Origin of the sequence: Halomonas sp. H33-56, from assembly GCF_040147035.1 — a bacterium.
In the GTDB taxonomy this organism is placed as follows: Bacteria; Pseudomonadota; Gammaproteobacteria; order Pseudomonadales; family Halomonadaceae; genus Halomonas; species Halomonas litopenaei.
Map to the genome: position 1 here is coordinate 4,758,328 of NZ_JAMSHP010000001.1, position 41,842 is coordinate 4,800,169.

Annotated in this window: 39 protein-coding genes and 2 pseudogenes (1 of these 41 cut by a window edge); 11 read left to right on the forward strand and 30 right to left on the reverse strand. The window is 63.3% G+C overall.

Features of this window, described 5'->3' with window-relative positions:
* The 24 genes from NFH98_RS20470 to argC all read right to left on the reverse strand — a co-directional run.
* Positions 1-584, reverse strand: the start of a protein-coding gene (locus tag NFH98_RS20470; protein WP_108131965.1) for a BCCT family transporter. Its footprint begins 1,066 nt before the window's first position; 584 of the gene's 1,650 nt are visible here — the first part of the coding sequence; it begins with the start codon at positions 582-584; the stop codon falls past the left edge of the window.
* Between the two features lie 567 nt (positions 585-1,151).
* Positions 1,152-2,990, reverse strand: a complete 1,839-nt coding sequence (gene glmS, locus NFH98_RS20475) for a glutamine--fructose-6-phosphate transaminase (isomerizing) (RefSeq protein WP_349623094.1) — start codon at positions 2,988-2,990, stop codon at positions 1,152-1,154.
* Between the two features lie 90 nt (positions 2,991-3,080).
* Positions 3,081-4,445: a bifunctional UDP-N-acetylglucosamine diphosphorylase/glucosamine-1-phosphate N-acetyltransferase GlmU gene (gene glmU, locus NFH98_RS20480; RefSeq protein WP_349623095.1), complete on the reverse strand. Its 1,365-nt coding sequence runs from the start codon at positions 4,443-4,445 to the stop codon at positions 3,081-3,083.
* Between the two features lie 97 nt (positions 4,446-4,542).
* Positions 4,543-5,652 (reverse strand): FAD:protein FMN transferase, encoded by a 1,110-nt coding sequence (locus tag NFH98_RS20485; RefSeq protein ID WP_222516268.1) that lies wholly within the window; start codon positions 5,650-5,652, stop codon positions 4,543-4,545.
* Positions 5,653-5,672: 20 nt separating this feature from the next.
* Positions 5,673-6,470, reverse strand: coding sequence for an undecaprenyl-diphosphate phosphatase (locus NFH98_RS20490; protein WP_124804536.1), 798 nt, complete (start codon positions 6,468-6,470; stop codon positions 5,673-5,675).
* A 110-nt stretch (positions 6,471-6,580) separates the two neighbouring features.
* Entirely contained in the window at positions 6,581-7,954 is a 1,374-nt protein-coding gene (gene mgtE / locus NFH98_RS20495) for a magnesium transporter (RefSeq protein WP_108131960.1), read from the reverse strand.
* Positions 7,955-8,187: 233 nt separating this feature from the next.
* A complete protein-coding gene (locus NFH98_RS20500) occupies positions 8,188-8,613 on the reverse strand; it encodes a F0F1 ATP synthase subunit epsilon (RefSeq protein WP_045992706.1) in 426 nt (141 codons plus the stop codon).
* 24 nt (positions 8,614-8,637) lie between these two features.
* Complete coding sequence (gene atpD / locus NFH98_RS20505; RefSeq protein ID WP_045992707.1) at positions 8,638-10,014, reverse strand: F0F1 ATP synthase subunit beta; 1,377 nt, start codon at positions 10,012-10,014, stop codon at positions 8,638-8,640.
* Between the two features lie 41 nt (positions 10,015-10,055).
* A complete protein-coding gene (gene atpG, locus NFH98_RS20510) occupies positions 10,056-10,937 on the reverse strand; it encodes a F0F1 ATP synthase subunit gamma (RefSeq protein ID WP_045992708.1) in 882 nt (293 codons plus the stop codon).
* A 77-nt stretch (positions 10,938-11,014) separates the two neighbouring features.
* Positions 11,015-12,559: a F0F1 ATP synthase subunit alpha gene (atpA, locus tag NFH98_RS20515; protein WP_045992709.1), complete on the reverse strand. Its 1,545-nt coding sequence runs from the start codon at positions 12,557-12,559 to the stop codon at positions 11,015-11,017.
* A 16-nt stretch (positions 12,560-12,575) separates the two neighbouring features.
* Positions 12,576-13,115 carry a F0F1 ATP synthase subunit delta gene (locus NFH98_RS20520; RefSeq protein WP_045992710.1) on the reverse strand — a complete coding sequence of 180 codons (540 nt, stop codon included), beginning with the start codon at positions 13,113-13,115 and terminating at the stop codon, positions 12,576-12,578.
* Positions 13,116-13,126: 11 nt separating this feature from the next.
* On the reverse strand, positions 13,127-13,597 hold the full coding sequence (locus NFH98_RS20525; protein ID WP_045992711.1) for a F0F1 ATP synthase subunit B: 471 nt from the start codon (positions 13,595-13,597) through the stop codon (positions 13,127-13,129).
* Positions 13,598-13,663: 66 nt separating this feature from the next.
* Complete coding sequence (gene atpE / locus NFH98_RS20530; RefSeq protein WP_045992712.1) at positions 13,664-13,912, reverse strand: F0F1 ATP synthase subunit C; 249 nt, start codon at positions 13,910-13,912, stop codon at positions 13,664-13,666.
* 79 nt (positions 13,913-13,991) lie between these two features.
* Complete coding sequence (atpB, locus tag NFH98_RS20535) at positions 13,992-14,855, reverse strand: F0F1 ATP synthase subunit A (RefSeq protein ID WP_045992713.1); 864 nt, start codon at positions 14,853-14,855, stop codon at positions 13,992-13,994.
* 13 nt (positions 14,856-14,868) lie between these two features.
* Positions 14,869-15,228, reverse strand: a complete 360-nt coding sequence (locus NFH98_RS20540; protein WP_231498561.1) for an ATP synthase subunit I — start codon at positions 15,226-15,228, stop codon at positions 14,869-14,871.
* 278 nt (positions 15,229-15,506) lie between these two features.
* On the reverse strand, positions 15,507-16,430 hold the full coding sequence (locus tag NFH98_RS20545) for a ParB/RepB/Spo0J family partition protein (protein WP_045992715.1): 924 nt from the start codon (positions 16,428-16,430) through the stop codon (positions 15,507-15,509).
* Between the two features lie 66 nt (positions 16,431-16,496).
* Entirely contained in the window at positions 16,497-17,267 is a 771-nt protein-coding gene (locus NFH98_RS20550) for a ParA family protein (RefSeq protein WP_045992716.1), read from the reverse strand.
* A 75-nt stretch (positions 17,268-17,342) separates the two neighbouring features.
* Entirely contained in the window at positions 17,343-18,011 is a 669-nt protein-coding gene (rsmG, locus tag NFH98_RS20555; RefSeq protein WP_045992717.1) for a 16S rRNA (guanine(527)-N(7))-methyltransferase RsmG, read from the reverse strand.
* Positions 18,008-19,903 carry a tRNA uridine-5-carboxymethylaminomethyl(34) synthesis enzyme MnmG gene (gene mnmG, locus NFH98_RS20560; RefSeq protein WP_349623096.1) on the reverse strand — a complete coding sequence of 632 codons (1,896 nt, stop codon included), beginning with the start codon at positions 19,901-19,903 and terminating at the stop codon, positions 18,008-18,010. Before mnmG ends, rsmG begins: the two co-directional genes overlap by 4 nt.
* Before the next feature lie 540 nt (positions 19,904-20,443).
* Positions 20,444-21,214 carry an amino acid ABC transporter ATP-binding protein gene (locus tag NFH98_RS20565; protein ID WP_045992719.1) on the reverse strand — a complete coding sequence of 257 codons (771 nt, stop codon included), beginning with the start codon at positions 21,212-21,214 and terminating at the stop codon, positions 20,444-20,446.
* Positions 21,215-21,242: 28 nt separating this feature from the next.
* Entirely contained in the window at positions 21,243-21,914 is a 672-nt protein-coding gene (locus tag NFH98_RS20570; RefSeq protein WP_045992720.1) for an amino acid ABC transporter permease, read from the reverse strand.
* Between the two features lie 164 nt (positions 21,915-22,078).
* Complete coding sequence (locus NFH98_RS20575) at positions 22,079-22,834, reverse strand: transporter substrate-binding domain-containing protein (RefSeq protein ID WP_045992721.1); 756 nt, start codon at positions 22,832-22,834, stop codon at positions 22,079-22,081.
* Positions 22,835-23,055: 221 nt separating this feature from the next.
* Positions 23,056-23,409, reverse strand: coding sequence for an iron-sulfur cluster insertion protein ErpA (gene erpA / locus NFH98_RS20580; RefSeq protein WP_108131956.1), 354 nt, complete (start codon positions 23,407-23,409; stop codon positions 23,056-23,058).
* Between the two features lie 169 nt (positions 23,410-23,578).
* Entirely contained in the window at positions 23,579-24,613 is a 1,035-nt protein-coding gene (gene argC, locus NFH98_RS20585; protein ID WP_222567993.1) for an N-acetyl-gamma-glutamyl-phosphate reductase, read from the reverse strand.
* Between the two features lie 263 nt (positions 24,614-24,876).
* Here argC and NFH98_RS20590 point away from each other — a divergent pair, with 263 nt between their 5' ends.
* From NFH98_RS20590 to NFH98_RS20610, 5 genes are all read left to right on the forward strand, one after another.
* Positions 24,877-26,823 (forward strand): chloride channel protein, encoded by a 1,947-nt coding sequence (locus NFH98_RS20590; RefSeq protein ID WP_261395295.1) that lies wholly within the window; start codon positions 24,877-24,879, stop codon positions 26,821-26,823.
* Between the two features lie 9 nt (positions 26,824-26,832).
* Positions 26,833-27,264 (forward strand): protoporphyrinogen oxidase HemJ, encoded by a 432-nt coding sequence (gene hemJ / locus NFH98_RS20595; RefSeq protein ID WP_045992725.1) that lies wholly within the window; start codon positions 26,833-26,835, stop codon positions 27,262-27,264.
* A gap of 35 nt (positions 27,265-27,299) precedes the next feature.
* The gene (gene thiD, locus NFH98_RS20600) at positions 27,300-28,112 is read left to right on the forward strand and encodes a bifunctional hydroxymethylpyrimidine kinase/phosphomethylpyrimidine kinase (protein ID WP_108449583.1); all 813 of its coding nucleotides are present in this window, start codon (positions 27,300-27,302) and stop codon (positions 28,110-28,112) included.
* Positions 28,113-28,286: 174 nt separating this feature from the next.
* Positions 28,287-29,579 carry a glutamate-1-semialdehyde 2,1-aminomutase gene (gene hemL / locus NFH98_RS20605; RefSeq protein ID WP_045992727.1) on the forward strand — a complete coding sequence of 431 codons (1,293 nt, stop codon included), beginning with the start codon at positions 28,287-28,289 and terminating at the stop codon, positions 29,577-29,579.
* 12 nt (positions 29,580-29,591) lie between these two features.
* Positions 29,592-30,833 (forward strand): P-loop nucleotide/nucleoside kinase family protein, encoded by a 1,242-nt coding sequence (locus tag NFH98_RS20610; protein WP_045992728.1) that lies wholly within the window; start codon positions 29,592-29,594, stop codon positions 30,831-30,833.
* Positions 30,834-30,993: 160 nt separating this feature from the next.
* On the opposite strand, the gene NFH98_RS20615 is transcribed toward NFH98_RS20610, so the two are convergent.
* A complete protein-coding gene (locus NFH98_RS20615; protein WP_045992729.1) occupies positions 30,994-31,665 on the reverse strand; it encodes a LuxR C-terminal-related transcriptional regulator in 672 nt (223 codons plus the stop codon).
* A gap of 328 nt (positions 31,666-31,993) precedes the next feature.
* Here NFH98_RS20615 and rdgB point away from each other — a divergent pair, with 328 nt between their 5' ends.
* From rdgB to NFH98_RS20645, 6 genes and pseudogenes are all read left to right on the forward strand, one after another.
* A complete protein-coding gene (rdgB, locus tag NFH98_RS20620; protein WP_045992730.1) occupies positions 31,994-32,605 on the forward strand; it encodes an RdgB/HAM1 family non-canonical purine NTP pyrophosphatase in 612 nt (203 codons plus the stop codon).
* On the forward strand, positions 32,605-33,774 hold the full coding sequence (gene hemW, locus NFH98_RS20625) for a radical SAM family heme chaperone HemW (RefSeq protein ID WP_222516264.1): 1,170 nt from the start codon (positions 32,605-32,607) through the stop codon (positions 33,772-33,774). The genes rdgB and hemW overlap by 1 nt, the downstream gene beginning before the upstream one ends.
* Positions 33,775-33,812: 38 nt before the next feature.
* Positions 33,813-34,487, forward strand: a complete 675-nt coding sequence (locus NFH98_RS20630; RefSeq protein WP_045992732.1) for a YiaD family glycine zipper/OmpA-like lipoprotein — start codon at positions 33,813-33,815, stop codon at positions 34,485-34,487.
* A 59-nt stretch (positions 34,488-34,546) separates the two neighbouring features.
* Positions 34,547-34,693 (forward strand): annotated as a pseudogene (locus tag NFH98_RS20635) (OmpA/MotB family protein); the annotation flags it as partial.
* A gap of 59 nt (positions 34,694-34,752) precedes the next feature.
* Positions 34,753-34,899 (forward strand): annotated as a pseudogene (locus tag NFH98_RS20640) (OmpA/MotB family protein); the annotation flags it as partial.
* A gap of 600 nt (positions 34,900-35,499) precedes the next feature.
* On the forward strand, positions 35,500-36,375 hold the full coding sequence (locus NFH98_RS20645; RefSeq protein ID WP_349623097.1) for a 23S rRNA (adenine(2030)-N(6))-methyltransferase RlmJ: 876 nt from the start codon (positions 35,500-35,502) through the stop codon (positions 36,373-36,375).
* Between the two features lie 31 nt (positions 36,376-36,406).
* Here NFH98_RS20645 and NFH98_RS20650 read toward each other — a convergent pair whose 3' ends face one another.
* From NFH98_RS20650 to rpmH, 5 genes are all read right to left on the reverse strand, one after another.
* Positions 36,407-36,979 carry a YceI family protein gene (locus NFH98_RS20650; RefSeq protein ID WP_349623098.1) on the reverse strand — a complete coding sequence of 191 codons (573 nt, stop codon included), beginning with the start codon at positions 36,977-36,979 and terminating at the stop codon, positions 36,407-36,409.
* Positions 36,980-37,240: 261 nt separating this feature from the next.
* Positions 37,241-38,611, reverse strand: a complete 1,371-nt coding sequence (mnmE, locus tag NFH98_RS20655) for a tRNA uridine-5-carboxymethylaminomethyl(34) synthesis GTPase MnmE (protein ID WP_213229459.1) — start codon at positions 38,609-38,611, stop codon at positions 37,241-37,243.
* Between the two features lie 153 nt (positions 38,612-38,764).
* Positions 38,765-40,444, reverse strand: coding sequence for a membrane protein insertase YidC (yidC, locus tag NFH98_RS20660; RefSeq protein WP_108131947.1), 1,680 nt, complete (start codon positions 40,442-40,444; stop codon positions 38,765-38,767).
* Between the two features lie 199 nt (positions 40,445-40,643).
* Entirely contained in the window at positions 40,644-41,093 is a 450-nt protein-coding gene (gene rnpA / locus NFH98_RS20665; RefSeq protein ID WP_083970680.1) for a ribonuclease P protein component, read from the reverse strand.
* Positions 41,094-41,106: 13 nt separating this feature from the next.
* Positions 41,107-41,241 (reverse strand): 50S ribosomal protein L34, encoded by a 135-nt coding sequence (gene rpmH, locus NFH98_RS20670; RefSeq protein WP_008959105.1) that lies wholly within the window; start codon positions 41,239-41,241, stop codon positions 41,107-41,109.
* Between the last annotated feature and the right edge of the window lie 601 nt (positions 41,242-41,842).

Below are 41,842 nucleotides of genomic sequence, written 5' to 3' on the forward strand. Positions count from 1 at the left end.
ATCACCACGTAGACGGCCCAGCCGTGGATGCCCCAGTGCAGATAGGTGCCGGCCAGCCCCATGGCGGTGGCGTCGGCGATGGCCTCAGCGTTCAGTTCCCCGTCGCTGCCGAAGGGCGAGGGCGTGCCTAGCGGCGAGGAGACGTTGGCGTGATAGACCGGTTCCAGCACGCCGAAGAACAGCAGGCCGATGCCAATGCCGGCCGCGAACAGCATCGCAAACCAGGACAGGTAGCCATACTCCGGCGTGGCGTCGGGGCCGCCCAGGCGGACCTTGCCGTATGGCAGCACGACCAGTGCCAGACAGAACAGGATGAAGCCGTCCACCACGATCATGAAGTAGCTGTCGAGGGTGCCGGTGGAGAAGCTGACAATGGACTGAAAGAGATTACCGGCTCGCTCGGGGAACAGCAGCGTCAGCACGATGAAGACAATCGAGGCCAGCGCCGAGATGGCGAAGACCCGGTTATGTATATCGAAGCCGATAGGCCCCAGGCTGCCCTCGAAGTTGTCCTGCCCGACGGTATAGTCCGTCTGCATGTCGTCCGAAACCGGGGTTGGAGCCTGCTCGCTTTGAGTACTCATGAATGATGCTCCTGTGGATGGAAACACACTGGCCGAGTGAGTCTCGCACACGTCAGCTGTTGCGTGTGACAGGACAAGCGATGAGAGCTGAGGCTCCCTTACCAGTAGCGGAAAGATTGAGCTCTCGGCGTCAATATGTGCACCGGAAACAGCAGCCCTCCCCTGAAACCCTCTACCCCGTGCAGGTCAGCACACCAGGGGGGACCGCAAATAACGCGTGGAAATATCAACGAAAGCGACGCCGCTTTCCGTTCAACGCCTTGATGACTGTATAGCACATCAGAATCATCACCACCGAGAACGCAACGAGATATCGTCAAATCCGGTGCCGGGCTATTTGGCGGCAGTCCTGTCTGATTGATCGGTGACTTGCTCTCCATCCCTGAACTGAAGTGGACCCCATTCCCAAGCAAAAAGAGCGCGGGACACCGGGGTGTCACCGCACTCTCTTTAGCCTCCAAGAACAAGAACGGACTGCATCAACACCTTCTCTGGAGTTGATGGGAAGATTTCCCTTCCGTCACGCCGAGTCTGCGACCGCTGCCATACTATCGCCCGACGGTATGTCTACTCCACCGTCACCGACTTGGCCAGATTGCGCGGCTGATCGACATCGGTCCCCTTGAGCACCGCCACGTGGTACGACAATAGCTGCAGCGGCAGGGTGTAGAGGATCGGCGCCAGTGCCTCGTGGACGTGGGGCAGGTGCAGCACCTGGATGCCCTCGCTGGCGTTCAGGCCGACATTCTCGTCGGCGAACACGTACAGCTCGCCGCCTCGGGCCTTGACCTCCTGCAGGTTGGACTTGAGCTTGTCCAGCAGTTCGTCGTTGGGTGCCACCGAGATCACCGGCATCTCGCTGTCCACCAGCGCCAGGGGGCCGTGCTTGAGCTCGCCCGCCGGGTAGGCCTCGGCGTGAATGTAGGAAATCTCCTTGAGCTTCAAGGCGCCTTCCTGGGCGATGGGGAAGTGGGCACCACGTCCCAGGAACAGCGCGTGGTGCTTCTCGGCGAAGGCCATGGACAGCCGCTCGATGGCCTCGTCCAGGCCCAGCACCTGGCTGCACAGCGCCGGCAGGGTCCGCAGAGCGGCGACGATCTCGGCCTGCTCGTCCTCGTGCATACCCCGCACCCGGCCAAGCGCCAGGGCGAACAGCATCAGCGCGGTCAACTGGGTGGTGAAGGCCTTGGTGGAGGCCACACCGATCTCGGGGCCGGCCTGGGTCATCAGGCTCAGGTCGGCCTCGCGCACCAGCGAGCTGCCCGGTACGTTGCAGATACCCAGGCTGCCCAGGTAGTTATCCTGCTCCATGGCAAAACGCAGCGCGGCCAGGGTGTCGGCGGTCTCGCCGGACTGGGACAGGGTCACGAACAGGGTGCCCTGGGGCACCACCACCTGGCGGTAGCGATACTCAGAGGCGACCTCCACCTGCACCGGGATGCCGGTGTAGCGCTCGAGCCAGTAGCGCGCCACCATGCCGGCGTGATAGCTGGTGCCGCAGGCCACGATATGGATCTGGCGGACCTGCTGGAACAGACGCTCGGCATCGGGGCCGAAGCTTTCCACCAGCACCGAGCGGTCGCCCAGGCGGCCTTCCAGCGCCGCGGCGATCACCGCCGGCTGTTCGTGGATTTCCTTGAGCATGAAGTGGCGGTACTCGCCCTTGCTGGCGGCGCCGTCACCATGCTCGAAGGTCTGGACCTCACGCTCGACGGCGGTCCCCTCAGCATCGAAGATCTCGATGCGACCATTGGCGGACAGGCGCACCACGTCGCCTTCACGCAGATAGATGAAGCGATCGGTCACCGGCAGCAGCGCCAGCGGGTCAGACGCCAGGAAGGCCTCACCGATGCCGACGCCGACCACCAGCGGGCTGCCCTTGCGCGCGCCGACCACCACATCGGGCTCGTCCACCGCCATGACCCCCAGGGCGTAGGCGCCATCGAGGCCGGCGACGACCCGCTGGAAGGCGCTGAGCAGATCACCGTCGCGGCGAGACTCACGCTCCAGCAGGTGGGCGATCACCTCGGTATCGGTCTCGGACTCGAACACATAGCCCTGATCGGTGAGTTCCCGACGCAGCTGCTCATGATTCTCGATGATGCCGTTATGTACCACCGCCAGGCGATCACGCGACTGGTGGGGATGGGCGTTGGGCTCGCTGGGGCGACCGTGGGTCGCCCAGCGGGTGTGAGCAATACCGCTGAGCCCCGGCAGCGCCGAACCCTCCAGTCGCGCCTCGAGCGCGGCCACCTTGCCCACCGCGCGCTGGCGCACCAGTTCTCCCTCGGGGCTGCGCACCGCCATGCCGGCACTGTCATAGCCGCGGTACTCGAGGCGCTTGAGGCCTTCGAGCAGAATGTTCTGTACGTTGCGCTGGGCCACCGCGGCGACGATGCCACACATAGGGGTCACTCCTTGAGAGATTCGTTATTGGCTACCGCTGACCAGCAATCGAGAGGGGGCCGCAACGGCAGAAACGGGCGGAAGCGTCCGTCAATCCTCGTCCTTGGTCGGCCTCGGCCAGTTGGCCTTGGCGATCTGACGAGACCTTGTCACCGCCAGGCTATGATCGGCGACGTCGCGGCTGATGGTGGAGCCGGCACCGACGGTGGCGCCCTCGCCGACACTGACCGGGGCTACCAGCGCCGAATTGGAGCCGATGAAGGCGGCGTCACCGATCTCGGTACGGTGCTTGTTGGCGCCGTCATAGTTGCAGGTGATAGTGCCGGCGCCGATATTGACCTCACGTCCCAGGCGGGCGTCACCCACGTAGCTCAGGTGGTTGATCTTGCTGCCCTCGCCCACTTCGGCGTTCTTGGTTTCGACAAAGTTGCCGACCTTCGCCTTGACCGCCAGACGCGAGCCAGGACGCAGCCGGGCGAAGGGACCGATCTGGTTCAGCCCGGCCAATACTGCACCGTCGACGATGCTGTGGGCCTCGATGACGCTTTCGGCGCCAACATGGCTGTTGCGTACCACCGAGTAGGGGCCGATGCGCACACCTTCGCCGAGCTCCACCTCGCCTTCGAACACACAACCCACGTCGATGAAGACGTCGTGCCCGCAAGTCAGCTTGCCACGCACGTCGAGACGGTCTGGGTCGGCCAGGGCCACGCCCTTTTCCATGAGCCCATCGGCGATGTCGCGCTGGTATGCTCGCTCGAGACGCGCCATCTGGGCGCGATTGTTGACGCCTTCGACCTCCATCGGCCGTGCCGGCTGGGCAGTGGCCACCTCAATGCCCTCGGCGGCGGCCATGGCGATCACATCGGTCAGGTAGTACTCGCCCTGGGCGTTGTCCGACGACAGCTCAGGCAACCAGCGCTTCAGCTGGGCGCTGGTCATGGCCATGATGCCGGTGTTGCACTCGGTGATCGCAAGCTCGCTTTCAGAGGCATCCTTCTGCTCGACGATGGCCACCACCTTGCCTTGGTCGTCACGCACGATGCGGCCGTATCCCGCCGGGTCGTCCAGGGTAACGGTCAGAAGTCCCATGTGGCGCTCGTCCACCTGCTCCAGCAAGGCCGCCAGCGTTTGCCGACGGATCAGCGGCACGTCACCGTAGAGCACCAGCACCTTGCCATCGCCAAGCTGGCCCAGCGCCTGCGCGACGGCGTGACCGGTACCCTTCTGCTCGGCCTGATGGGAAAAGCGAACCTCGGTGTCGGCCAGGGCATCGCGAACCCGCTCGCCACCGTGCCCGATGACCACGTGGGTGCGATCCGCATCGAGACCCCGGGCGGTATCGACCACATGACGGACCATCGGCTTGCCCGCCAGGGTATGCAGCACCTTGGGCAGGCTCGAGCGCATGCGGGTGCCCTGTCCGGCGGCGAGAATCACCACATCGAGGCTCATCGTGACTCCTTGTCTAAAACAAAAGATCGAAGCAAATATCGCAACAGTAGCGAACCGACCAACGGTTTCAGTGATCCGTCGTGAGAGGCCAGCGCTACTATTCTAGCGGGGTGTCGACATCCGTCACCACCGTAAGCCCCAGGGTATCGACCATCTCCTGCCCAAAGCGCGTCACAAAGGCGGGGCTGACCCGACTTTCCCAGCCCTCACCCTGACGCACCAGCATCACCACCGGCAATTCCTGGTCGATGGCGGCCTGCATGCCTTCCTCTTCGCCCATCACGCTCAGCGCGGTGGCCCAGGCGTCGGCCCAGGCATTGGACGGATGCACCACCGTCACCGAGGCCAGCCGATGGGTGATGGGGCGCCCTGTGCGGGGGTCGATGGTATGGGAGTAGCGCTTGCCATCGGCCTCGAAGTAGTGACGGTAGTCACCGGAAGTCGCCACCGAGACGTCATCGAGGCCGACCACGTGCTGAGCCTTGGGCGCACCGTTCTCGGGCACCTCGATACCGATGCGCCACAGCCCCTTGCCGCCGTCACGCCGTCCCTTGACCTTGACCTCTCCGCCAAGGTTGACCAGGTAGTTGGCGATACCCTGGCGATCCAGATAGGCCGCCACCTCGTCGGTGGCGAAACCCTTGGCCACCCCGGACAGGTCAACGTAGACGTCACGCAGGCGACGGGCCTGGGCCTCGGCGGTGTCGATCTCGAGCGCGTCCATGCCGACCTGAGACAAGCGCTGCTCGAGTACGTTTTCCTCGGGGATTTCCCGGGGCCGGGCCTCGGGGCCAAAGCTCCACAGATTGACCAGGCTACCGACGGTGACGTCGAAGGCGCCGTGACTTTGCTGGTTGACCGACTGGCTGATGGCCAGCACCTCCATGAATTCATCGGAGATCGGCTGCCATTGCCCCAGCGGTGACTGATTGAAGGCGGACAGCTCCGAATCCTCGCGCCAGGTCGACATGGAGGCGTCGACCGCGTGCATCTCGTCGAGTACGCCCTGCTCGATCTCCTCGACCTGCTCGCGTGTCAGCGGGTCGGCCAGGGTGATCTGGTAGAAGGTGCCGAAGATGTCGCCTTCCAGGGTGATCGGCGAACGGGTAGTGGTCTCTTCGCTGCAACCGGACACCAGCAGTGCCATCAGGAGGGGCGCCAGCCAGGTTGTCAGCCATCCACGCCGAGCGGTCTTGAATCCAGTCATGAGGGGTCTCTTCAGATATATCAGCCAAACAGCCAGATCAGGGCGATACCAAGCAGCAGGCGATAGACGACGAAGGGCTGCATACCGATGCGCTTGATGAACGACAGGAAGAAATGGATGCACAGGTAGGCGCTGACGCCGGACAGCAGCGTGCCGAGCGCCATGTCACCCCAGTGCACATCGACACCCGTCTGAATCAGCTCGCAGGCCTCGAGTCCCCCCGCCAGCACGATCACCGGAATCGACAGCAGAAACGAGAAGCGGGCCGCCGCTTCGCGCCCCATGCCCAGCATCAGCGCCACCGTGATGGTGATGCCGGAGCGCGAAGTGCCGGGGATCAGCGCCAGCGCCTGGCCGATGCCGATCCACAGGGCATCGCTCCAGCGCAGCTGATACTCGCTGCGCGAGCCCCTGAAGCGCCAGTCGGCCAGCCCCAGTAGCAGGCCGAAGAAGATCAGACCGAACGCCAGCACCATGGGCGAGCGGGCATACTGCTCGATGACGTCCTTGAACAGCAGTCCGGCCAGCCCCACCGGAACGGTGGCGAGGATCACCCACCAGGCCAGCCGAGCGTCCTGATCGGTGCCGCGACCGGCGACGCTGGCACACCAGCTCGTCAGCATGCGCAGGATCTCGTCGCGGAAATATATGACCACCGCGCCAAGGCTACCCAGGTGCAGCGCCACGTCGAAGGCCAGTCCCTGGTCCGGCCAGTCGCTGAAAACGGGGACCAGTATCAGGTGGGCGGAGCTCGATACCGGAAGAAATTCGGTGATTCCCTGAATCAGGGAGAGAACGACAATCTGTAGCCAATCCATGGAGTGACCCGTAAGCGAGGGGTAACAGGCAAAACGCCCGCAAGAGCATACACTCCACGGGCGTTCTTGTCCGCTGTCAGGGGGCCCCTGGCCGCACCCGCTGCGGTCGATCAAGTTCCCATCAGTACCAGTGTGGCGATGGAAAAGTAGATGACCACCCCGGAGGCGTCGATCAGGGTGGTGACCAGCGGTGCCGAGGCGGTGGCCGGGTCCCAGCCCAGCCGATCGAGCACGAACGGCAGGCACATGCCGAGCAGGCTGCCGAACAAGACGATGCAGATCATGCTTATGGCCACCACCAAGGCCACCGCCTCACCGCCTCGAATGACCCCGATGGGGGCCACCGCCAGGGCCATGGTCAGTCCCAGCGAGCCTGCCACCAGCAGTTCTCGGCCGAGCAGCTTGCTCCAGTCCTTGATCCCCACGTCACCGGTGGCCATGCCTCGCACCATCAGGGTGGCGGCCTGGGCGCCGGCGTTGCCACCGCTGCCGATCAACAGCGGCAGAAAGAACACCAGGGTCACCTGGGCGGCGATGGTGTCCTCGAAGTGGGCGATGCCGGCTCCCGAGAAGAGGTTGCCGAACACCAGCAATACCAGCCAGATCACTCGCTTGCGATACAGGCTCCACAGCGGCACCCGGGACACGCCACCTTCCAGCTGACCGATCGACATGCCCTTGTGGATGTCCTCGGTGGCCTCGGATTCGACCACGTCCATGGCGTCGTCGTGGGTGACGATGCCGACCAGTCGCTCGTCGGTGTCCGTCACCGGCAACGCCAGCAGGTCGTAGCGCGCCACCACCCGGGCGACCTCTTCCTGCTCGGCGTCCACACCGATGCTGATGACGTCGTGGATCATCAGCTCGTCGATGATCGCCTGGGGCCGTGCCACCATCAGCTGTCTCAGTGACATGGTGCCGGCCAGGCGGCCGTGCTCGTCCACCACGTACAGCTGATAGACGGTCTCGGCGTCGGGAGCGGTCTGGCGCACCCGCATCATCGCCCGGGACACGGTGAGCCCCATCGGGATCGCCACATAGTCGGCGGTCATCAGGGCGCCGGCGGTGCCCTCCTCGTAGCTCGCCAGGCGCTTGAGCGCCTCGCGCTCGCGCCGCGCCATGCGCCGTAACAGCGCCTCCTTGCGATCATCTCCCAGCACCTTGAACAGGTCGGCACGTTCGTCCGAGCCCATCTTGTCGAGGATTCGCGACAGCCAGGCGTCCTCGATGCGAGACGCCATGGCATCCTGGGCCTCGAACGGCAGATGACCGAACACGCTGGCCTGGCGCCCCACCGGCAGGCAGGCCAACAGCGCCACGGCGCTGTCCAGGCGGTCCTCATCCTCGATCAGTCGCTCGAGGATCTCGGCCAGATCCGCCGAGCGAATCTCGGGCAGGCGGGCTTCCAGCGTCTTGCTGTCGCGGGGATCGAGGGCACGCAGCAGCACCTGCTTGTGCGCATCCAGGCTGGGGGTCAGATTCATGGGCGTCTCCTCATGGCCGGCGTCCTTGCCGCAAATCGCTGAGGCGCAGTGTCCCCAAGAGACGACCTATCGGGGCTGCTCGAAAAGGCGACATGATGCCATGTCTGGATGAACATTAGACACAAGGCAAGCAACGCAGAAGCGTCAGTCGCGGTTCGCTGCCGTCATCACCAACGAAAACGCCCCCCGAATGTCAGCCATTCGGGGGGCGTGGGGCATCGGCGCCAGGGAACTTAGCCCTTGCCGGCCTTCCTGCGCAGCTGCTGGATGGTACGCAGCTGGGCCAGGGCCTCGGAGAGTTCCGCCGCGGCGCGGGTGTAATCCAGCTCCGCCGACTTGTCCTCCATGGCCTTGATGGCCTGCTTGCGGGCCTCTTCGGCGGCCGCTTCATCCAGATCGGATGCGCGAACCGCCGTGTCGGCCAGCACGATCACCTTCTCGGGCTGCACTTCGATAAAGCCGCCGGAGACGTAGAAGTGCTCCTCGCTGCCTTCGTTGAGCACCCGCACAGGGCCCGGAGCCAGCTCGGTCAGCAGCGGCGTGTGGCCGGCCAGGATGCCAAGATCCCCCAGGATGCCAGCCGCCACCACCTGCTCGGCACTACCGGAGTAGACCGAGGCTTCGGCACTGACGATCTCGCATTGGATGGTTTTCGTCATGATGACGTCTCCCGGTTAGAGGGATTACTTCATCTGGTTGGCTTTCTCGACGGCCTCGTCGATGGTGCCGACCATGTAGAAGGCCTGCTCGGGCAGCTCGTCGTACTCGCCGTCCAGGATGCCCTGGAAACCACGGATGGTCTCCTTCAGCGACACGTACTTGCCGGGAGAGCCGGTGAACACCTCGGCAACGAAGAACGGCTGTGACAGGAAGCGCTGGATCTTACGCGCACGTGCCACGATCTGCTTGTCTTCGTCGGACAGCTCGTCCATACCCAGGATGGCGATGATGTCCTTGAGCTCCTTGTAGCGCTGGAGCACGCCCTGAACACCGCGCGCGACGTTGTAGTGCTCGTCGCCCACCACCAGCGGATCAAGCTGGCGAGAGGTGGAGTCCAGCGGGTCGATGGCCGGATAGATACCCAGCTCGGCGATGGAACGCGCCAGTACCACGGTGGCGTCCAGGTGCGAGAAGGTGGTCGCCGGAGACGGGTCGGTCAAGTCATCCGCGGGCACGTAGACGGCCTGCACGGAGGTGATCGAGCCGGTCTTGGTGGAGGTGATACGCTCCTGCAGAACGCCCATCTCCTCGGCCAGGGTCGGCTGGTAACCCACCGCGGACGGCATACGGCCCAGCAGTGCGGACACCTCGGTACCGGCCAGGGTGTAACGGTAGATGTTGTCGACGAACAACAGTACGTCACGACCTTCGTCACGGAACTTCTCGGCGATGGTCAGACCGGTCAGGGCCACACGCAGGCGGTTCCCGGGCGGCTCGTTCATCTGGCCGTAGACCAGTGCCACCTTGTCGAGAACGTTGGACTCCTGCATCTCGTGGTAGAAGTCGTTACCTTCACGAGTACGCTCACCGACACCGGCAAACACGGAGTAACCGCTGTGCTCGGTGGCGATGTTACGGATCAGCTCCATCATGTTGACGGTCTTGCCGACACCGGCACCGCCGAACAGACCGACCTTGCCGCCCTTGGCAAACGGGCACACCAGGTCGATGACCTTGATGCCGGTCTCGAGCAGCTCGTTGGTGGCCGCCTGGTCGGCGTAGCCCGGAGCCTCGCGGTGGATCGGCATGCGCTCCTGCTCGCCGATCTCACCGGCTTCGTCGATCGGCTCGCCGAGCACGTTCATGATGCGGCCCAGGGTTTCCTGGCCGACCGGGACGGAGATGGCCGCGCCGGTGTTATCGGTGTTCATGCCGCGCTTGAGCCCTTCGGTCGAGCCCATGGCGATGCAGCGCACCACGCCGTCGCCCAGCTGCTGCTGGACTTCGAGGATGGTCTCCTTTTCGGTGACCTTCAGCGCGTCGTAGACCTTGGGAACATCGTCCCGCGGAAACTCTACGTCAATCACCGCGCCGATGATTTGTACGATACGTCCGCTCATCTTGGTTCCTCTCTAATACCTGCAAATGAAACCTGCATGCCTTAAACAGCGGCGGCACCGCCAACGATCTCGGAGATTTCCTGGGTAATGGCCGCCTGACGGGCCTTGTTGTACACCAGCTCCAGATCGTCGATCAGATTGCCCGCGTTGTCGGTCGCGCTCTTCATGGCAACCATGCGTGCCGCCTGCTCGCACGCTGTGTTCTCGACCACCGCCTGATACACCTGCGCTTCAACGTAGCGCACGAGCAGGCTGTCGAGCAGCGCCTTGGCATCCGGCTCATACAGGTAGTCCCAGCTGCTGGGACGCTTGTTCTCGTCGTCTTCCTCGACCTTTGCGGTGTCCTCGGTCAGCGGTAGCAGCTGACGGACGACCGGCTTCTGGGTCATGGTATTGACGAATTCGTTGTGCACCACGTAAAGACGATCCAGCTTGCCTTCATCGTAGGCATCCAGCATCACCTTCACGCTGCCGATCAGATCATCAAGACTCGGCGTTTCCCCCAGGCCACTCTTGGCGGCGACCAGGCTTCCCCCATACTTGCGGAAGAAGCTGCTGGCCTTGCTGCCGAGGGCACAGAAGTCGAGCTCGGCGCCCTTCTCGTGCCACGCCTGAGCGTCCTTGACCGTCGCCTTGAACAGGTTGACGTTCAAGCCGCCACAGAGACCACGATCGCTGGAGACGACGATGTAACCGACGCGCTTGGCCTCACGCTCTTCCATCCACGGATGCTTGTATTCCGGGTTGGCCTGGGCGAGATGACCCACCACGTGACGGATCTGTTCGGCATAAGGCTTGCTCGCCGACATCCGTTCCTGGGTCTTGCGCATCTTCGACGCCGCCACCATCTGCATCGCATTGGTGATCTTCTGCGTGTTCTTGATGCTCGCAATCTGCGTGCGAATCTCTTTTCCGACTGCCATGGCGATCTACCCTTGTTCGGTGACCCTCAGAATCCTGTTCGACCACCTGGCCCGCCTTGCGGCGGGCCAGTGGACGCTTACCAGCTCTGAGAGGACTTGAACTTCTCGAGACCCTGCTTCAGGCCGTCCTTGATCTCGTCGTTGTAGTCGCCAGACTCGTTGATCTTGTCGAGCAACTCGCCGTGCTCGGACTTCATGTACTCGTGGAGTGCATGTTCGAAGTCCAGCACCTTGTTGACGTCGACGTCGTCCAGGAAGCCTTCGTTGGCGGCAAACAGGGAGATCGCCATCTCGGCAACCGACATCGGCGAGTACTGCTTCTGCTTCATCAGCTCGGTGACGCGCTGACCGTGCTCGAGCTGCTTGCGGGTGGCTTCGTCCAGGTCGGAGGCGAACTGGGAGAAGGCCGCGAGCTCGCGGTACTGGGCCAGAGCCAGACGCACGCTGCCGCCGAGCTTCTTGATGATCTTGGTCTGTGCCGAGCCACCCACACGAGACACCGACAGACCGGCGTTGATGGCCGGGCGGATGCCTGAGTTGAACAGGTCGGTCTCGAGGAAGATCTGACCGTCGGTGATCGAGATCACGTTGGTCGGAACGAAGGCAGACACGTCGCCGGCCTGGGTCTCGATGATCGGCAGTGCGGTCAGCGAGCCGGTCTTGCCCTTCACTTCACCGTTGGTGAACTTCTCGACGTAGTCGGCGTTGACACGCGCGGCACGCTCGAGCAGACGGGAGTGGAGGTAGAAGACGTCGCCAGGGAAGGCTTCACGGCCCGGCGGACGACGCAGCAGCAGGGACACCTGGCGGTAGGCCACGGCCTGCTTGGACAGATCGTCATAGACGATCAGCGCGTCTTCACCGCGGTCGCGGAAGTACTCGCCCATGGTGCAGCCGGAGTAGGCGGCGAGGAACTGCATCGGGGCCGGATCGGCGGCGCCGGCGGCGACCACGATGGTGTGCTCCATGGCGCCGTGCTCTTCGAGCTTGCGCACCACGTTGGCGATGGTCGACTGCTTCTGACCGATGGCCACGTAGACACAGGTGACGCCGGTGCCCTTCTGGTTGATGATCGCGTCGATGGCGATCGCCGACTTACCGATCTGACGGTCGCCGATGATCAGCTCACGCTGACCGCGGCCGATCGGCACCATGGCATCGATGGACTTGAAACCGGTCTGGATCGGCTCGTCGACGGACTGACGAGTGATGACGCCAGGTGCGACCTTCTCGACCGCGTCGGTTTCCTTGGTGCCCAGGTCGCCCTTGCCGTCGATGGGGTTACCGAGGGCGTCGACCACACGGCCGCGCAGTTCGGGACCCACCGGCACCTCGAGGATGCGACCGGTACACTGGGCAGTCATGCCCTCTTCCAGCTGCAGGTAATCACCCAGAACCACGGCACCGACGTTGTCGCGCTCGAGGTTCAGGGTCATCCCGAAGATGCCGCCGGGGAATTCGATCATCTCACCGAACATTGCGTCGGCGAGGCCGTGAATCTGCACGATACCGTCAGATACGCTGACGATCGTGCCCTGATTACGGGCTTCGGATGCGACGTCAAGCTTCTCGATACGCTGCTTGATGATGTCGCTGATCTCGGAAGGATTCAGTTGCTGCATGCCATGTCCCTCAGACTCAGGCGGAAAGGGCTTCCTGGAGGCGGTTCAATCGACCACGTACCGAACCGTCGATGACGGTGTCGCCGGCACGCAGGATCACGCCGCCCAGGAGCGTCTTGTCCACCTGAGTGGTAATGGAGATTTCGCGGTTCAGACGCTTGGCCAGTGCACTCGCGAGCGATTGTTCCTGGGCTTCGGCCAGCGGGAAGGCAGAAACGATTTCCACCTCTACCCGCTTTTCCTGCTGGGCCTTGAGCACCTCGAACTGCTCGGCGATGGCGCCGAGCGCCGCCAGGCGACCCTTCTGGCCGACCAGGCGAACGAAGTTCTTGAGGTCGTCATTGACGGCGTCACCACAGACGTCGACGACAACATCAGCCTTCTGTGCGCTGGACAGCTTGGGATTGCCGAGCACCCGGGCGCGCATGTCGTCGTCGCCGACGACCTGCGCGACCCTGGCCAGCATGCCGGACCATTCGTCGAGCGCGTCCTTGGCCACGGCGTGCTCAAAGGCAGCCTTGGCGTACGGGCGAGCGATAGTTGACGTTTCCGCCATGGGGCACCTCCTCAGAGCTCTTTGGCGAGTTTGTCGACGATGGCAGCGTGCTGCTTCTCGTCGATGGAGGACTCCAGGATTCGCTCAGCGCCCAGGACCGCCAGACGGGACACCTGCGCGCGCAGGTCTTCCTTCGCGCGTGCCACTTCCTGCTCGATCTCGGACTTGGCCTTGGCAATCATGCGCTCGCCTTCAAGGCGGGCGTCTTCGCGTGCCTGCTCGAGCTTCTGGTTGGCCTGTTTCTGGGCCTGTTCCAGGATCTCGGCCGCCTCTTGCTTGCTCTTGCGCAGGGTCTCGTCGGCCTCTTTCTCGGCCACCTCGAGATCACGCGCCGCACGGCTGGCAGCATCCAGACCATCGGCGATCTTCTTCTGGCGTTCCTGCAGAGCTTGCATGACCGGCGGCCATATAAACTTCATGCAGAACCAGACGAAGAACGCAAAGGCGATAGCCTGGCCGACTAGGGTAAGGTTCAGGTTCACGCCAGCACCTCTCGCGTTACGGGTTTGGGGTTAACGGATCGACGGCTCGGGACGAGCGGTCGGACATTAACCGACAAACGGGTTAGCGAAGGTGAAGAACAGCGCGATACCAACACCGATCATGGTCACGGCGTCCAGCAGGCCGGCGACGATGAACATCTTGACCTGCAGCATCGGAACCATTTCCGGCTGACGTGCAGCGCCTTCCAGGAACTTGCCGCCGAGGATACCGAAGCCGATGGCGGTGCCGAGTGCACCCAGGCCGATCAGCAGGGACACGGCGATGGCGGTCATACCCAGAACTTGTGCTTCCATGGTGGTCTCTCCAGTTTTTAGTTGAAACTAAGGTTTATCAGTGGGTTAGGGTTAAGGGTTTAGGGTTGAAGCGAAACCGTCAGTGCTTCTCCACCGCCATGCTCATGTAGACGATGGTCAGCATCATGAAGATGAAGGCCTGCAGGGTGATGACCAGGATATGGAACACCGCCCAGGTGAAGTGCAGCGGCAGCTGCCACAGGCCGATCATCGCGATCAGGATGAAGATCAGCTCACCGGCGTAGAGGTTGCCGAACAGTCGCAGGGCCAGGGAGATCGGCTTGGCGATCAGGGTCACGGTCTCGAGCAGGAAGTTGACCGGGATGAACAGCGCCTGGACCAGCTTGTTGGGTGAGTTGAACGGGTGCAGGGTCAGCTCACCGATGAAGCCGGAGAAGCCCTTGGCACGAATGGTGTAGAAGATGATCAGGCCGAACACGGACAGCGCCATGCCGAGGGTGGCATTGACGTCGGTGGTCGGTACCACCTTGAAGTAGACGTGGGCCGGGTCCGCGCCGAACAGGGCGCCGATCTTGGCCGCCAGCAGCGGCAGGAAGTCCACCGGCACCAGGTCCATCAGGTTCATCAGGAAGACCCAGCAGAAGATGGTCAACGCCAGCGGCGCGATCAGCTTGCTCTTGCCGTGGAAGGTGTCCTTGACCGAGTTGTCGACGAACTCGACCATCAGCTCGACAAAGTTCTGCAGCGCACCAGGCACGCCGGTGGTAGCGGTGTTGGCCGCCTTCTTGAACAGCCACAGGAAGATCAGACCGAGACCGACGGACCAGCCGAGGGTATCGAGGTGAACCGCCCAGAAGCCCATGTCGGAAGCTTCCTGGGCGGAATGGGCGATCGACCAGCCATTGTCCGGGTGCAGCCCGAAGGTCAGGTTCTGCAGGTGGTGCTGGATATATTCCGTCGGAGTCGGATTCGTGCCTGCCATGTCTGCCTCGTTGTCAGGTGTGCGACGGTCGTTTCACCAGCCAGGGCCCCAGCCAATGAACGAACAGCGTCACCACATAAGCGCCAAAGAAAAAAGTCGGGTTTGAGGGAGGCACTGCGATGAACACCAGGGTGAACAGCGCCGCCGTCAAACCGAACTTGCCGGCTTCCGCACGATAGAAATTGTTGACGATGGCCTTGGAGTAGCGCGCGCCCTGCGCCCGGAACACACACCAGGCAAAGAACACATTGGGCAAAAAGGCCACCAGCCCGCCCAGGGCCGCCGAGGAAGCGCCGGAGATACCGTCGATGCCAGCCGCCGCAACGCTGGTCAGCGCCAGCACAGCGAGCTGTGCCATCAGCAGGCGCTGCACCTGGGGTCGTTGGATCCTGGCCGCCAAGTGTCTCTCCCGACGCGCCTCTTGGCGCGAACTCGTCATCCATCGTGATCGCCGGCGACAGACCACCGGCAGACTCCGGCGCGATTATAGGGAAGCCCCCTAACGGCTTCAACCAAAGACGTGACGATTTGTCGTCACTTCGCGCTGGCTTACGACCAAATGCGGAGAAAAGGCCGCTAAAGTGATTAGCGACCTAAGTGGTTTACTGCGCTGATACGCGCAACCCGGTCGCTGTATCTGGTCGTCGCCACTCAGCGGATGTGGCCCAAGATGCCGTCGAGCTCATCGAGGCTCGAGTACTGGATGGTGACCTTGCCCTTGCCGGCCTTGCCGTGGCTGATCTTGACCGGGGCGCCGAGCAGATCTGCCAGACGGGTCTCCAGCCGGGCCACGTCCTGATTCGGCGCAGTCTTGGCGGCCTTTGGCTTGCCATTGGCCAGTTGCTTGACCAGTGCCTCGGTGGCGCGCACGGTCAGGTCCTTGTTGACCACCTCATGGGCCGCCTTGCGCTGCTTGGCCGCCGGCAGGGTCAACAGGGCGCGGGCATGGCCCATGTCCAGGTCACCGCGTTCGAGCAGCGTCTGCACCTCGGGGTCCAGCGCCAGCAGGCGCAGCAGGTTGGTCACCTGGGTACGCGAACGGCCCACGGCGTCGGCGACCTGCTGCTGGGTCAGTTCGAATTCGTCGAGCAGACGCTTGAGCGCCAGCGCCTCCTCCACCGGGTTGAGGTTCTCGCGCTGGATGTTCTCGATCAGCGCCAGCGCCAGGGCCACCTCGTCGGTCACCTCGCGGATCACCGCCGGGATGACGTCCAGCTCGGCCAGCTGGGAGGCCCGCCAGCGGCGTTCACCGGCGATGATCTCATAGCGGTCGGGACCGATCGGACGCACCACGATGGGCTGCATCACGCCCTGGGCGCGGATCGAGTCGGCCAGCTCCTCCAGCGCCTCGGGCTGGATATCGCGCCTTGGCTGGTAGCGTCCACGGCTGAGCTGGCCCAGCGGCAGGCGCTCCAGACGTTCCTCCGGCGCGGGAGGCGGCACCACCGTGGCGTCTTCGTCGCCGTCGGTGGTCAGCTCGGCATCCACCTCGGGCAGATCGAGGCTCTCGCGGCGGCGGGCACCGGCCCCGATCAGCGCATCCAGTCCTCGTCCCAGGGCGCGTTTGCGCGTCATCGATTCATCCTCATCACAGCACGCTCAAAAATTCGACACTGCTGGCCCTTGCCACCCTGGCCGGGGCTACAGCGACAGCCGACGAATCAGTTCCTTGGCCAGCACCCGGTGGGCCTGGCTGCCCCGCGAGAAGCGTGCGTACTTGGTGACCGGCAGGCCGTGACTCGGCGCCTCGGCAACCCGCACGTTGCGTGGAATGGTGGTCTTGAGCAGGGCATCGCCGAAGTAGTCCCGCAGCTGCTTGCTGACGTCCCGGGTCAGGCTATTGCGGGCGTCGAACATGGTGCGCAGGATCCCGAAGATCTCGAGGCCCGGGTTCACGCTGTCCTTGATCTGCTCGACGGTGTCGAGCAGCGCCGACAGGCCTTCCAGGGCATAGAACTCGCACTGCAGCGGTATCAGTACCCCATCGGCGGCGGTCAGCGCATTGACGGTGAGCATGTTCAGCGACGGTGGGCAGTCGATCATCACCACGTCGTACTCGCCGGCGACTTCGTCCAGCGCCTTGGCCAGCGCCCGCTCGCGGCCTTCACCACGATCGAGCAGCTCGACCTCGGCGGCGGTCAGGTCGCCATTGCCGGGCAGCAAGGCGTAGCCCGCCTCGGGGCAGTCGAGGATGACCTCCACCGGGCGCTTGTCGCCCAGGATGACGTCGAGCACGCTGCCCTCGAGGCTGTGCTTGTCGACACCACTGCCCATGGTGGCGTGGCCCTGGGGATCGAGATCGACCAGCAGTACGCGGCGATCCAGCGACGCCAGACTGGCGGCCAGGTTGACGGCAGAGGTGGTCTTGCCGACCCCACCCTTCTGGTTGGTCAAGGCGATGATTTTGGTCACGACGTCATCCTTGCGTGGAAATTCTCGGGTGGCTGGTGGCGGCAAAATCGTGAAAACCGAACCCCAAGCCCGAGCCTAGCGGCCCCCGGCCTCGGGTTCCAGCATAACCAGTTCTCGACCCGCTGACTCGTACGGCACCCTCAACGCATGGCGCGAGACACAGCGCACGTCGTCCTCCAGGCGTTCAAGCTCGCCGTCCACCGCCGGTCCCTTCATCGCCAGCCACTGGCCGTGGGGCGCCAGCAGCGGCCGGGTCAGCTCGACGAAGTCCTCGAGGCTGGCAAAGGCCCGCGAGATCAGTTGATCGAACCCGCCGTCGGCCGGGGTATAGGCTTCCACTCGCGCCTGGATCGGGGTCACCCGGGCGAGCCCAAGTTCCATCACCGCCTGACGCTGAAAGCGTACCTTCTTGCCGTTGCTGTCGAGCAGACTGACGTCGAGCTCGGGGTTGAGGATCGCCAGCACCAGGCCGGGCAGGCCAGGCCCCGCACCCACGTCGAGCACCCGTGGGCCCTTGACCCAGGGCAGCACCGCGGCGCTGTCGAGCACGTGGCGAGAGACCATGTCCAGCGGATCGCGTACCGCCGTGAGGTTATAGGCCCGGTTCCACTTGTGCAACAGACCCACCAGGGCCAGCAGCTGGTCAAGCTGGACGGCGGTGGCCGTGATCTCGAGGGCGGCAAGGCCCTCGCTCAAGCGCTCGTGCAGTCGCTGCTGCAGGGCCGGGGACATCGCCTGACTCATCCGCTGGCCACCTCGCGATCATCGAGCAACCGGCGTTTCTTGAGGTGAATTAGCAGGATCGATACCGCCGCCGGGGTCACCCCGCTGATCCGCCCGGCCTGGGCCAGGGTCTCCGGGCGCGCCTCGGCGAGCTTCTGGCGAATCTCGTGGGACAGCCCCTCGACTCGGCTGTAGTCGAGATCGGCGGGCAGGGCCATGGACTCGTGTCGCTTGAGCTTGTCGATCTCGTCCTGCTGACGATCGATGTAGCCCTGGTACTTGGCCTGGATCTGGACCTGTTCGGCGACCGTCTCGTCGCTCACCGGCTCGCCCTTGGCCGCAGCCACGTCGGCATAGCCGAGTTCCGGGCGCTTGAGCAGGTCCATCAGGCTGTACTCGCGGGCCAGCGGCTTGCCGGTGATTTGCTCGATGGTGGCGGCGGCATCGGTCCCGGGCTGCACCCAGGTGGCCTTGAGCCGGGCGCTCTCGCGCTCCACCGCTTCACGCTTGTCGCTGAACCGCGCCCAGCGCTCATCGTCCACCAGACCCAGTGCGCGACCGTGTTCGGTCAGGCGCATGTCGGCGTTGTCCTCACGCAGCAACAGCCGGTACTCGGCGCGGGAGGTGAACATCCGGTAGGGCTCCTTGGTGCCCAGGGTGATCAGGTCATCCACCAGCACCCCGAGGTAGGCCTCGTCGCGGCGCGGACACCAGGCGTCGAGCGCCTTGGCGCGACGCGCGGCGTTGAGCCCGGCGAGCAGGCCCTGGGCCCCTGCTTCCTCGTAGCCAGTGGTGCCGTTGATCTGGCCGGCGAAAAACAGGTTGTGGATAAATTTGGTTTCCAGCGAGTGCTTCAGGTCTCGCGGATCGAAGAAGTCGTACTCGATGGCGTAGCCCGGACGGGTGATATGGGCCCGCTCGAGACCTTCGATGGAGCGCACCACCTTGAGCTGCACGTCGAAGGGCAAGGAGGTCGAAATACCATTTGGGTATAGCTCATGGGTATCCAGACCCTCCGGCTCGACGAATACCTGGTGGCTGGTCTTGTCGGCGAAGCGGTGGACTTTGTCTTCGATGGACGGGCAGTAGCGCGGCCCGACCCCTTCGATCACCCCGGAGAACATCGGCGAGCGATCGAGATTGTCGAAGATGATCTCGTGGGTGCGCTCGTTGGTATGGGCGATATGGCAGCTGACCTGGCGCGGATGCATGTCCCGCGATCCCAGGTAGGACATCACCGGAGTCGGACTGTCGCCCGGCTGCTCCTCGAGGCGCGAGAAGTCGACGCTCTTGGCATCGATGCGCGGCGGGGTGCCGGTCTTCAGGCGATCGACCCGAAACGGCAAGGCGCGCAGACGCTCGGCCAGGGCATTGGAGGGCGGATCCCCGGCACGACCACCACGGCTGTTGTCCAGCCCGATGTGGATCACCCCGCCGAGGAAGGTGCCGGTGCACAGCACCACGGTTTCGGCCAGGAATCGCAGTCCAGTCTCGGTGACCACGCCGCGCACGGTGTCCTGGTCGACAATCAGGTCGCCGGCAGCCTGCTGGAACAGCGTCAGGTTCGGCTGGTTTTCCAGCATGCCACGAATCGCGGCCTTGTAGCGCACACGATCGGCCTGGGCACGGGTCGCCCGTACCGCGGGGCCCTTGCGGGCGTTGAGCACGCGAAACTGGATCCCGCCCAGGTCCGTCGCCAATCCCATGGCGCCGCCGAGGGCGTCGATTTCCTTGACCAGATGACTCTTGCCGATCCCGCCGATGGCGGGATTGCAGGACATCTGGCCCAGGGTCTCGATGTTGTGGGTCAACAGCAGGGTCTGGCAACCCATGCGGGCAGAGGCCAGGGCAGCTTCCGTTCCAGCATGGCCACCGCCGATGACGATGACGTCAAAGCGGTCGGGATACTCCAAGGTTCACCTCGTTCGGCGCAGCGCGCCAGCGGTCTGGATATTTGGTTCGTACGAAAAATAGCCGGCCAGTATAAACCCTCCTGTGGGTAAACGTCAGGGTTTTCCACACCCCGTCCGTCAGGCAGGAGCTTCACTTACCTACCTATAAAAAAATAAAAGAATAAGAAAGGAAGTTCTGTAGTGGTTGTAACTACTGGTGTGGACACTTTCTGTGGAAAAACCATTTAAACCTACTAAAAACAAAGAGATACAATGTTGATCCTTTGTTGGACAAGGGACGTACCAGCGTTTGATGGCGTGTTATCTGCCTGTGGACACAATCATGACTTGCCCACAGGGCTCGGCTTCCACCAGTTATCCACCGAGCTCGGGGGCGGTTGTCACCGCGACGGTGAACAACTCGCCGACTTGCCCACAGCCCCCGTGGTAGTGGGCTTCGCAGCCAAATGTGAAAAATCTTGTCCACAGCCCCAAAAAGCCAAAAAAACGCCCTGTCGATCACTCGACAGGGCGTTTCAGAGGCTCGAACGGGCGGTTTTTTCAGTGCTTGAGCACTCGCGCCAGGAAGCTCTGGGTACGTTCATTCTGCGGATTGTCGAAGACTTCTTCGGGCTTGCCCTGCTCGACGATCTCACCCTTGTGGATGTAGATCACGCGGTCGGCGACCTCCCGGGCGAAGCCCATCTCGTGGGTCACGATCATCATCGTCATGCCTTCTCTGGCGAGCTCACGCATGGCGTCGAGCACCTCACCGATCATCTCCGGGTCCAGCGCCGAGGTGGGCTCGTCGAACAGCATCAGACGGGGCTCCATGGCCAGTGCACGGGCCAGCGCCACGCGTTGCTGCTGACCGCCGGAGAGCTGGGTCGGGTACTTGTCGGCCTGGTCCTTGATGCCGACCCGATCGAGCAGCCGTTCCGCGGTGGCCTCGGCCTTGTCACGGCTTTCGCCGCGCACCTTCATCGGGGCCAGGGTGACGTTGTCACGCACGCTGAGGTGAGGGAACAGGTTGAACTGCTGGAACACCATGCCGACCTCGGTGCGGATGGTCTGCAGCGCCTGGCTGGCCTTGCCGTCGGGCTTGAGGTCGTTGCCGTCGACCCTGAGGGCGCCCTGCTGGAATTCTTCCAGGCCATTGACGCAGCGGATGAGGGTCGACTTGCCGGAGCCACTGGCGCCGATGACGACCACCACTTCGCCCTGGGCCACCTCAAGGTCGATGTTCTTGAGCACGTGCAGCGAGCCGAAGTGCTTGTTGAGTTTGTCGATACGGACGATGGGCTCGCCCTGGGCGTGAGAGGCTGGGTTCATGTCGGAATTTTCCATGGGATGTTGCACCTCACTGGCCCACCAGGCCCTTGCGCTCGAGCATGCGCAGGGCGAAGGACAAGGAAAGGGTGATGGCAAGATAGAGCAGCGCCACCATCAGATAGACCTCCAGGGCGGTGAAGGTGGTGGCGATGTAGATCTGGCCCTGGCGCACCAGCTCGCCCACGCCGATGACGGCGAACAGCGAGGTGTCCTTGATGCTGATGATGGCCTGGTTGCCCAGCGCCGGGATCATGCGGCGGAAGGACTGGGGCCAGATGATGTAGCGGAAGGTCTGGCGGCGGGACAGGCCCAGCGACAGGCCGGCCTCGCGCTGGCCGCGCTCGATGGACTGCACACCACCGCGAACGATCTCCGAGATGTAGGCGCCGGAGTTGACGGCGATGGCAGCGATACCTGCGGTGACCGCATCGATGGGGCCACCAAGGATGCTCGGCAGGCCATAGAAGATGAACAGTACCTGCACCAGTACCGGGGTGCCGCGGAAGATTTCGATGTAGGCCACGGCGGGAACACGCAGCCAGGCGCTCGGGGAAATGCGCAACAGGCCGAAGATGATGCCGATGACAAAGCCGATGGCCAGACCGCCGAAGGAGATCAGCAGGGTATAGGGGATGCCGGTCAGCAGCTGGGGGATGGAGGACAGCGCCGCCGACCAGTCGAATTGGAAGTTGACGTCCACGAGTGGGTCTCCGTCATGCACGTGAAATCAGGACAAGGCGAAAGGCCTTGATGCCGGGGTCGAGACAGTGCCTCGGGGTGACGTCCGGGTAACACCAAGGGGGCCGGTCGTGTACCGGCCCCCATGAATCCCAGGTCGGTTGCCCAGGTCGCTATGGACTGCGATCACTCGCTGGTGGAACCAAACCACTTGGCGTGGATCTCGTCGTAGGTGCCGTCTTCCTTCATCGCCGCCAGGGCCTCGTTGACCGGCTCTACCCACTCGCTGCCCTTGACGAAGACGATGCCGTACTGCTGGCCTTCGTACAGCGGACCAACGACCTTGACCTTGCCTTCGCCACGGGTCTGGGAGAAGTAGCCGACGTTGGGGGCGTCGTAGAAGGCGGCATCGACGCTGCCGCCGAGCAGGGCCATGTACATGTCGCTGGTGCCCGGATAGGGCGTGATCTCGGCGTCCTCGCCCAGGTTTTCCTGGAGGAAGTCATAGCTGGTGGAGCCGATCTTGGTGCCGATACGCATACCGGACAGGTCATCGATCTCGCTGACGCCTTCTTCGTCGGCGTTGACCAGGATCTTCAGACCGCTGTCGTAGTAGGGGTCGGAGAAGTCGACGATCTCGGCACGTTCGTCGGTGATGGTGATACCGGCGATGGCGATGTCGACGTTACCGGTCTGGACGGCGGGAATGATGCCGTTGAAGTCCATGGTGCGCAGTTCGTATTCGAAACCGGCACGTTCGGCCAGCTCGGCAATGATGTCCATGTCGAAGCCGACCATTTCGCCGGATTCCTGGTCCATCATCTCGAACGGCACGAAGCTCGGGTCGGTGGCCACGTTCAGGGTCTCGGCCTGAGCGCTGCCGATGACACCGAAGGTGAGCAGGGCGGAGGTAAGAGCGGCAGAAGTAAGGGCGGTTTTCATGATTTTCCCCAGTTGACGTTATTGTGAAATCCTCAACTACCATGGCGAGTTGCGGGGAAGGGGTCAAGTTGGGGGAGAATCCGCTGGGCCAACGCTGGCGGCGCCACAACACAACGCAAGACGCAGCCGGGAGGCTGCGTCGAGGGTGACATCAAGGGCTGCATCAAGCGCTATCTGGAAAGGCGTGTTGCTGTCGCGTCGGCTGACGCGCAGCAAGGTCGCTACACCATAAAGGAGGCGCCGCAACCACAGGTGGTGGTGGCGTTGGGATTCTGTACCAGAAAGCGTGCGCCGGCCAGGCCTTCCTCATAGTCGATGGTGGAGCCGACCAGGTACTGGTAGGACAGCGGGTCGACCACCAGCGCGACATCGCCGAAGGGAATCTCGGTGTCGTCGTCGTTGACGCCGTCGGCCACGTCGAAGCCGTACTGAAATCCCGAGCAGCCGCCTCCCGTGACATAGACGCGCAGGGCGATGTTGCTGGCGCCGTCTTCGGCCATCAGTGCCTTGAGTCGGCGCTGGGCGTTGTCGGACAGCAGTAGCGGGGTGGGGACAAAGGATTCGGCACCGCTCATGAGAGCTCCCGGGGTCGAGAAACAGGGTCAAAGCGGTCGATGTCGCGGATCAGCCGACGTCGACCGCATCGGTCATTATCCCCAAGCCAGAGTAAAAGGGTCAACTTTTCCTCGGAGGTAAGGTGCCTGTTACGTCGACATCCCCCCGCAGCAAGCGGGGGGATGGGCCTCAGGGCATTATCGCCGGGGCGTCGAGACCGGCGGTCTCGTCGAAGTCGAACATCAGATTGAGGGCGTGGATGGCCTGGCCGGAGGCGCCCTTGACCAGGTTGTCGATGACGGCCAGCACCACCACGGTGTCGCTGTTGCCGGGGCGATGTACGGCGATGCGGCAAAGGTTGGCGCCCTTGACGCTACGGGTCTCGGGGTGGCTGCCGGCGGGCATCACGTCGACGAAGGGCTCGTTGGCGAAGCGGTCTTCGAACAGGCGCTGGAGATCACCGGGGTCGCCGGTCAGGCGCCCGTACAGGGTGGCATGGATGCCGCGGATCATCGGCGTCAGGTGGGGCACGAAGGTCAGCCCGACCTCACCCCCGGCGGCGTCGCCGAGCCCCTGGCGAATTTCCGGCAGGTGGCGATGGCCGGAGGCGCCGTAGGCCTTCATCGATTCACTGGCCTCGGCCAGCAGCGAGGGCACCTTGGCGCCACGGCCGGCACCGGTGACGCCAGACTTGCAGTCGGCGATCAGGTGGTCGGCGTCGATCAGCCCGGCTTCCAGCAGCGGCAGAAAGCCAAGCTGCACCGCGGTGGGATAGCAGCCGGGGACGGCGATCAGGCGGGCCTGGCGAATCTGATCGCGGCTGACCTCGGGCAGGCCGTAGACGGCTTCCTCGAGCAGACCCGGGGCGCCGTGAGGCTGGCCGTACCAGTCGGCCCAGACGCCGGCGTCGCGCAGCCGGAAGTCGGCTGACAGATCGATCACCCGGGTGCCTCGCTCCAGCAGGTCGCCGGCCAGCGCGTGGGCGACGCCGTGGGGAGTGGCGAAGAACACCGCATCGCAGCGCGCCAGGCGCTCCGGGTCAGGCTCGGAAAAGCGCAGCTCGTCGTAGTGACCTCGCAGGTTGGGATAGAGTTCGGCCACGCCGAGGCCGGCTTCGCTTCGTGAGGTGATCGCGTCCACCTCCACCTCGGGGTGGCGCGCCAGCAGCCTGAGCAGTTCGACGCCGGTGTAACCGGTGCCGCCGACGATTCCAACCTTGATCACGTAACGCTCCTTTGCACTTTGCTGTTTCAGCGCATTGCCATGGAAATGTGGCCGCCCGCAAGGCGAGCCGAATGGCCTGGCCACAGGCCTGCCTGGAGATTCTCGGGCCAGGCGATGGGGGTTCCGAGAGACGACGATGACGGCGGCCTGGGTGCCAAGTCACGTTCTATGATACACAAGAGATAGTCACCTAAGGTAAGCCTGCCTTTCATCTTGCGTCAGGGACTCGACCCTTCGCTCTCAAGGAAGCGACCCACACCTCCATGCGCCTGCCCGATCTCAGTCTTGATGCCTTCCGTCGCCAGCTGGCGAGCGTCGACGCCCTGCCGCAACTGTGCGTGCTGGGGGTGGTGACGGGGCTGATCACCGGCAGTCTGATGGTGGTCTTCCGGCTGGCGTTGATGGTCGGCGCCATGCTGGTGATGCCCTACGACGATCCCGAAGCCTTCGAGCAGTTGTCTACCGGCCTGCGCATGGTGCTGCCGATCATCGCGGTGACGGTGATTGGTGTGCTGCTGTGGCGTCAGCCACTGGCCGCCCGCAAGATCGGCGTCAGCCATGTGATCGAACGCCTGACCTATCACCAGGGCCGCTTTCCGCTGCGCAACTGGTTGAACCAGTGGTGGGTGGGGGTGGTGTCGGTGGTCGGGGGGCTGTCCGCCGGGCGCGAAGGCCCGGCGATCCACCTGGGCGCCGCCGCCTCCAGTGGCCTCGGCCAACTGCTGCGCCTGCCCCACAACAGCCTGCGGGTGCTGGTGGCCTGCGGCACCGCGGCAGGCATCGCCGCCTCCTTCAATACGCCCATCGCCGGGGTGATCTTCGCCATGGAGGTGGTGATGATGGAATACACCATCGTTGGCTTCATGCCGGTCATCCTGGCGGCCTGCATGGGAGCCCTGGTCTCCCAGTTGGTCTATGGCGCCGACCCTGCCTTCGCGGTTCCCGATCTGTCCATGGGCTCGCTGTTCAATATCTACTGGATCGCCGCCATGGCCTTCGGTATCGGCCTGCTGGCGGGTCTGTTCATCCATGTATCGCGCTCGGAGCGCATCGCCAGCCTGCCGCTGTGGTGGCGCCTGGCACTGGTCGGTGCCCTGGCGGCGCTGCTGGCCTGGTGCTACCCCCAGGTCCAGGGCATCGGCTACGACAGCCTGTCCGATGCGCTGTTCAATCGTTTGACGCTGGATATTCTGATGGCGCTGGTGCTGGGCAAACTGCTGCTGACTGCCTTCGCGGTAGGCTGCGGGGTGCCGGTGAGCATCATCGGCCCGGTGCTGGTGGTCGGCGCGGCCGCCGGGGCGCTGTTCGGCATTGCCGGGGGCTGGATGTGGCCGGACAAGGCCGCAGACCCTGGGCTATTCGCGATGATCGGCATGGCGGCGATGATGGGGGCGGTGCTGCAGGCGCCGCTGGCGGCGCTGATGGCCCTGCTCGAACTGACCCATATGCCCCATATTCTGTTGCCGGGCATGCTGGCGGTGGTGGTGTCCTGCCTGACCGCGCGCCAGCTGTGTCGCTGTGACGGCTTCTTTATCAGCGTCAAGCGTCATGGTCTGCACCCCCTCCAGCAACCGCTGATGCAGGCGTTGTCGCGGGTGTCGGTGCCGGCGGTGATGGAGCGCAGCCTGGTGCGCACCAGGCGACGGATCTCGGAGACCCAGGCTCGGGCATTGCTCGAGGCCAAACCGGTGTGGATCATCATCGAACGTTCCACCGACGACAAGCCGACCCTGGCGCTGAAGGCGGCCGACCTGGCGCGTTATCTGCTCGAGCAGCAGGAGCAGCAGCAGGGACAGCGGGAGAAACAGGAACACAAGGCGGCGCCGGAAGGTCAACGCGAAGCCAGCGACGACAACGCCGCCATGGACGTGTTGGTGGACAAGGGGGGCGCCCCCGGTGGCCAGGCGGATGTCATCGCGGGCAAGAACGTCGATCGCTCGCCACCGCCGGTGTCACCAGCGGCGGCCAGCCCTGATGAAGACAAGGAGGCGTTGCTGGACCTGCTGGAAATCCCCGGCCAGCGACTGGACCTGGTGGCCATCCACCTGCAGGCGACCCTGACCGAGGCGCTGAACGTGCTGAACGAAAGCAAGGTGGATGGACTCTACGTGGAACACGGCTATCGACCGAAGCAGAAGCGAATTTCCGGTATCATCACCCGGGATGCCATTGAGCGGTACTACCGCCTGTCTGATCCATCCACAGCCTGAGGAGTCGCCATGTATCTGTGGATAAAAGCCTTTCACCTGATGTCGATCGTGACCTGGTTCGCCGCCATGTTCTATCTGCCACGGCTCTACGTGTACCACGCCATGGCCCGGGACAAGGGCGAGTACGCCAGCATGGATACCTTCATGGTGATGGAACGCAAGCTCTATCGCGGCATCATGACACCTTCGATGGTGGCGGTATTGCTGCTGGGGGCCCTGCTGGTGTGGTTGAACCCGGCCCTGATGAGCCAGGGCTGGCTGCACGCCAAGCTGGCGCTGGTGGTGGCGCTGGTGGCCTATCACCATGTCTGCCTGATCTACCTGAAGCAGCTGGCCGAGGATCGTTGCCGTCGCAGTGCCACCTTCTTTCGTGTGTTCAATGAACTGCCGGTGCTGGCACTGGTGGCTATCGTGATCCTGGCTGTGGTGAAACCCTTTTGAATAGCCTGAGTCCTTCGACTTCGCCCCACCTGCCGATGGTGCTGGTGCTGGCCGGGCATGACCCGACCGGCGGTGCCGGCCTGGTGGCCGACGCCGAGAGCGTGGCCGCCTGCGGAGGCTGGGCGCTGACCGTGCCTACCGCACTGACGGTACAGGACCTCGTCGACGTCCAGGCGGTTCACCCGGTGCCGGCCTCGACCATTCGCCAGGCGGCCGCAGCGCTGGAGAGCCTGCCGATCGCGGCGATCAAGATCGGTTTGATCGCCGACCTCGAGGCGCTGGACGCGGTGGTCGATGTGGTGCGCCGCCGGCCCGGTGTGCCGGTGGTTGCCGATCCGGTGCTCAAGGCGGGGGGCGGATCACCGCTTGCGACCCAGGAGCTGATCGACGCCTACTTCGAGCGTCTGCTGCCGAGGGTAGATATCCTGACCCCCAATCGCGACGAACTGGCACGCCTGGCCGGGCTCGACTACCAGGATGATACCGAGCGCTGTGTCAGTCTGATGCACCAGGGCTGCCAGGCGGTGCTGGTGACCGGCACCGATGATCCCCAGGGCCAGACGGCCAAGGGGCGTGTCGCCCATACCCTGCATACTCCGGACAGCGATCGTCAGTGGACCTGGCCCCGCTTGCCGGCGACCTTTCATGGTTCCGGCTGTACCCTGGCCGCTGCCGTGGCTACGCGACTGGCGGCGGGAGAAAGTCTGGTGCAGGCTTGTGAGCAGGCTCAGGTGTTTGCCTGGCAGGCGCTGGCCCATGGCTGGACGCCCGGCCAGGGGCAGTCGTTGCCTCGCCGGCTGTGGAAAATGCCGACGCCGCGCTTTTCGCCGGACGAGGTCAAGGTATGATGGCGACACGGCAGTCGGCATGAGAGACCCCGATCAGCCCCTGTTGGAAGGTATTGGCGCCCAATTCACCGGGTTATCCCATGCCCTCCACAGGGTTATCCACAGGCGGTGTCGCGCTGAATCGATGTCTGTGGCATCGATGATTGAATTTCACTTTTGGGCAAAGAGGTTGCCATGACCACATCCGCTGAGCTCTTCGAACAGGCCTGTCGGCACATTCCCGGTGGCGTCAACTCACCGGTGCGCGCGTTCAAGGGGCTGCATCGTCCGCCGGTGTTCATGGAGAGCGCAAAGGGCGCCTACCTTTTCGATGTCGAAGGCAAGCGCTACGTCGACTACGTGGGCTCCTGGGGACCGATGATCACCGGCCATGCCGATCCCGACGTGCTGGGCGCGGTGCGCGAGCGCCTCGACAAGGGCCTGTCCTTCGGTACCCCGACCGCGGTCGAGACCACCATGGCGGAGCTGATCTGCGAGATCATCCCGAGCATCGAGATGGTGCGCATGACCAACTCGGGCACCGAGGCGACCATGTCGGCGATTCGCCTGGCCCGTGGCTTCACCGGGCGGGACAAGATCGTCAAGTTCGAGGGCAACTACCATGGTCACAGCGATTCGCTGCTGGTCAAGGCGGGGTCCGGCGCGCTGACTCACGGTGAGCCCAGTTCTCCCGGGGTGCCTGCCGCTCTGGCCGAACATACCATCACGCTGTCCTACAATGACATCGACGAGGTGGAGCGCTGTTTCGAGGAGATCGGCAGTCAGATCGCCTGCATCATCGTCGAGCCGGTGGCCGGCAACATGAACTGCATCCCGCCGAGCGCCGACTTCCTCAAGACCCTGCGCCAGGTCTGTGACCGCCACCAGAGCGTGCTGATCTTCGACGAGGTGATGACCGGTTTCCGTGTCGCCCTGGGCGGCGCCCAGGCACACTTTGGCGTGACCCCGGATCTGACCTGTCTCGGCAAGATCGTCGGTGGCGGCATGCCGGTGGGTGCCTTCGGTGGCAGCCGCGAGATCATGAGCGAACTATCGCCGCTGGGACCGGTGTACCAGGCCGGCACCCTGGCCGGTAATCCGCTGGCCATGGCGGCGGGGGTGGCACTGCTGACCAAGCTGAAAGAGCCGGGCTTTCACAAGGCCCTGGCGCAGCGTGTCGAGACCCTGTGCAACGGGCTTGAAAGCCGGGCACGCGAGGCTGGTATCGACATGATCACCCAGCGCGTGGGAGGGATGTTCGGGGTATTCTTCACCGCTCAGAGCAGCGTCGAGAACTTTGCCCAGGCCACCGCCTGTGACGCCGATGCCTTCCGCCGTTTCTTCACCGCCATGCTCGAGCAGGGAGTCTACCTGGCGCCGTCGGCCTACGAGGCTGGCTTCATGTCCAGTGCACACACGCCGGAGGATATCCAGGTGACCCTGGACGCTGCCGAGAAAGCCTTCGCCCAGATGACGACCCAGGCCTGACAGGAGCCGACCATGACTGGCAATGACGCCGCTTCGCCGGACACCGCGCTGGAGCCATTTACCCTGGAAGAACTGCTGGACGCGCTGGCCGAGTTTCACGCCGAGCCGTTGCCGCCGGAGAGCGATTTGCCGGAACCGCTGACGGTGCTCAAGCACCGCAGCGAGGCCGAGTTCTCGGCCTGTCGATCCCTGCTGACCGGGGACGAGGATGTCGAGCGCCTGGACGCCCTCAAGGTGTGGCTGGATCAGGAATTCGATCGTCTCGCTCCGATCATCGAGGTGCGCAAGGATCGCCTGCGTCCCAGCCGTTGGTACATGGAGTACTCCGATGTACGTCTGTGTGACAACGGGCGTCTGGTGGTCGCCCAGAGTGCTGCCCAGGATCCCAAGCCCTTCGACTATCCCGAGATGGCAGATCCCGGCCATGACCTGGCGAGTCTCAGGGTGGAACTCGAACTGCGTGGCGAGATGACGCTCTCCCATCAGGCGCTGGATGGCTATCTACGTCGCAGTGGCGACTACGAGCTGGCACGGATCCTGTCACTGTTGCAGGTCATCGAGTCCATGGCGGGCATGCGCCGTGCGCTGCAGCGCCGCCAGGTGAGCGGCCAGGAGCGTCCGTCGCTGATGGCCGAGACCATGAACAGTTTCCGCCGCTACCTGACCCTGGCGGAGCGCCACGCGGAGTTCCGCTTTCCGCCGCTGGTGATCGGCGTCGGGGTGTCGGGCAGCGGCAAGAGCCGTTTCACCCGTACCCTGGTGGGACGCCAGGGGGCGGTGCGACTGAGCTCTGATGTTCAGCGCCTGGTGCTGCATGGATTCAATCCACAACAGGGTAGTGACGATCTGCCTGTGGATATCTATACCCGCGAGGCCACCGACAAGACCTACCAGCGCCTGGCCGCCTGCGCCGGGATTCTGCTGGATGCCGGTTACATGGTCTGTGTCGACGGCACCTTCCTCGAGCGCAAGCAGCGCGAGCTGTTGCGCTGGCAGGCCGAGGCCCGGGGACTGCCGGTGCTGCTGGTAAGCTTCGAGGCCGACGACGAGACGCTAAGACGGCGCATCAGCAAACGTGCGGTGCGCAATGAGCGGGACGAATCGTTGAGCCTGGCGGTGCTGGCGGCACAGCAGGACGCCTTCGAAGACTTCACCGACGAGGAACGCCTGCACCTGGTGCGGCTGGACAGCACGGCCGACAACGCGGCGGAGACCTTGGCCAGCCTGATCGAAGAGCACATACGCGTGCTGTGAGAGACCAGCCAGGTATCTTTCTCCACCAACAAGGACGCCGGCGATGCCGGCGTCCTTGTTGGCTGCACCTGTGTTGTCGATGCAGTCGCTTCATTCCGTTGCTCGATTTCGGCCGAGAGGCATCCGTGCCCCCGTAGGTCCGGGGCTCGGTCGTCGAGCCTTAGCGTGTCGCAGTGGAGCGTCGAGGTGGAGGTGCGCCGAGATTCTGGCGTGCCCAGTTGACCGCCTGCAGGCGATTGCTGACGCGAATCTTCTTGAACACGTTGTACAGGTGAGACTTTACGGTGTGTTCGCTGACGCACAGGCGTTCGGCAATTTCCATGTTGGAGGCGCCGGAGCCCAGCAGTCCGATGATCTCCATCTCGCGCTGGGTCAGGCCACAGGCCGGTCGATAGGCATTGAGCTGCTGGCGGCGGGAAAACTCGATCAGGCGAGTCATCAGCGAGCGCGACATCCACAGATCGTCGGTCTCGAACAGCTTGGCGATGCCCTTGCAGATACTGTCGAGGCTGTCCTGACGATAGAAGACTCCTCGCAGATGCATGAAGGATAGCACCTCCAGCGCATGCTCTTCGTCACGCAGGTTGAAGGCGGTGAGCAACAGGCCGCTGTGGCGTGCACTGACGTCCTGCCAATGCTGCATGGCGGCGTCGTCGACGTGGTCGGCGTCCATCAATACCAGCACCTGCTGACTGTCATCGATCTCGATGGTGTCGGCGGGGGCGGCGATGGAGACAGGGCAGTGGAATTGGTCCTTGATATAGTTGATGAAGAGCAGTGACTGAGGGTTGTGGTCAGTCACCAGCACTATCTGTCCTGTGTTGTTGCTCATCGTCGTGTCTCCGTGCACCCGCAGACGCCTGCTGACAGGGATGGGTATGACTAGTAAGTGGTGACCATTATGGGCCTATTTCATTCATTTTGTAAGGTTCTGTAACTACTGCATAGTAAAGTTAGGCTTGATACACGGTTATACCGAAATATTTCATACCTTGGTCCTAGAAAATAGCGAATTTTCGGACAGTTTCCCGGTATTTTTTGAATCTTTTTTCCAACTTTGTGCTTAAACGGCATTCAAACCGCGCATGATAGAGTATAGGCAAACATGCCGGCATAGTGCCGACGTGTCTTCTATCGAACTACCCATCAAGAGCGACACCATGAGTCAACTTACCGAACTGGTGCTGGCCAGTGGAAACGCCGGCAAGCTCAAGGAACTGGGCGCGCTGCTGGCGCCACTGGGCATCAAGGTTCACGCCCAGTCGGAGTTTGCCGTTCCAGAGGTCGAGGAAACGGGACTGACCTTTGTCGAAAATGCCCTGCTCAAGGCGAGGGAAGCCAGCCGTATCAGCGGCCTGCCGGCGCTGGCCGACGACTCCGGGCTCGCCGTGGATGCACTCGATGGTCGCCCCGGTATCTATTCCGCCCGCTTTGCCGGTGAACCCAAGGACGACGGTCGCAATAACGACAAGTTGCTCGAGGCCATGGCCGAGGTGCCCGAAGGGAGTCGTGGTGCCAGCTACTGGTGCGTGCTGGTGCTGCTCGAGCATCCCGAGGATCCAGTGCCACTGATTGTCCAGGCCGACTGGCGTGGCGAGATCCTGGCCCATCCGCGCGGTGAGGGCGGCTTTGGCTATGACCCACTGTTCTGGCTGCCGGATCAGGGCGCCAGCGCCGCCGAACTCGGCGCGGCGGAGAAGAACCGACTGAGTCATCGCGGTCGCGCCCTCTCGGCGCTGCTGCTCGAACTCGAGCGTCGGTCGAGTTCGTGATGGTGTCTCGTCTTCCGCCGCTGGCGCTGTATGTCCATGTGCCCTGGTGCGTGCGCAAGTGTCCCTACTGTGACTTCAATTCCCACGGTGTCGGGCGCGGCGCCGAACTCCCCGAAGAGGCCTATCTGGCGGCGTTGATCGACGACCTGCGCAGCGATGCCAGGCTTGCCGACGGACGCGAGCTGGTCAGCATCTTCATCGGCGGCGGCACGCCGAGTCTGATGTCTGGAGATTTCTATCGCCGATTGCTGGATACGGCGAGCCAGCTGGTGCCTTTCGCCTCGGATATCGAAATTACGCTGGAAGCCAACCCGGGGACGCTGGAGCGTGGCCGCTTTGCCGACTATCGCCGTGCCGGCATAAACCGGCTGTCGCTTGGCGTGCAGAGTTTTCACGACGCACAGCTCTCGGCGCTGGGTCGTATCCATGGCGGCGAGGACGCCGAGCGCGCCTTCGATGAGGCTCGCCGAGCCGGATTCGACAATCTCAATCTGGACTTGATGCATGGCTTGCCGGGGCAGACCCCGGAGCTCGCGCTTGCCGACCTGGAGCGGGCCATCACGCTGGCGCCGGAACACCTGTCCTGGTATCAGCTGACGCTGGAGCCCAATACCGAGTTTCATGCCAAGCCACCGCGGCTACCGGAAGAAGAGGTGCTGTGGGATATCCAGGACCTGGGCCACGAGCGTCTCGAGGCGGCAGGGTTTCAACGCTATGAGATCTCGGCCTACTCGAAGCCCGGGCGTCGGGCGCGTCACAACCTCAACTACTGGCGCTTCGGCGACTATCTGGGGATCGGCGCCGGTGCCCACGGCAAGATCAGCCAGCCGGGCGAGTCGGGCTTCCACATCGAGCGTCGCTGGAAGACTCGCCAGCCCGAGGCTTACCTGCGGCGACATCAGGACCCACGGGGTTTCGTGGCCGGTCACCGGCGGGTGAAGCCCGACGAGGTGGCGCTGGAATTCGCGATGAACGCACTGAGACTGGTCGACGGGGTATCGCTGGATACCTGGTGTGCACACACAGGACGCTCTGTGGCAGAGTTGTCGCCAAAGATCGACAAGGCGCGTGAAAAGGGACTTATTGTGCAAGACGCCGCCAGGGTTCAAGCTTCTGCGCAAGGTCTATTATTCTTGAACGACCTTTTGACCCTGTTCAGCGAAGACTGAAAGGGATGATATACCACATGGAAGGAGACGTTGACGCCATGAGCAGCAAGACTCGACTGATCGCCCCGCTGGCAGCCGCCGTGATTCTGGCTGGCTGCTCCACAACGGATCCTTACACTGGCCAGACCGATCGCAACAACACCGGCATTGGCGCCGCTGTGGGTGCCGCCGTCGGTGCCGCTGCCGGTGCCATCAGTGGCGACGGCAGCACCAGCAAGCGTGACCGTGCCTTGATTGGCGCCGCTGCGGGCGCCGCCGTGGGCGGTGGCATCGGTGTCTATATGGATCGCCAGGAAGAACAGCTGCGTCAGAGCATGCAGGGTACCGGGATCGACGTGGAGCGCCAGGGTGACAACATCGTGCTCAACATGCCGAGTAGCGTGACCTTCGGCTTCGACTCCGCCGACCTGACCGGCGGCGCCACTAGCGCCCTCAACGACGTGGCCAACGTGCTGACCCAGTATCCGGAAACCCGCGTCAATATCGCCGGCCACACCGACTCTACCGGCGACGCCAGCTACAATCAGCGTCTGTCCGAGCGTCGTGCTCAGTCGGTGGGCAGCTACCTCCAGGGGCAGGGTGTCGCCTCCGGTCGTCTGTACGTGAGCGGCTACGGTGAAAACCAGCCGATCGCCAGCAACAACACCGAAGAAGGTCGTGCCCAGAACCGTCGCGTCGAGATTACCCTGACGCCGACCGGCCAGCAGGGGTAAGGCGACTCGGCTGCCTGACCTGTATGAGGGAGGCCTGCCCCTCGGCGGGCTTCTCTATTCTCCAGGGGCAGGGTGTTGCCTCCGGTCGTCTGTACGTGAGCGGCTACGGTGAAAACCAGCCGATCGCCAGCAACAACACCGAAGAAGGTCGCGCCCAGAATCGTCGCGTCGAGATTACCCTGACGCCGACCGGCCAGCAGGGGTAAGGCGACTCGGCTGCCTGACCTGTATGAGGGAGGCCTGCCCCTCGGCGGGCTTCTCTATTCTCCAGGGGCAGGGTGTCGCCTCCGGCCGTCTGTATGTGAGCGGCTACGGTGAAAACCAGCCGATCGCCAGCAACAACACCGAAGAAGGTCGCGCCCAGAATCGTCGCGTCGAGATTACCCTGACGCCGACCGGCCAGCAGGGGTAAGGCGACTTGGCCGCCTGTATGAGGGAGGCCCCCCTCGGTGGGTTTCTCTTGCTTGCGTCGATAGCCCGTAGCTGAAGTCGCGACGTTGCAGCGACTGCAACGGCAAGGCCCGCACCTCTCGACAGAGGCGCGGGCCTTTTCGATACCTGCCTTTCTCTTCATTCCTGCCCGGTCTCTCCAGGACCCGCTAGGGCTTGTCTGAAAAGTGCCTGCGCTCGGTAATACGGCGTTAAAAATCGGATCAAAATGCTCATTTACACCCCGTAAACTGCGCTTTCTCACCGATTTTTGCCTTGTCTAACCTTCGCTCGTCGACTTTTCGGACAGCGCCTAGATCTCTCCAGGACTCGCTAGATTTCTCCTGGTCTGGCCTGGTCTCGCCCAAGCCCTGCTGCTGCCTCAACCTTGGTCACAGCGATAACTGGCGACGGCTCAATGATATTCAACGGCTCGGGTTCGTGGGGGTACAGCGTACCTACTCGGATAAAGCCCAATGTCTGTCATGAGTCCATACGTCTGCACGCAGACCCCTACTTGCTGTTATCGTAACGTCATCGACTCGGCGAACGATTTTCGCCCCACGACCAGGTCAGACCATCCATGCTTTCCTATCAGCACGCCTATCATGCCGGCAATTTCGCCGACGTTCATAAACACTTGTGGCTTTACGCCACGATCGAACACCTATTACGTAAAGATAGTGCTATTACGTTTATAGATACTCACGCCGGGCGAGGAAGCTATCCGTTGGCGGCTGAAGAAACCGCGCGGCTCAAGGAGTACCAGACGGGCGTCAAGCGCTTGTGGGACAGCCGCACCGAGATGTGCAAGGCGGGCGCGCAGAATCCACTGCTGACGACCTGGCTTGAGGCGATCGACTCCGTTCAGCCGCGCCCACAGCAATTGACCCACTACCCGGGCTCGCCCTGGTGGCTGGGTCATCGGCTGCGTGATCAGGACCGATTGACCCTGTTCGAGTTGCACCCGGGTGAGCACGGCCACCTGGCCCGGCAGTCACTGGCAGGCGAAGGGCAGCAGGCGAATATTCGACGCGTGCATGGCGATGGCCTGGCCGGGCTCAGGTCACTGCTCCCGGTAAAGACACCGCGGCTGTGCGTGCTGGTCGACCCGAGTTTCGAGCGCAAGTCGGAGTACCAGGAGGTCGCCGAGACCATGATTCATGCCCTCGGCAAGGTCCGCCACGCGGTGCTGCTGTTGTGGTATCCACTGCTGCCCGCCGGGCGCCACCAGGAGCTGTTGGACAGGCTGCGAGCTAGCGGTGTGCGCAAGCTATGGCGCAGCGAGGTGATCCTGCACCCCCCGGGTGGGGCGAGTCACGGCATGTACGGCAGCGGGATGCTGGTGGCCAACCCGCCCTGGGGTGTCAGCGACAGCATGCATGCCGCCATCGCTGACTGGTTGCCGCTGCTCGGTGACGCAGCGCGCCACGAGCAGCGCTGGTGGGTCGAGGAGTAGCGCCTGGTCGTTGGTCCAGACGCCAATCGGGTCATGGTGCCTCGAACATCAAGCGAAAGCCCACCGGTGAGGTTCGGTCGATGGATGAGAGGCCGGCGATTTCCTGCAAGGCGGCGATGCCGTCCTCGAAGCCCAGCGATTCTGCGCTTATCCATACCGGCTGATCCGATACCACCAGCCAGCGTGTGTCGGCGAGTCTTGCCACCAGTACCTGGGCCTCCTGCTCGGTCGACGCCGAGCCGAGAATGATATCGACCGGGATACTGGTCGCCAGGGTCTCGCCTACGCCAAGTGAATCGAAGCTGGAGGTATCGACCTGGGCCGAGATCGCGAAGCTGGCCGCGGCCAGCAGGTGCTCGAGCATCCGTTCATCACGGATATCGATGCCCGTGTCCAGCGATTCGGTGGCCACCTCGATGGTGACCTTGCCGTTATCGTCGATACCGCCGGACAGACCGTCCAGGTGGTGGGTCTCACCTATGCTCTGGTTTTTCACCGAGCCGAACCACAGGCGTGAATCGTCACCGGACAGCTGCCAGTCCGCCAGGGCGGAAAGCGAGACGCTGCCTAGCGCCATTGCGACAACCAGGGGAAGGACTTTCATGGGGACTCCTGTGGGCAAGGGGGCATTGCCCACAGTGTAGCGGGTATGACAGATGCCCTGGACGAGCCCTCGGTGCGGCCGGCCGGGGGGCGGATGCCTGGCACCAGTGATGGCGGACGCCTAAGGCGCCCCATGTCGGCGCCAGGCGTGGCTTCGCCGTCACCGAAGGGATGGCGAGGCGATCGCTGGCGCATAAACGTGGGTAAGTGCTCGCTATCGGTAGAGCGTCTGCTTTAAAGGCTTTTATGCATTTTCAGGCATTCACTTGCCGATACAGAAGCTGCCGAAGATCTCACCCAGTAGATCGTCGGCGCTGAACTCGCCGGTGATCTCCCCCAGCGCCTGCTGGGCATCACGCAGGTCCTCGGCCAGCAGCTCGCCCGCGCCATAGCCTTCGAGTTGTGCATGGCCGTTGTCGAGGGCCTCGCGAGCGCGGTCGAGCGCGTCCAGGTGACGACGCCGAGCCGAGAAGCGGCCTTCGGTGGTGGACTGAAAGCCCATGATCTCCTTGAGGTGAGACTTGAGGTTATCCACACCCTGACGTGATCTGGCGGAGAGCCGCAGCGTAGGAGGTGTTGTGGATAAATCGAGTCCCGGTGCTTCACCGCTCTGGTCCACCTTGTTGCGCACCAGGGTCAAGCGTGAGGCGTCCGGCAGGCGCTCGACGAATTCCGGCCAGATGGCCATGGGGTCGGTGGCCTCGGTGGTGGTGGCGTCCACCAGCAGCAGGACCCGGTCGGCCTTCTCGATTTCGCTCCAGGCGCGGGCCACGCCGATCTTTTCCACCGCGTCGGGGGTATCGCGCAGGCCGGCGGTGTCGATGATGTGCAGCGGCATGCCGTCCAGATGGATATGTTCTCGCAATACGTCCCGGGTGGTGCCCTCGATATCGGTGACGATGGCCGTGTCCTGTTCGGTCAGCGCATTGAGCAGGCTCGACTTGCCGGCATTGGGCCGTCCGGCGATGACCACGCTCATGCCCTCGCGCATCAGTGCGCCCTGACCGGCACTGCGACGCACCTCGGCGAGCTCCGTCATGAGCGCGCCAAGCTTGGCCGCGACATGGCCATCGGCGAGGAAGTCGATCTCCTCCTCGGGGAAGTCGATGGCCGCCTCGACGTACATGCGCAGCTCGATCAGGCCCTGGACCAGCGACTGCACGCGGGTGGAGAACTCGCCCTGCAAGGAACGCAAGGCATTTTCGGCGGCGCCACGGGAGCTGGCGTCGATCAGGTCGGCGATGGCCTCGGCCTGAGCCAGGTCGAGCTTGTCATTGAGAAAGGCGCGCTCGGAGAACTCACCCGGGCGGGCCAGCCGTGCCCCCAGCGCCACACAGCGCTCGAGCAGCATGTCCATGATCACCGGGCCGCCGTGACCCTGAAGTTCCAGCACGTCTTCGCCGGTGAAGGAGTGTGGCCCTTCGAAAAACAGCGCGATGCCTTCATCGATTACCCCGTTATCGCCCCTGAACGGTCCGTAGAAGGCCTGGCGCGCTTCCGGTACCTGGCCCAGCATGGCGCTGGCAATCGCGCCACAGGCAGGCCCCGAGACGCGTATGATGCCGACGCCGCCCCGACCCGGCGGCGTGGCGAGGGCGCAGATGCTGTCCTGGGTGTAGAGAGGCGTGGTCATGGTCAGACTCCTTGATGATCGGGCGTATTGTCAGGCGCAGCGCCTGGCTTTGCCAGTCCGGCTGGTGTGGCCAACGGCTGTGGCCAGAGGTGCGGGCCCTGAAACGCCAGACCCCCGCCGAAGCGGGGGTCTGGAAGCGTCATGCATGAGGACTTACTTGGTGTTCATGCCCTTGCCGACGCTGGGGTCTTCCTCGATCTTGCGGGTGATCACGTACTGCTGAATGATCGAGATGCAGTTGTTGCACACCCAGTAGATGACCAGACCGGCCGGGAACCACAGGAAGAAGAAGGTGAAGACGATCGGCAGCATCTTCATGATCTTCGCCTGCATCGGGTCCGGAGGCGTCGGGTTGAGCATCTGCTGAACGAACATGGAGGCGCCCATCAGGATCGGCAGGACGAAGTAGGGGTCCTTCACCGACAGGTCCTGGATCCACAGCATGAAGGGCGCGTGACGCAGTTCCACGGACTCCAGCAGCATCCAGTACAGCGCGATGAATACCGGCATCTGTATCAGGATCGGCAGACAGCCGCCCAGCGGATTGATCTTTTCCTTCTGGTAGAACTTCATCATCTCCTGGGACATCTTCTGGCGGTCATCGCCGAAGCGTTCCTTGAGACGCTGCATTTCCGGGCCAAGCTTGCGCATGCGTGCCATGGACTTGTAGGCCTTGGCAGACAGCGGCCACAGGGCAGCCTTGACCATGATGGTCAGGATGACGATGGACCAGCCCCAGTTGCCGATCAGATCGTGGATGTGATCGAGCAGCCAGAACAGCGGATTGGCGATGAACCACAGCCAGCCGAAGTCGACGGTCAGCTCCAGGTTCGGTGCCACGGCCTCAAGCCGCTCCTGCACCTTGGGGCCCATGTAGAGGGTGGCACCCAGGGTGGCGTCGGCGCCCGGCGCCAGGGTCTGGGCCTGGCCGGCGAAGGCGGCAACGTTGCGGTCCTGACTGTCGGTGGCGGCGTAGAACAGGTTGTCCTGCTGCTGCGGCGGTACCCAGGCGGAGGTGAAGTAGTGCTGAATGATCGCGACCCAGCCGCCCTCGACCTCGCGGTTCTGGAAGTTGCCTGCCTGGATGTCCTCGAAGTCGATCTTCTCGTAGCGGTTCTCCGGTGAGGAGTACGCCGCACCGAGGAAGGAGCGCATGCCCATCTTGGGGCCAGTGGACGGATCCGGGTTGTTGTCGCGGGCCAGTTGGCCGATGAAGCGTGCGCTGACCGGCTCCTCGCCAGCGTTGGCAAGCAGGTAGCTGACGTCGACTGCGTAGTCGTCACGACTGAAGGTGAAACGCTTGACGATATCGATGCCATTGACGGTGGCGGTCATGTCCACCTGCAGGCTGTCCTGGCCGTCGGCCAGGCGGTACTCGGTCTTCTCGGGCGAGAAGGCGATACGACCGCTGTTGCCGTCAAGCTGCAGTCCAGAGCGAGCGACGTAGCTCAGGGTGCTGTTGTTGGACAGCAGCACGTAGGGCCGATCCCCATCCTGGCTCATCAGATGCTGGGGGAGGGCGGCGTAGACGATGTCGCCACCCTGGGGGTCGATACGCACGTCGAGGACGTCGGTGATGACCGCAATGAGATCTCGACTGTTGGCAGCGGGCTCGCTGCTGCCGGGCAGCTCGCTGCCGACATCATTGGCCGAGCTGGGTGCCGCCAAGCCTTCCGACGTGGAGGCGTCGGCACCGTTTGAGGTCGCGTTGCTGGTGATCGCCGGAGCATCCGGGGTGCTGGGCGGCTGACCGTAGTCCTGGTTCCACTGCACCATGATCAGGTAGGCGAGCACCGCCAGGGGGATCAGCAGGAGTAGTCGTTTTACGTCCATGAAGGGTCTGCCCGAAGGGAAGTGAACATGCCGATGGCGCCACGCGAGACGCCTACATGAGATACACGAAAGCCTGCCGGAGGCAGGCCAGTATTCGTACGGAAACGTTCCGCGTCGCGAGAGGTGACGTCAAGGGGCCGGAAGAGGGACTCGTTCATGCTCGGACGAAGTGTGTTCGGCATTGAAGAGCCTCTTGCTGCTAGTTACGGCTTTGCTTCGGCTGTGACCGAGTGTCACCCCGGGTGTCACTCGCGTGGCGAGGTGTCGTCGATGTCCGCGAGGGACGAGTCGACTTCTCGGCCTCGCGCTCGAGACGACGCCACATGCCGAACAGCTGGCGCAGCACGGTGTCGTTGTCGACCTCGTTGACGCCACGCCTGGCCAGCAAGACGATATCCACGGCGGGAAGTCGATGCTGTGCATGCCGAACGGACTCACGAGCCAGTCGTTTCAGTCGATTGCGATCGACGGCCCGGCGTACGTTCTTCTTGCTGAAGACCAGGCCCAGGCGAGGGTGTCCCAAGTCATTGGGAATCGCCAACGCCATCAGGCCCTTGCCGTGAACCTTGTAGACCGCCCCATCGAACACCTGGCGGTAGTCCCCGGCAGTCAGCAAGCGGCATTGCCGGGGAAAGGTCAGACAGGCCACGAAGGACCTGCGCTTAGGCGCTCAGGCGCTTGCGGCCCTTGGCACGGCGACGTGCCAGAACGGCGCGGCCGTTTTTGGTGGCCATGCGAGCACGGAAGCCGTGCGCGCGCTTGCGCTTGAGAACGCTCGGTTGGAATGTGCGCTTCATAACTCGTTAATCCCACAGTGGTTTTTTGGAACGGATAGACATCCAGAGGCTCCCGGAATCCGCTCGGGCCCCCGGGGGTATTCGGCTCAAGACCGGATATTTTAGTGATTTCAAGCCCTGGGTGCAATCTTTTCGCGGGCCAGAAAGCAGGTTTCAGGGTGTTCGCCCCTGCCAGTCCGGCCTAGACGGCTGGGGATAACTTCTGCTCGAGCCGAACCGGCGGGTGAACAAGCCACCCGGGACTGGCCTCGCGACATGACCCACTGCCTACATAACAATAAAGAGAAGTTCTTGACTGATGTTGTTATTACTACTGGGGATAGTTTTTGTGGATAAGCGTGTTCACGTATGAAATTTCAACATGTTGCGTTGCATATAAAAGTGTGGAGAAAACGTTGAGACCGCGGGGAGGAGCGGTGTGGTTCCGGTGGATCAATGATGAGATTGTCCACAGGGACTCGTTCGCCAGCAAGTTGTTCCAGCACAACTCCGAATGGCGTACAAGGGTTTTCCACAGCTAGGTTTTGGTGCCGTTCTCGTGTGGATAACTCGTGGTGACAAGGCTACAATGTGCGGTCGTTCTTCAACCAAGGTAGCTCGC

Excerpts from the sequence above, each read along its gene's own strand:
- thiD (WP_108449583.1), top strand. The coding sequence starts at position 27,300 with ATGGTGCTGGTGCTGGCCGGGCATGACCCGACCGGCGGTGCCGGCCTG.
- erpA (WP_108131956.1), bottom strand. The coding sequence starts at position 23,409 with ATGAGCGGTGCCGAATCCTTTGTCCCCACCCCGCTACTGCTGTCCGAC.
- rpmH (WP_008959105.1), bottom strand. The coding sequence starts at position 41,241 with ATGAAGCGCACATTCCAACCGAGCGTTCTCAAGCGCAAGCGCGCGCAC.
- atpB (WP_045992713.1), bottom strand. The coding sequence starts at position 14,855 with ATGGCAGGCACGAATCCGACTCCGACGGAATATATCCAGCACCACCTG.
- hemL (WP_045992727.1), top strand. The coding sequence starts at position 28,287 with ATGACCACATCCGCTGAGCTCTTCGAACAGGCCTGTCGGCACATTCCC.
- glmU (WP_349623095.1), bottom strand. The coding sequence starts at position 4,445 with ATGAGCCTCGATGTGGTGATTCTCGCCGCCGGACAGGGCACCCGCATG.
- atpE (WP_045992712.1), bottom strand. The coding sequence starts at position 13,912 with ATGGAAGCACAAGTTCTGGGTATGACCGCCATCGCCGTGTCCCTGCTG.
- NFH98_RS20610 (WP_045992728.1), top strand. The coding sequence starts at position 29,592 with ATGACTGGCAATGACGCCGCTTCGCCGGACACCGCGCTGGAGCCATTT.
- rdgB (WP_045992730.1), top strand. The coding sequence starts at position 31,994 with ATGAGTCAACTTACCGAACTGGTGCTGGCCAGTGGAAACGCCGGCAAG.
- hemJ (WP_045992725.1), top strand. The coding sequence starts at position 26,833 with ATGTATCTGTGGATAAAAGCCTTTCACCTGATGTCGATCGTGACCTGG.
- atpA (WP_045992709.1), bottom strand. The coding sequence starts at position 12,559 with ATGCAGCAACTGAATCCTTCCGAGATCAGCGACATCATCAAGCAGCGT.
- NFH98_RS20615 (WP_045992729.1), bottom strand. The coding sequence starts at position 31,665 with ATGAGCAACAACACAGGACAGATAGTGCTGGTGACTGACCACAACCCT.
- NFH98_RS20650 (WP_349623098.1), bottom strand. The coding sequence starts at position 36,979 with ATGAAAGTCCTTCCCCTGGTTGTCGCAATGGCGCTAGGCAGCGTCTCG.
- rsmG (WP_045992717.1), bottom strand. The coding sequence starts at position 18,011 with ATGAGTCAGGCGATGTCCCCGGCCCTGCAGCAGCGACTGCACGAGCGC.
- mnmE (WP_213229459.1), bottom strand. The coding sequence starts at position 38,611 with ATGACCACGCCTCTCTACACCCAGGACAGCATCTGCGCCCTCGCCACG.
- NFH98_RS20490 (WP_124804536.1), bottom strand. The coding sequence starts at position 6,470 with ATGGATTGGCTACAGATTGTCGTTCTCTCCCTGATTCAGGGAATCACC.
- NFH98_RS20500 (WP_045992706.1), bottom strand. The coding sequence starts at position 8,613 with ATGACGAAAACCATCCAATGCGAGATCGTCAGTGCCGAAGCCTCGGTC.
- yidC (WP_108131947.1), bottom strand. The coding sequence starts at position 40,444 with ATGGACGTAAAACGACTACTCCTGCTGATCCCCCTGGCGGTGCTCGCC.
- NFH98_RS20590 (WP_261395295.1), top strand. The coding sequence starts at position 24,877 with ATGCGCCTGCCCGATCTCAGTCTTGATGCCTTCCGTCGCCAGCTGGCG.
- mgtE (WP_108131960.1), bottom strand. The coding sequence starts at position 7,954 with ATGAATCTGACCCCCAGCCTGGATGCGCACAAGCAGGTGCTGCTGCGT.
- hemW (WP_222516264.1), top strand. The coding sequence starts at position 32,605 with ATGGTGTCTCGTCTTCCGCCGCTGGCGCTGTATGTCCATGTGCCCTGG.
- NFH98_RS20485 (WP_222516268.1), bottom strand. The coding sequence starts at position 5,652 with ATGACTGGATTCAAGACCGCTCGGCGTGGATGGCTGACAACCTGGCTG.
- NFH98_RS20630 (WP_045992732.1), top strand. The coding sequence starts at position 33,813 with ATGAGCAGCAAGACTCGACTGATCGCCCCGCTGGCAGCCGCCGTGATT.
- NFH98_RS20645 (WP_349623097.1), top strand. The coding sequence starts at position 35,500 with ATGCTTTCCTATCAGCACGCCTATCATGCCGGCAATTTCGCCGACGTT.
- glmS (WP_349623094.1), bottom strand. The coding sequence starts at position 2,990 with ATGTGTGGCATCGTCGCCGCGGTGGCCCAGCGCAACGTACAGAACATT.
- atpD (WP_045992707.1), bottom strand. The coding sequence starts at position 10,014 with ATGAGCGGACGTATCGTACAAATCATCGGCGCGGTGATTGACGTAGAG.
- NFH98_RS20545 (WP_045992715.1), bottom strand. The coding sequence starts at position 16,430 with ATGACGCGCAAACGCGCCCTGGGACGAGGACTGGATGCGCTGATCGGG.
- NFH98_RS20565 (WP_045992719.1), bottom strand. The coding sequence starts at position 21,214 with ATGAACCCAGCCTCTCACGCCCAGGGCGAGCCCATCGTCCGTATCGAC.
- NFH98_RS20575 (WP_045992721.1), bottom strand. The coding sequence starts at position 22,834 with ATGAAAACCGCCCTTACTTCTGCCGCTCTTACCTCCGCCCTGCTCACC.
- NFH98_RS20520 (WP_045992710.1), bottom strand. The coding sequence starts at position 13,115 with ATGGCGGAAACGTCAACTATCGCTCGCCCGTACGCCAAGGCTGCCTTT.
- atpG (WP_045992708.1), bottom strand. The coding sequence starts at position 10,937 with ATGGCAGTCGGAAAAGAGATTCGCACGCAGATTGCGAGCATCAAGAAC.